This window comes from Achromobacter sp. 413638 (genome assembly GCF_043119405.1).
Classification (GTDB): Bacteria; Pseudomonadota; Gammaproteobacteria; order Burkholderiales; family Burkholderiaceae_B; genus Achromobacter.
This window is the reverse complement of the sequence record NZ_JBICCO010000049.1, coordinates 1-48,573: the sequence shown is the minus strand read 5'-3', so window position 1 is coordinate 48,573 and position 48,573 is coordinate 1. Positions and strand designations below refer to the sequence as shown.

At 60.6% G+C, this 48,573-nt stretch carries 59 protein-coding genes; 48 read left to right on the top strand and 11 right to left on the bottom strand.

Annotation, left to right across the window (positions count from 1 at the left end):
- Positions 1–373 precede the first annotated feature (373 nt).
- Positions 374–970, top strand: a complete 597-nt coding sequence (locus ACEU5R_RS19510) for a DUF6088 family protein (protein WP_392411306.1) — start codon at positions 374–376, stop codon at positions 968–970.
- Entirely contained in the window at positions 963–1,991 is a 1,029-nt protein-coding gene (locus ACEU5R_RS19505) for a nucleotidyl transferase AbiEii/AbiGii toxin family protein (protein WP_392411305.1), read from the top strand. The genes ACEU5R_RS19510 and ACEU5R_RS19505 overlap by 8 nt, the downstream gene beginning before the upstream one ends.
- On the opposite strand, the gene ACEU5R_RS19500 is transcribed toward ACEU5R_RS19505, so the two are convergent.
- The 4 genes from ACEU5R_RS19500 to ACEU5R_RS19485 are packed head-to-tail and all read right to left on the bottom strand — an operon-like array spanning position 1,966 to position 4,507.
- On the bottom strand, positions 1,966–2,433 hold the full coding sequence (locus tag ACEU5R_RS19500; RefSeq protein ID WP_392411304.1) for a LacI family transcriptional regulator: 468 nt from the start codon (positions 2,431–2,433) through the stop codon (positions 1,966–1,968). The genes ACEU5R_RS19505 and ACEU5R_RS19500 overlap by 26 nt on opposite strands.
- The gene (locus ACEU5R_RS19495; protein ID WP_392411303.1) at positions 2,430–3,788 is read right to left on the bottom strand and encodes a recombinase family protein; all 1,359 of its coding nucleotides are present in this window, start codon (positions 3,786–3,788) and stop codon (positions 2,430–2,432) included. The genes ACEU5R_RS19500 and ACEU5R_RS19495 overlap by 4 nt, the downstream gene beginning before the upstream one ends.
- Entirely contained in the window at positions 3,785–4,291 is a 507-nt protein-coding gene (locus ACEU5R_RS19490) for a DUF2924 domain-containing protein (protein WP_043221774.1), read from the bottom strand. Before ACEU5R_RS19490 ends, ACEU5R_RS19495 begins: the two co-directional genes overlap by 4 nt.
- On the bottom strand, positions 4,292–4,507 hold the full coding sequence (locus tag ACEU5R_RS19485; protein WP_153429423.1) for a hypothetical protein: 216 nt from the start codon (positions 4,505–4,507) through the stop codon (positions 4,292–4,294).
- Positions 4,508–4,813: 306 nt separating this feature from the next.
- Here ACEU5R_RS19485 and ACEU5R_RS19480 point away from each other — a divergent pair, with 306 nt between their 5' ends.
- The 15 genes from ACEU5R_RS19480 (at position 4,814) to ACEU5R_RS19410 (ending at position 18,867) form a co-directional block, all read left to right on the top strand.
- Positions 4,814–7,015 (top strand): hypothetical protein, encoded by a 2,202-nt coding sequence (locus ACEU5R_RS19480; protein WP_392411301.1) that lies wholly within the window; start codon positions 4,814–4,816, stop codon positions 7,013–7,015.
- Positions 7,016–7,175: 160 nt separating this feature from the next.
- On the top strand, positions 7,176–7,460 hold the full coding sequence (locus ACEU5R_RS19475; RefSeq protein ID WP_303678170.1) for an AlpA family transcriptional regulator: 285 nt from the start codon (positions 7,176–7,178) through the stop codon (positions 7,458–7,460).
- Positions 7,457–7,927, top strand: coding sequence for a hypothetical protein (locus tag ACEU5R_RS19470; RefSeq protein WP_392411299.1), 471 nt, complete (start codon positions 7,457–7,459; stop codon positions 7,925–7,927). Before ACEU5R_RS19475 ends, ACEU5R_RS19470 begins: the two co-directional genes overlap by 4 nt.
- Before the next feature lie 5 nt (positions 7,928–7,932).
- On the top strand, positions 7,933–8,247 hold the full coding sequence (locus tag ACEU5R_RS19465; RefSeq protein WP_392411298.1) for a hypothetical protein: 315 nt from the start codon (positions 7,933–7,935) through the stop codon (positions 8,245–8,247).
- Complete coding sequence (locus tag ACEU5R_RS19460) at positions 8,244–9,131, top strand: ATP-binding protein (RefSeq protein WP_392411297.1); 888 nt, start codon at positions 8,244–8,246, stop codon at positions 9,129–9,131. Before ACEU5R_RS19465 ends, ACEU5R_RS19460 begins: the two co-directional genes overlap by 4 nt.
- A 2-nt stretch (positions 9,132–9,133) precedes the next feature.
- Positions 9,134–9,739: a hypothetical protein gene (locus tag ACEU5R_RS19455; RefSeq protein ID WP_392411296.1), complete on the top strand. Its 606-nt coding sequence runs from the start codon at positions 9,134–9,136 to the stop codon at positions 9,737–9,739.
- Positions 9,740–9,752: 13 nt separating this feature from the next.
- Entirely contained in the window at positions 9,753–11,429 is a 1,677-nt protein-coding gene (locus ACEU5R_RS19450) for a DEAD/DEAH box helicase (protein WP_392411295.1), read from the top strand.
- Between the two features lie 155 nt (positions 11,430–11,584).
- Entirely contained in the window at positions 11,585–11,848 is a 264-nt protein-coding gene (locus tag ACEU5R_RS19445; RefSeq protein WP_392411294.1) for a DUF6511 domain-containing protein, read from the top strand.
- Positions 11,848–12,603, top strand: coding sequence for a PD-(D/E)XK nuclease family protein (locus ACEU5R_RS19440; protein ID WP_392411292.1), 756 nt, complete (start codon positions 11,848–11,850; stop codon positions 12,601–12,603). The genes ACEU5R_RS19445 and ACEU5R_RS19440 overlap by 1 nt, the downstream gene beginning before the upstream one ends.
- Entirely contained in the window at positions 12,600–14,792 is a 2,193-nt protein-coding gene (locus ACEU5R_RS19435) for an AAA family ATPase (RefSeq protein ID WP_392411291.1), read from the top strand. Before ACEU5R_RS19440 ends, ACEU5R_RS19435 begins: the two co-directional genes overlap by 4 nt.
- A gap of 299 nt (positions 14,793–15,091) precedes the next feature.
- A complete protein-coding gene (locus ACEU5R_RS19430; protein ID WP_392411312.1) occupies positions 15,092–15,559 on the top strand; it encodes a crossover junction endodeoxyribonuclease RuvC in 468 nt (155 codons plus the stop codon).
- Between the two features lie 2 nt (positions 15,560–15,561).
- Positions 15,562–15,765 (top strand): hypothetical protein, encoded by a 204-nt coding sequence (locus tag ACEU5R_RS19425; RefSeq protein ID WP_392411290.1) that lies wholly within the window; start codon positions 15,562–15,564, stop codon positions 15,763–15,765.
- Complete coding sequence (locus ACEU5R_RS19420) at positions 15,758–16,144, top strand: DUF6362 family protein (protein WP_324529673.1); 387 nt, start codon at positions 15,758–15,760, stop codon at positions 16,142–16,144. Before ACEU5R_RS19425 ends, ACEU5R_RS19420 begins: the two co-directional genes overlap by 8 nt.
- A gap of 193 nt (positions 16,145–16,337) precedes the next feature.
- Positions 16,338–17,636: a site-specific DNA-methyltransferase gene (locus ACEU5R_RS19415; protein WP_392411289.1), complete on the top strand. Its 1,299-nt coding sequence runs from the start codon at positions 16,338–16,340 to the stop codon at positions 17,634–17,636.
- Positions 17,637–17,745: 109 nt separating this feature from the next.
- Entirely contained in the window at positions 17,746–18,867 is a 1,122-nt protein-coding gene (locus ACEU5R_RS19410; protein ID WP_392411310.1) for a Fic family protein, read from the top strand.
- Between the two features lie 22 nt (positions 18,868–18,889).
- Here ACEU5R_RS19410 and ACEU5R_RS19405 read toward each other — a convergent pair whose 3' ends face one another.
- The 3 genes from ACEU5R_RS19405 to ACEU5R_RS19395 are packed head-to-tail and all read right to left on the bottom strand — an operon-like array spanning position 18,890 to position 19,857.
- Positions 18,890–19,342, bottom strand: coding sequence for a DUF3489 domain-containing protein (locus ACEU5R_RS19405; RefSeq protein WP_392411288.1), 453 nt, complete (start codon positions 19,340–19,342; stop codon positions 18,890–18,892).
- A 40-nt stretch (positions 19,343–19,382) separates the two neighbouring features.
- Positions 19,383–19,604, bottom strand: coding sequence for a hypothetical protein (locus tag ACEU5R_RS19400; RefSeq protein WP_392411287.1), 222 nt, complete (start codon positions 19,602–19,604; stop codon positions 19,383–19,385).
- A 46-nt stretch (positions 19,605–19,650) separates the two neighbouring features.
- Complete coding sequence (locus ACEU5R_RS19395; protein WP_392411285.1) at positions 19,651–19,857, bottom strand: DUF6900 domain-containing protein; 207 nt, start codon at positions 19,855–19,857, stop codon at positions 19,651–19,653.
- Between the two features lie 355 nt (positions 19,858–20,212).
- Here ACEU5R_RS19395 and ACEU5R_RS19390 point away from each other — a divergent pair, with 355 nt between their 5' ends.
- From ACEU5R_RS19390 to ACEU5R_RS19260, 27 genes are all read left to right on the top strand, one after another.
- The gene (locus tag ACEU5R_RS19390) at positions 20,213–20,740 is read left to right on the top strand and encodes a hypothetical protein (protein WP_392411283.1); all 528 of its coding nucleotides are present in this window, start codon (positions 20,213–20,215) and stop codon (positions 20,738–20,740) included.
- Positions 20,664–22,565 carry a phage terminase large subunit family protein gene (locus tag ACEU5R_RS19385; RefSeq protein WP_392411308.1) on the top strand — a complete coding sequence of 634 codons (1,902 nt, stop codon included), beginning with the start codon at positions 20,664–20,666 and terminating at the stop codon, positions 22,563–22,565. Before ACEU5R_RS19390 ends, ACEU5R_RS19385 begins: the two co-directional genes overlap by 77 nt.
- Positions 22,566–22,583: 18 nt before the next feature.
- Positions 22,584–22,790 (top strand): phage head-tail joining protein, encoded by a 207-nt coding sequence (locus ACEU5R_RS19380; protein WP_392411282.1) that lies wholly within the window; start codon positions 22,584–22,586, stop codon positions 22,788–22,790.
- Between the two features lie 2 nt (positions 22,791–22,792).
- Positions 22,793–24,310, top strand: coding sequence for a phage portal protein (locus ACEU5R_RS19375; RefSeq protein WP_392411281.1), 1,518 nt, complete (start codon positions 22,793–22,795; stop codon positions 24,308–24,310).
- Entirely contained in the window at positions 24,307–25,440 is a 1,134-nt protein-coding gene (locus ACEU5R_RS19370) for a head maturation protease, ClpP-related (RefSeq protein WP_392411280.1), read from the top strand. Before ACEU5R_RS19375 ends, ACEU5R_RS19370 begins: the two co-directional genes overlap by 4 nt.
- 21 nt (positions 25,441–25,461) lie before the next feature.
- Positions 25,462–25,806, top strand: coding sequence for a head decoration protein (locus tag ACEU5R_RS19365; RefSeq protein ID WP_392411279.1), 345 nt, complete (start codon positions 25,462–25,464; stop codon positions 25,804–25,806).
- A 45-nt stretch (positions 25,807–25,851) separates the two neighbouring features.
- The gene (locus ACEU5R_RS19360) at positions 25,852–26,856 is read left to right on the top strand and encodes a major capsid protein (protein WP_392411278.1); all 1,005 of its coding nucleotides are present in this window, start codon (positions 25,852–25,854) and stop codon (positions 26,854–26,856) included.
- Positions 26,857–26,866: 10 nt separating this feature from the next.
- Positions 26,867–27,166, top strand: a complete 300-nt coding sequence (locus tag ACEU5R_RS19355; protein WP_392411277.1) for a hypothetical protein — start codon at positions 26,867–26,869, stop codon at positions 27,164–27,166.
- Positions 27,163–27,696, top strand: a complete 534-nt coding sequence (locus ACEU5R_RS19350) for a phage tail protein (protein WP_392411276.1) — start codon at positions 27,163–27,165, stop codon at positions 27,694–27,696. Before ACEU5R_RS19355 ends, ACEU5R_RS19350 begins: the two co-directional genes overlap by 4 nt.
- 13 nt (positions 27,697–27,709) lie before the next feature.
- Positions 27,710–28,225: a hypothetical protein gene (locus ACEU5R_RS19345; RefSeq protein WP_392411275.1), complete on the top strand. Its 516-nt coding sequence runs from the start codon at positions 27,710–27,712 to the stop codon at positions 28,223–28,225.
- Positions 28,222–28,881, top strand: a complete 660-nt coding sequence (locus ACEU5R_RS19340) for a phage baseplate assembly protein V (protein WP_392411274.1) — start codon at positions 28,222–28,224, stop codon at positions 28,879–28,881. The genes ACEU5R_RS19345 and ACEU5R_RS19340 overlap by 4 nt, the downstream gene beginning before the upstream one ends.
- Positions 28,882–28,967: 86 nt before the next feature.
- Positions 28,968–29,204: a hypothetical protein gene (locus tag ACEU5R_RS19335; protein ID WP_392411273.1), complete on the top strand. Its 237-nt coding sequence runs from the start codon at positions 28,968–28,970 to the stop codon at positions 29,202–29,204.
- Between the two features lie 3 nt (positions 29,205–29,207).
- Complete coding sequence (locus tag ACEU5R_RS19330; RefSeq protein WP_202324347.1) at positions 29,208–29,540, top strand: GPW/gp25 family protein; 333 nt, start codon at positions 29,208–29,210, stop codon at positions 29,538–29,540.
- On the top strand, positions 29,537–30,421 hold the full coding sequence (locus ACEU5R_RS19325; protein ID WP_392411272.1) for a baseplate J/gp47 family protein: 885 nt from the start codon (positions 29,537–29,539) through the stop codon (positions 30,419–30,421). The genes ACEU5R_RS19330 and ACEU5R_RS19325 overlap by 4 nt, the downstream gene beginning before the upstream one ends.
- Positions 30,414–31,037 (top strand): phage tail protein I, encoded by a 624-nt coding sequence (locus ACEU5R_RS19320; RefSeq protein WP_392411270.1) that lies wholly within the window; start codon positions 30,414–30,416, stop codon positions 31,035–31,037. The genes ACEU5R_RS19325 and ACEU5R_RS19320 overlap by 8 nt, the downstream gene beginning before the upstream one ends.
- Positions 31,034–32,965: a phage tail protein gene (locus ACEU5R_RS19315; RefSeq protein WP_392411269.1), complete on the top strand. Its 1,932-nt coding sequence runs from the start codon at positions 31,034–31,036 to the stop codon at positions 32,963–32,965. The genes ACEU5R_RS19320 and ACEU5R_RS19315 overlap by 4 nt, the downstream gene beginning before the upstream one ends.
- An 11-nt stretch (positions 32,966–32,976) precedes the next feature.
- Complete coding sequence (locus ACEU5R_RS19310; RefSeq protein ID WP_392411268.1) at positions 32,977–33,543, top strand: DUF4376 domain-containing protein; 567 nt, start codon at positions 32,977–32,979, stop codon at positions 33,541–33,543.
- 71 nt (positions 33,544–33,614) lie between these two features.
- On the top strand, positions 33,615–34,775 hold the full coding sequence (locus tag ACEU5R_RS19305; RefSeq protein WP_392411266.1) for a phage tail sheath subtilisin-like domain-containing protein: 1,161 nt from the start codon (positions 33,615–33,617) through the stop codon (positions 34,773–34,775).
- Positions 34,776–34,787: 12 nt separating this feature from the next.
- The gene (locus tag ACEU5R_RS19300) at positions 34,788–35,291 is read left to right on the top strand and encodes a phage major tail tube protein (protein WP_273625015.1); all 504 of its coding nucleotides are present in this window, start codon (positions 34,788–34,790) and stop codon (positions 35,289–35,291) included.
- Positions 35,292–35,332: 41 nt separating this feature from the next.
- Positions 35,333–35,656 carry a phage tail assembly protein gene (locus ACEU5R_RS19295; protein ID WP_392411265.1) on the top strand — a complete coding sequence of 108 codons (324 nt, stop codon included), beginning with the start codon at positions 35,333–35,335 and terminating at the stop codon, positions 35,654–35,656.
- 49 nt (positions 35,657–35,705) lie between these two features.
- The gene (locus tag ACEU5R_RS19290; protein WP_392411264.1) at positions 35,706–38,135 is read left to right on the top strand and encodes a phage tail tape measure protein; all 2,430 of its coding nucleotides are present in this window, start codon (positions 35,706–35,708) and stop codon (positions 38,133–38,135) included.
- An 8-nt stretch (positions 38,136–38,143) separates the two neighbouring features.
- Positions 38,144–39,061 carry a phage tail protein gene (locus ACEU5R_RS19285; protein ID WP_392411263.1) on the top strand — a complete coding sequence of 306 codons (918 nt, stop codon included), beginning with the start codon at positions 38,144–38,146 and terminating at the stop codon, positions 39,059–39,061.
- Positions 39,036–39,242: a tail protein X gene (locus tag ACEU5R_RS19280; RefSeq protein ID WP_392411262.1), complete on the top strand. Its 207-nt coding sequence runs from the start codon at positions 39,036–39,038 to the stop codon at positions 39,240–39,242. The genes ACEU5R_RS19285 and ACEU5R_RS19280 overlap by 26 nt, the downstream gene beginning before the upstream one ends.
- Positions 39,243–39,245: 3 nt before the next feature.
- Positions 39,246–40,298 carry a phage late control D family protein gene (locus ACEU5R_RS19275; protein ID WP_392411261.1) on the top strand — a complete coding sequence of 351 codons (1,053 nt, stop codon included), beginning with the start codon at positions 39,246–39,248 and terminating at the stop codon, positions 40,296–40,298.
- A 66-nt stretch (positions 40,299–40,364) separates the two neighbouring features.
- Complete coding sequence (locus tag ACEU5R_RS19270; RefSeq protein ID WP_313011941.1) at positions 40,365–40,652, top strand: DUF6127 family protein; 288 nt, start codon at positions 40,365–40,367, stop codon at positions 40,650–40,652.
- A 2-nt stretch (positions 40,653–40,654) separates the two neighbouring features.
- The gene (locus ACEU5R_RS19265; protein WP_313011943.1) at positions 40,655–41,116 is read left to right on the top strand and encodes a hypothetical protein; all 462 of its coding nucleotides are present in this window, start codon (positions 40,655–40,657) and stop codon (positions 41,114–41,116) included.
- Positions 41,116–41,580, top strand: a complete 465-nt coding sequence (locus ACEU5R_RS19260) for a lysozyme (protein WP_392411260.1) — start codon at positions 41,116–41,118, stop codon at positions 41,578–41,580. The genes ACEU5R_RS19265 and ACEU5R_RS19260 overlap by 1 nt, the downstream gene beginning before the upstream one ends.
- On the opposite strand, the gene ACEU5R_RS19255 is transcribed toward ACEU5R_RS19260, so the two are convergent.
- From ACEU5R_RS19255 to ACEU5R_RS19240, 4 genes are read right to left on the bottom strand one after another with little or no spacing between them, the layout of a single operon-like run.
- Complete coding sequence (locus tag ACEU5R_RS19255) at positions 41,544–42,959, bottom strand: hypothetical protein (protein ID WP_392411259.1); 1,416 nt, start codon at positions 42,957–42,959, stop codon at positions 41,544–41,546. The two genes, ACEU5R_RS19260 and ACEU5R_RS19255, sit on opposite strands and share 37 nt — an antisense overlap.
- 33 nt (positions 42,960–42,992) lie before the next feature.
- The gene (locus tag ACEU5R_RS19250) at positions 42,993–43,745 is read right to left on the bottom strand and encodes an SDR family NAD(P)-dependent oxidoreductase (RefSeq protein WP_392411258.1); all 753 of its coding nucleotides are present in this window, start codon (positions 43,743–43,745) and stop codon (positions 42,993–42,995) included.
- On the bottom strand, positions 43,746–45,047 hold the full coding sequence (locus ACEU5R_RS19245) for an FAD-binding protein (RefSeq protein WP_392411257.1): 1,302 nt from the start codon (positions 45,045–45,047) through the stop codon (positions 43,746–43,748).
- Positions 45,044–45,457, bottom strand: coding sequence for a GtrA family protein (locus tag ACEU5R_RS19240; protein ID WP_392411256.1), 414 nt, complete (start codon positions 45,455–45,457; stop codon positions 45,044–45,046). The genes ACEU5R_RS19245 and ACEU5R_RS19240 overlap by 4 nt, the downstream gene beginning before the upstream one ends.
- A 43-nt stretch (positions 45,458–45,500) precedes the next feature.
- On the opposite strand from ACEU5R_RS19240, the gene ACEU5R_RS19235 reads away from it, so the two are divergent.
- From ACEU5R_RS19235 to ACEU5R_RS19220, 4 genes are all read left to right on the top strand, one after another.
- Positions 45,501–46,370 carry a decaprenyl-phosphate phosphoribosyltransferase gene (locus ACEU5R_RS19235; RefSeq protein WP_392411254.1) on the top strand — a complete coding sequence of 290 codons (870 nt, stop codon included), beginning with the start codon at positions 45,501–45,503 and terminating at the stop codon, positions 46,368–46,370.
- A 2-nt stretch (positions 46,371–46,372) separates the two neighbouring features.
- Positions 46,373–46,789 carry a divergent PAP2 family protein gene (locus ACEU5R_RS19230; RefSeq protein ID WP_313011956.1) on the top strand — a complete coding sequence of 139 codons (417 nt, stop codon included), beginning with the start codon at positions 46,373–46,375 and terminating at the stop codon, positions 46,787–46,789.
- Positions 46,790–46,866: 77 nt separating this feature from the next.
- Positions 46,867–47,778 carry a YbhN family protein gene (locus ACEU5R_RS19225; protein ID WP_392411253.1) on the top strand — a complete coding sequence of 304 codons (912 nt, stop codon included), beginning with the start codon at positions 46,867–46,869 and terminating at the stop codon, positions 47,776–47,778.
- Positions 47,779–47,780: 2 nt separating this feature from the next.
- Positions 47,781–48,182 (top strand): hypothetical protein, encoded by a 402-nt coding sequence (locus ACEU5R_RS19220; RefSeq protein ID WP_392411251.1) that lies wholly within the window; start codon positions 47,781–47,783, stop codon positions 48,180–48,182.
- Positions 48,183–48,573 lie beyond the last annotated feature (391 nt).

Genomic DNA, 48,573 nt, shown 5'->3' with positions numbered 1-48,573 from the left:
TATTCAAACCCCAACCACTCTCGGTTGGGGTTTTTTCTTATGTGCTCCCGCCAGACCCCGCGAACATGCGCGGAACGCTGAGTAGGTTTGCGGACTTCGACAGTCAGGCCTGCTGCCCACCTCTGGCCACCTGGCGCTCTCTCCGGGCCATTCCTCTCTCTTTTCTGTCCGCCTCAAAACCGCCCGAAGTCCGCAGGCGTCACGCCGGCGACCTATGTAAATCAATGGTTTGCGCGTTGATTGATCGAACGGTTGTTTTTTGGCATCGGTAAGCAATAAGTGATTTTGTCCTTGGCCAGCACCGCCATGCACTCACCTGTTGTTTGCAGTTTGTCAGAAGTAGATATAAACTTCTGACAAACGGAGTCTGACCATGAGCCATCTTGCTAAAGCAATCTTGTCTGCTGCACAAGCCTTGCCCGAAGGCGGCTTGCTGTCGGCCAAAGAGTTCTTGCATCTGGCCTCCAGAGCTGCGGTGGATCAGACCCTCACCCGTTTGACACGGGAAGGCAAACTGATGCGCGTTGGGCGAGGAGCCTACGCCGCACCGGTGATCAGCCGATTTGGTGCACGCCCCCCCTCGACCGAAGCCGTGGTCAAAGCCATCGAATCCGCCAGCGGCGAGGTGATCGTTGCCAACGGAGCCACCGAAGCCAACGCACTGGGTTTGACCACCCAGGTGCCGACCCGTGAGGTATTCCTGACCTCGGGGCGCTCACGCAAATTGCAGCTTGGCAACCGAACCGTTGAACTCAAGCATGGCAATCGGTGGCAGCTGGTTCTGGGTGCGCGGCCGGCCGGCATGGCGATCCGTGCCCTTTCCTGGCTGGGGCCGGAGCAAGCACCCTCGGCACTGAAGATCCTTCAAACCAAGCTACCGCAGGCAGAATGGGCTGCGATGCGCTCTGCCCGAGCCGTCCTGCCCAGTTGGATGGCTCGCGCGGTAAGCGAGGTCAGCGAACATGCCTGAATCCTGGTTTGAACTCAGTTCCGCTGACCAGTCCGAAGCCCTTGAGGTGGCCGCAGGTCGGAGTGGCAGGCCAGCACACCTGCTGGAAAAAGACATCTGGGTCGTCTGGGCCTTGTCCGCAATCTACGAGTCGCCGCTGGGCGATAGCCTGACCTTCAAGGGCGGCACGTCACTGTCCAAGGTGTACAAGGTCATCGACCGCTTCTCTGAAGACATCGATCTCACATACGACATCCGCGAGCTGGTGCCGGATCTGTTGCGCGATGGCAATCCCATCCCGGCGTCAGCGAGCCAGGAGAAAAAGATCACCAGTGCGGTGCGCAGCCGCTTGCCGCAATGGATCGAACAAACTGTTCAACCCGTCATCGAGCAGGCGTTGATGGCCAGCGGGCTGCAAGCCGCATTGAGCCTGGCCGGAAAAGACAACGACAAACTCATCATTGTCTATCCAGCGACCAAGAAGGGAACAGGTTACGCCGCAGCCGCGATCCAGTTGGAGTTTGGTGCGCGAGCCACCGGTGAACCCCATCAGCGACATCACGTGGCCTGCGACATCGCCCCGCTCATTGACGGGGTGACCTTTCCGACAGCGCAGCCCTTGGTAATGGCGGCAGAGCGTACCTTTTGGGAGAAGGCGACGGCGGCTCATGTGTACTGCCTGCAAGGGCGGCTGCGAGGAGATCGCTATTCACGCCACTGGTATGACCTCGCCGCTTTGGCCAAAACGACGCACTTCGCTTCAGCGGCCAGCGATCACGAGCTGGCGCGGCAGGTGGCCGAACACAAGTCCATGTTCTTCGCTGAGAAAGATTTCGACGGCGGCAAGGTCGATTATTTCCAGGCGACCTCGGGGGATCTCCGGTTGATCCCGCAGGGGCCGTCACTGCACGCGCTGGCGAAGGACTACGCAGCCATGCTGGAAGATGGACTTCTGGCTTTTGAACAGCCCACCTTTGAAACGGTCATGGCGAGCTGCGCAGCGATTCAAGACGAGATTAATCGTCTGGCCCGGCGGGACTGACAACGCGGCACACGGACTGAATCTGCGCCCGCTGCTCATCCCATAACAGTGGCGTCCCCGATGCGAGGTCAAACAGCGTCACCTCTGACGGCAGCGTTTCATCCAGGATGGCGGCAACGATGTCCGGCGCCAGCGTGGTAAGGTTAACCATCCTGCTCACGTACGCCCGATCCATACCCTCGCGCTCGGCAACCTCCGTCAGGTTTTCTGCCTCCCCGGATTCCAGCATCGCCAACCAGCGGTGACCACGCGCCAGCGCCATTTGAATGGGCGTCGGTTTGTCGATGATGGGCCTGGGCTTCAAGGTATTGCCGTCAGGAAGCCTCACCACCTTGCGACCGCCACGCCGCTTGATCTGGATCGGCACGGACAGGGTCAGCCGACCATCGCTGGTGCTGACCACATCCGGCTGGCCAGTCTTTTCAATACGCACCTCATTCATGTTGTCACCTCCGCTGCTTCCTTGGCCGGCTCGGGCCGCAACTCGAGCACCAGCCGCTCGATGCCGTTCGGTCGCACCCGGACCTCAAGATCGGTCGGCGAGACGATCACCTTCTCGATCAGCAATTTGAAGATCCGGGTTTGCTCAGCGGGAAACAGTTGATCCCAGATCGCATCGATGCGCGTCATGGCAACTGTCACCTTGGCCTCGTCTAGTGACGGGTCCAGCTTCGCTGCGCGAGGCAGTATATCGGCCAGCAAATCCGGCGAGCGCAAGATCGATCGGACCTGATCAAACACAGCGGCTTCCAACTCGGCAGCTGGCAGGCGTGGCAACCCCGAGGCACCGGCATGTTCCTTGGCATCGCGCTGGGGAATGTAATAGCGATACCGCCGACCGTTGCTTTTCTTGACCGTGTGCCACGGTGACAAGGCTCGCCCATCGTTGCCGAAGACCATGCCCTTGAGCAGGAACGGCACCTTCGAGCGGGTGTTATTGCCACGCACGCGGCTGTTGGTCGACAGGATCGCATGTGCCTTGTCCCACCACTCCTGCTCCACAATCGGAAGGTGCTCCGCCGGGTACCACTGGTCCTTGTGGCGCAGTTCGCCAAGGTAGGTCCGGTTGTGAAGCAGCGCGTACACGAGTGTCTTGTCAATCAGCTTGCCCTCGCGCACCCGACCGTCCTGCGTGGTCCATGATTTCGAGGTGACCCCGTCCAAGCGTAGCTCCTTGACCAGCAAGGTGCTCGATCCCAATTCGACAAATCGCCGGAAAATGTGCTGGACCACCTTGGCTTCCGCCTTGTTGGGCACCAGACGACGGTTCTCGACGTCATAGCCCAGCGGGGGAATGCCGCCCATCCACATGCCCTTTCGCTTGCTGGCTGCAATCTTGTCGCGGATGCGCTCGCCGGTGACCTCGCGCTCGAACTGGGCAAAGGACAGTAGGATGTTCAGCATCAAGCGGCCCATCGACGTGGTCGTGTTGAACTGCTGGGTCACAGACACAAAAGACACCCCGTGTCGCTCGAACACATCGACCATCTTGGAAAAGTCGGTGAGGCTGCGCGTCAGTCGGTCGATTTTGTAGATCACCACCACATCAATCAACCCAGCCTCAATGTCGGCCATGAGCCGCTTCAGGGCAGGCCTCTCCATGTTCCCGCCGGAAAACGCCGGGTCGTCATAGTCATCGGCCACCGGAATCCAGCCCTCGGCCCGCTGGCTGGCAATGTAGGCATGACCGGCGTCACGCTGCGCGTCGATGGAGTTGTATTCCTGATCGAGCCCCTCGTCAGTGGATTTGCGTGTGTAGACCGCGCAGCGCATACGACGCTTGAGAGCCTCGCTCATCGACGACCTCCCTTGCGGGCCGACTTCTTGGGCCGGACGTTGGTCTTTAGGCCAAAGAACACCGGCCCCGACCACCGGGTGCCGGTGATCTCACGCGCCAGTTGCGACAGGCTGGTGTAGGGTTGGCCACCGTGCAGAAAAGTCCCGTCGGCCTGGACTACCACTTCGTGGTCAACACCCTGGTAGTGGCGGCAGAGCACCGTACCTGGGGTCAGCGCGTAATCGGCCGACCGGGTCTGTGATTTCTGCTTGCCGATCTCCAGCAGGTTGTCGATACGACGCTGATTGCGCTCAAGCAGGTTGCGGTCGGTCTTGCGGCACTCAATGATCTGCAGTTTGTAGGCGATCCGGCGCTCGAGAAACTGCCGGTTGTGCGTCGGGGTGTCCCCTCCGAACAGGCGCCGCCAGAGCGACTTGATCTCTGGCATGCCCAGCTTGGGCAGGTTGGAAATTTGCGCCACGACCGTGTCGGGCGTAGGGGCAATAGTAATTCGAGGTTTCATTCAGGGCTCCATCGATGGGTTGTTGTCGATGTCTGAATGAACGCTCTGTTCGACCGGAAAGCCAAGTACAAACGGCGTCTCTTGTGGCGTATTTGCGGACTTGGCGAAATCGGGCTGGCGCAAGCGGCAAAGTCCGGCGGCCAAGAGGCCAGCGAGCTCGGCACAGCGCTGCTCCGCTGTCATCCGTTCAGGTGGGAGGGTGTTGATCTGCAGCATCGGTAGGGTCTCGCATCATTTCCAACGGTTTATCTATGTCGGATTATGAAAATTGGCCCTGCGGCTGACATCCCGAAATTGCGCACGTATGGGTAAGCCTGCGCAACAAAGTACCTGGGCGTCGAAATTGTCGGCTTACGCGAAATGAGTTGTAACCGCTTGAAAATTGCGCAAATGTCCTCATCTATCGGACAAGTTTTGCATTTTTCCTAACCGCCGCTCAGCGAAGCCCAGGAGAGATTGGCAGCACGGTCGGCCGGCTCCCGAATCCGCTTCCCTGACAAAAACAACCGCAAAGGGGAGCCGATGGCCAAAACGTTCAAGAACATTCCTTCACTGCACCGCTTGCTGGAGTCGGCACCACTGGAATCGGTTAGGGATTTGTTGCTCAAGATCGATGAGCAAGGTTACGCCGCCTGTTTCGATGACGTTGACTGGCCTCAGGCGGACTCGGCTGAGGACATCATCGAAGCCTGCCGGCTGGCAGTTCTGGAGGTGGCGGCCTCCCTGCAACCCGATGCGGGTGTTCCCCTCGAGCAGCATGCGTCACGCATCCTCAACTTGGCGGAAGGCCGGGGTGTGGAGGCCGTTGCCAAGGTGGCTGACCGGATTTTTGATTCGGCGAATTCAGCGGCGTTTGCACAACAACGGGATGACTACGGCCGGGCCATCTACCTCTACTTGCACGAGGGCGAACTGTTCGATGACGCCGAAAACCTGTTCTATGCCGACCACTATCGCAACCTCGGCCGGATGTATGAAGCCTTTGAGGTCGACGCCAACGGTGGCCTGGATTTTCAGTGGGACGATACGGTCAAGGCGTCGTTGGAGGCGAAGTTGCAACAGGCGCTGGAGTTGCCAGACAACTGCAAGATTGACCACATCCGGGTGACCGGCAAGCGTGAGGACGGCACAGAGGTGGCATCCCATCTGCTGATCATTCGCCATGCCGGCCCGCTGTCCAGCGTGGCGGCCATGAAAGATGGCCGCAAGAAACCGATGTACTACCGGCCAGCGATCGAGGCCACGCTGCTGTTTTCCCCTGACGAAGCGATTGTTGAGGTTTTTGCGGCCAGCCCAGGGGTACGACCGGTCGTGGCGTCAGCGTTCGCCGAGGTGGGCTTGAAACACAACCTGTCCGACCGGCCACTGACGCTGCGCCAATACAACCTGAGCCGGTTTTTGACCTCGCTGCGGCTGGATGCGCCCACTGTTGCCGGTTTCGACATCGAATCGGTAACCGTGGTTGAGGCCGAGGTTCGGCCGCAGAATTTCAAGCATCGTGCTTCGTTGCGCGTGGCCATCGGGGACGATATCGAGACCGTGGCCGCTGACTTGTTCGGCCCGAACAACATTTTCAAGCGCGCAGCGCTGGTCAGCCGCATTGTGATTGCCGTGCGCTATTCCGCCGATGGCGAAGCCAAGATCAAAACGCTGAACATCACCCTGAGCGATCCCAATCGCTGCAATTTGCGCAGCAACCGTGATCCGAAGCAGCGCGATTTCGGCTTCAAATTGCTGGAGCACTGGGGGCTCATGCAACAGGTGCGGCCGTTGGATGCGGCAGAGGAATGCGCGGCGTTTCCTGCCTTGTTGCGCCTGTACGACGAGCACGCCGAAACCGTGACACGGCGTCATCTGGATACCCGGGGCATCTTGCTTGACCCTTTGCTCGAGGGTGGATTTCTTGTTCGCCGGGGGCGTCACAGCAGCATCGAAGTTGAGCTGGAAAATGGCGAGACGCAGTTGGTGACTGTCCAGTCTTCGCCGACCATCGGGCACGTCCGTTACGAATGCCCGGTTTCGCGCCAGTGGGTCGAAATCCCTGCCCAGTCGCTGGATTACTTCGAGATCAAACGGGAGTGGATCGAGGAGCGCATCATCAAGGGCCTCAAATCCTCACTCAAGCCCGTTGGGCAGATGCTGCAGGAGCAAGGCTTGATATTTCTCGGCATGCTCAATCTTGATGGCGAATCCATCCCTGCCTACCTGGCACGGCAGCTGTCTGACCAGCGCGTCATCCGCGACTACGATATCCAGTTGCGTGCGCACCAGAATGCCGGCGTCGGGGTGGTGCTGGCATGCTCCGAAACGGCACCGGCTTTCCTGGGGTGTCATGTCGTGGCGCCATTGACCACACTGCTGGTGGCGGACGCTGCTGAGCCCACGGTCGATCTCGTCCGTCTCAAGAGCGTCTACGCTCAGGGCAAGGTGCTGGCCCGGGGTGGCCAGACGGTGGACTTCAACGTCGAGCACAACCGTTCAGGGTCGCTGTTCATTCCCGGCAAGCCTGTTCTGACCGTGGTGGGCGAAAAGCAGATCAAGCTGGTTCAGCGACTGGTGGATGCCTACCGCTCGGGGAATCCGGCGGTGGTGACCAAGGACCTGATGGATGGCCTGGGCTCCGCCAGCCCGAGCCAGGCTTTCCGCAACTGGAAAGAGCAGATCGCCGACATCTACATCGGCCAGGCCGAGGGTAAGCGCGGCGCCTGGAAGCTGCTCGTCTAACTCGTTTTTTCCATCACCCACGCGGGCTGCCTTGTGCAGCCCGTTTGCATTTCTGGGCCGACATCACCGTCTCATGAGCGTCTAAGTTTTACCGGATGAGCGTCTGAAGTCATATCCGGAGGATGCGCAGTGTTCCTCAACAACCCCATGGAGCGCTGCAATGCCAAATCCAACGGTCACCCACCCGAGATCGGGTGAAACCCCGCCGGTCATTCCCTCCGGCACTGAATCCACCACAAAAACCCGGCTCTGCCAGCAGGCCCTTGCCGAACGCTGGGGGCTCTCGCCCAAAACCCTTGAGCGCTGGCGTGTGCTGGGTATCGGCCCGGTCTACATCCGCCTGCCTGGCAAGGTCGTCTATCGCATCGAGGACGTCGAGGCGTTCGAGCGCAGCTCCCTGCGCCAGAGCACCGACCAAGCCTATCGCGAAGGAGGTGCGGCATGAACCGTATCTCTCCCGATCAGGCATTGGCCACCCCAGCCGGTGAACTGGCTACGCTTGCCAGCGAATCGCTGTTCCAGCTCAAAAACGACGCGGCTGATCTTCTTGCCATGGCCAAGGCCATCGACCAACACGTCGATCGCGCACTGGATCTCAAGTACGCCGACCGCGCCCATCAGCTGCGCCTGGCAGCTGGCAAAGACACCGGCGTCGTCCATTTCGACGACGGGCACGTCCGCATCACCGCCGATCTGCCCAAGAAAGTCGACTGGGACCAGAAGCGACTCGCCGAGATCACCCAGCGCATTGCCGCCAACGGTGACGACCCGTCCGAGTACGTGGAGATCAGCTACCGGATCTTGGAAACCAAGTTCAACGCGTGGCCCGAGTCGCTCAAGAGCGCCTTCGCCCCGGCACGCACCCTCAAGACCGGCAAGCCGGGCTTTCGTCTCGCTCTGCTTCAGGAGTAATCAAAATGAAAACCAAACCTACGCTGCTCGAACTGCTGCGCAAACAACCGGAGATGTACCTCCGGGATCTGCCCGAAACCATTCGCATCCCGGCGCTGGACGGCAACCGCCCCGACGAAGTGGTGCGTCGCCTCGAGGACGCCACCCTCGATGACGTGGCATTCGCGATCCAGGGTCTGGAGTCGGAATCCCGTCTGATCCATCGCCGTCTGGGCGGTCTGCGCGACCTGTACGAGATGGCCCGCAAGCGTGGCGCACTCGGCGTGACCACCGTTGCTGACGCGTTCGCCAGCATCAGCACTGAGGAGGCCGGCAAATGAGCCTCCCCATCATTACTGCAGACCAGCGTCTGGCCGAGCGCCGTGGCGTGAAGGGTGTGCTCGTCGGCAAGAGCGGCATCGGCAAGACCTCGCAACTCTGGACGCTGAAACCCACGGCCACGCTGTTCTTTGATCTTGAGGCTGGTGATCTCGCGGTCGAGGGCTGGGCCGGCGACACGATCCGTCCGCGCACCTGGCAGGAGTGTCGTGACTTCGCGGTGTACATCGGCGGGCCGAACCCGGCGCTGCGCGACGACCAGCCGTTCAGCCAAGCCCACTTCGATGCCGTATGCGCGCGCTTCGGTGATCCGACGGTCCTGGACAAGTACGACACCGTGTTCGTCGACTCCATCACCGTGGCCGGTCGCCTGTGCCTGCAATGGTGCAAGGGCCAGCCACAGGCCTACTCCGAGAAGACGGGCAAACCCGACAGCCGGGGTGCATACGGGCTGATGGGCCAGGAAATGATCGCCTGGCTGACCCACCTGCAGCACACGCGCGGCAAGAACGTGTGGTTCGTCGGCATCCTCGATGAGCGGCTGGACGACTTCAATCGCCGCGTGTTCTCCCTGCAGATCGACGGCTCCAAAACCGGCCTGGAACTGCCCGGCATCGTCGATGAGGTCGTCACCCTGGCCGAGCTCAAGGCCGATGACGGCGCCAGTTACCGCGCCTTCGTCTGCCACACGCTGAACGCATGGGGCTACCCCGCCAAGGACCGTTCCGGGCGGCTCGATCCGATCGAGGAGCCGCACCTCGGCCGCCTCATGGAAAAGATCGCCCGCCCGGCCAAACCCGCCACCGAACGCCTCGATTTCGTGCGCCCAGCACCTGCTGCCTCGTCCGTCCCCAACACCGAATCCACTTCGACTCAGGAGTCCTGATCATGACCTACTTCGATTTTAATTCCGCTTCCGAACAGACCTCTTTCGACCTGATCCCCAAAGGCACGCTGGTGCGTGTCCGCATGACCATCAAGCCGGGTGGCTTCGATGATCCGTCGCAGGGATGGACCGGCGGCTACGCCACTCGCAACGACAACACCGGCTCGGTGTACTTGAACTGCGAGTTCGTCGTGATGGAGGGTGAGTTCGCCCGTCGCAAGATGTGGTCGCTGATCGGTCTGCACAGCCCGAAAGGCCCTGAGTGGGCCAACATGGGCCGCACCTTCGTCAAGGCGATCCTCAACTCAGCGCGCGGCGTTCATCCTGGCGACAATAGTCCTGCCGCGCAGAACGCGCGCCGCATCAGCGGGTTTACCGATCTCGATGGCATCGAGTTTCTCGGCAAGGTCGACTGGGACAAAGACCAGAACGGCCAGGACAAGAGCGTGATCAAGGCCGCGATCACGCCCGACCACAAGGACTACGCCGCCCTCATGGGTGGCGCGCAGGGAGCGGCGAAGGCGCCTGCACCCGCAAACGGGTCGAACGCGTATGCCCAGGCTACGGGAAGTGCCTCCGTGCCGGGTCGCCCGAGCTGGGCACAGTAAGGGGGACGCCGCCATGATGCTTCGCCCCCGACAAGCCCTGCTGGTCGAGCGCTCTTTGGCGGCGCTCGCCCAACACGGCAACACCCTGTCTGTTGGCCCCACAGGGTCTGGAAAGACCATCATGCTGTCGGCGGTGGCCGGCAGCATGTTGGCCGAGCCAGATGCCAAGGCCTGCATCCTCGCTCATCGCGATGAGCTGACCGGCCAGAACCTGACCAAGTTTGCACGGGTGAATCCGGGCGTCAGCACCTCCGTGTTCGATGCCAAGGACAAATCCTGGTCCGGGCGCGCCACGTTCGCGATGGTGCAAACGCTGTCGCGTGACAACCATCTCGCTGCTATCCCGATCCTCGATCTGCTGGTGATCGATGAAGCGCATCACGCAGCATCGGCCTCGTACCGCCGCGTCATCGACCGGGTGCTGGACAAGAACCCGCGCGCCCAGATCTTTGGGGTGACGGCGACGCCTGCCCGCAGTGACGGCAAGGGACTGCGGGATGTCTTCAGCAACGTCGCGGATCAAATCACCCTCGGCGAGCTGATCGCCTCCGGCCACCTCGTGCCGCCACGCACCTTTGTCATCGATGTCGGCGCCCAGGAGCAGTTGACGCGGGTGCGTCGCACCGCCACTGACTTCGATATGACGGAAGTCGAGGCGATTCTCAACAAGACGCCGATCACCGATGCCGTGATCCGTCATTGGCGGGAGAAGGCTGGCGAGCGCAAGACGATCGTGTTCTGCTCGACCGTCGCCCATGCCGAATGCGTGCGCCAGGCCTTTCAGGATGCCGGGGTGTCTGCCGTGATCGTGCATGGCGAGCTCTCGGACGCAGAGCGAAAGGCACGCCTGGCCGAGTACGAATCCGGCAGCGCGCAAGTCGTGGTCAATGTGGCTGTGCTGACTGAAGGGTACGACTTCACGCCCACGTCGTGTGTCGTTCTGCTGCGGCCCAGCTCGCACAAGTCGACACTGACCCAGATGATCGGGCGTGGCCTGCGCACCATCGACCCAGCGGAGCATCCGGGCGTCATCAAGACCGATTGCGTGGTCCTGGACTTCGGCACCGCGACCTTGATGCACGGATCTCTGGAACAGGACGTCAATCTCGACGGACACCAGCATCACGGCGAGGCGCCCACCAAGGACTGCCCGTCCTGTGAAGCCACCGTCCCGCTCGGCTGCCGCGAATGCCCGCTGTGCGGCTTCGTCTGGGAGAACGAGACCACCGAGGAAGAAGATGCGCTGGCCGATTTCGTGATGACCGAGATCGATCTGCTCAAGCGCTCCAACTTCCGCTGGTGTGACCTGTTCGGCTGCGACGACGCACTGATGGCGACTGGCTTCAACGCCTGGGGTGGCGTGTTCTTCCTGAACGGCCGCTGGCACGCCGTGGGCGGCGGTAAGGATCTGCAGCCCCGCTTGCTGGCCGTTGGCGACCGCACGGTTTGCATGGCCAAAGCCGATGACTGGCTGAACGACCGCGAGTCGGCTGACTCCGCACACAAGACCCGGCGCTGGCTGAACGAGCCGCCTACGCCCAAGCAACTGCGGTATTTGCCGCAGGCACTGCGCGCTGACTTTGGCATGACGCGCTACCAGGCCTCGGCGCTGCTGTCCTTCCAGTTCAACAAGTCATCGATTCAGCGCCTCGTGGTGGCTGCCAATGATGCCCACCGGGAGGCCGCGTGAAATGTGCAGTCTGCTCCCGAAAGGCCAAGGGCTTCGGCTACTTCAATCCACGCCTGCCGCGCAGCGACCCTCGACGTTACTCGGACCGCTGGGTGTTCTGCTCCATGCGCTGCCAGAACGCGTTCTGCAAGCTCATGACGAAAACGGAGGGGCAAATGATCGATCCCAGTGATATGGAGCTCGCCGCCATGGCGTCCTGCCTGGCGCCGCTTGGCGAGTATGTCGGCGCCATCGGTATGCAGCGACCGCTGGCGGACTACAGCAAAGATGAAGTGCTGATGCTGATCGACGTAGTGGTGACTGCCTACCAGGAACACATGCTCGTCGAGCACGAGCGGATGGCAGAAAAGGATCGCGCCTTTCTTGAGGAGCGGCTCGCCCGGCAAGGCAAGCCGGCTTTGACGGGAGTGCCGTTCTGATGCTGGATTTCAATCACCGTCCCAAGATACATGAGCAGATCGGCGTGCTCATCGACGCCGCACTTAGCGCCGATCGTGACAAGCAACCCCGACGCAACTATCTCGGTGCGTCGCGGTTGGGCGTTGCCTGCGAGCGCGCGCTGCAATACGAGTATCTCCAAACCCCTGTCGATGCTGGAAGGGAAATCCCGGGTCGAGTGTTGCGCATCTTCGAGGTGGGACACGCCCTCGAAGAGCTGGCCATCCGCTGGCTGCGCATGGCCGGATTCGATCTGTACACGCAAAAGGCAAGCGGCGGTCAGTTCGGTTTTTCCGTTGCAGGCGGTCGCATCCAAGGGCACGTCGACGGCGTCTTGAACGGCGGCCCCGCAACGCTGGGCATGGCCTATCCCGCCCTGTGGGAGTGCAAGACCATGAACGACAAGTCCTGGCGGGATACGGTCAAACACGGCGTCAGTAAATCCAAGCCGGTCTATGCCGCGCAGATGGCCATCTACCAGGCTTACATGGAAGCGAGCGTGCCAGGCATCTCGTCGAACCCGGCGTTGTTTACCGCGATCAACAAGGACTCCGAGGAGATCTGGTTCGAGTTGGTGCCGTTCGACGGCGGCCTGGCGCAGCGCATGTCCGATCGCGCGGTGCGGGTCATCACGGCGACCGACAGCCAGGAACTGCTGCCGCGTCATGCGACTACGCCAACGCATGTCGAGTGCAAGTTCTGCCCTTGGCAGGACCGCTGTTGGGGTTCGACATGATGGCCGACAACATCATCTGGCTCGACTTCAATGACGCGCCCGAGCAGCGCGACGAACTAGCCACGGATACCGATGCGCTGCGTGCGGGGTTGCTGGACCGGCTCGAGGCCGTGCTCCACTACCTGTTTCCGCAGGGGCGCATTCGGGGTGGCAAGTTCACTATCGGTGATGTCGATGGCAACCCTGGCAAGAGTCTGGTGGTTGAACTCGACGGACCACGGCGCGGCCTGTGGAAGGACTTCTCCACCGACGAGGGCGGCGATGTCATCGATCTGTGGGCGCGGTCGCAGGGCCGCTCCGCCCGCAGCGATTTCCCGCGCATCGCTGGCGAGATCCGGCAGTGGCTGGGGCTTGCTCCCCCGGGCATCACGCCGATGCGCCGCGATGTTCGCAGCGTGCCGATGGACGACCTCGGCGCGTATACCGCCAAGTGGGACTATCTGTCACCCGAAGGCGAACTGATCACCTGCGTCTACCGCTACGACCCGCCGACCGGCAAGGAATATCGTCCCTGGGATGTTCGCGCCCGTATGTGGCGTGCCCCCGACCCAAGGCCGCTCTACAACCTCCCGGTCATCTCGAAGGCGCGAGAGGTCGTCCTGGTCGAAGGCGAGAAATGTGCGGCTGCGTTGATTGCCTGCGGCATTGCGGCCACCACCGCGATGAACGGCGCCAAGGCACCTGTCGACAAAACCGACTGGCATCCGTTGGCGGGGAAATACGTGGTCATCTGGCCGGACCGGGACGCACCCGGCTGGGACTACGCCGAGAGCGCCGCGCGTGCTTGCGTGGCTGCGGGCAGCACATCCGTGGCTATCCTGGTGCCGCCCACTGACAAGCCAGCCAAGTGGGATGCCGCAGACGCTGTCGACGAAGGTTTCGACTGCGCGACATTCATCGCACAGGGCGAACGTCGCGTGGTCAAGGCGGCGGCTGCCTCTCTGCCCACCTTCACGCTCGGCGAACTGCTCGACGACAACTCGCCGCTGCCACCCGATCTGATCTCGCCGCGCGTGCTGACGCCCGCAGGCATGTTGGTGTTCGGCGGTGCGCCCAAGGTCGGCAAGAGTGACTTCCTGTTGTCGTGGCTGGCTCACATGGCGGCTGGCGCTGCGTTTCTGGGCATGCAGCCACCCAGACCACTGCGTGTGTTTTACCTACAGGCCGAGGTCCAGTACCACTACCTGCGCGAGCGCGTGAAGGATGTCCGCCTGCCGTCCCATCGGCTGCTGGACGCCCGCGCCAACTTCGTGGCCACACCGCAGTTGCGGCTGGTGCTTGATGACGCGGGCCTGGCGCAGGTGATCCCGGCGATCATGAACGCCTTTGGCGGCGAGCCTCCCGACATCATCGCCATCGATCCCATCCGCAATGTGTTCGACGGCGGTGATGCCGGTGGCGAGAACGACAACGGCGCCATGCTGTTCTTCCTGTCGCAGCGGGTGGAGCGGATTCGCCAGGCGGTCAATCCGGACGCAGGGATCATTCTTGCGCACCACACCAAAAAGCTCGGCAAGAAGCAGTTCGAGGAGGACCCGTTTCAGGCCTTGGCTGGTGCGGGAAGCCTGCGTGGCTACTACTCGACCGGGATGTTGCTGTTCCGCCCGAATGAGACGCGCACGACCCGTCAGCTGATCTATGAATTGCGCAACGGTGCCGGTATTCCGCTCAAGCACATCGACAAGGTTCAGGGCGAGTGGCGCGAGGTCGACGCCAACGATCGGCTGGTGATGAAGGAATACGGCGAGCGGCTGGATGCGGAACGTCGGCGCAAGCGGGACGCGATCCTCGAGATTCTGTTTCAGGAAGCTGCCAACGGACGCTGCTACACCGCCAATCAGTTTGCTGAAGGCTTTGAAGGCAAGGCTGGGCTGGGTGGCGAGCGCACCATCCGCGAGCGGCTATCGGCCCTGGCGACCCAGGGCTACATCAAGTATTTCCGGAATGCTGCTGACTACGGTTTGCCGTCCTGCGGGCGCACCAAGTTCGGCTATCTGTGTGTGGAAGGCATGGCGTTGCAGATGCCCATCGGACCGCCTGATCCGGACACCGGGGAGGTCGTGATGCAGACACATCTCGTCCTGCCCACCCACTACAAATGCCCGCAATCGGGGGCCGCCATGCCGGTCGAGAACCCCGAGGTGTGGGTGTACCAAGACGATCTCAACGATACCCAGGAGCCCGCATGAATACGCATCGTCAAGTTGGCAAAAGTTCTGCCAACTGGAACCCACTTTTTGCCAACTGGATTCAGTTGGCAGACCCTTTCCAACTTCAATCCCATGTAAATCAACCACTTGAGCGCAAGTTGGCAAGTTGGCAAGTTGGAAACGCTGCCAACTTGCCAACTGACGCAAACCCGCGTGGTTACTGGGTTTGCTCGGATTCTTCAGTTGGCGAAAACTCCCCCTCCTACTACGTAGGAGAGGGAACAGTGGTTCCCTCTCCCTCACGTAGGGAGATTTCCTTCGATGGTTGTGGCAGGGATCTGAATCGGCGGGTGGTGCTCGCACTTGATCTCGGGACCACCACCGGTTGGGCATTGCTGACCCGGGAAGGTGACATTGCACACGGGTTTGCGAGTTTCCGACCCCAGCGCTTCGAGGGGGGTGGCATGCGGTTTCTGCGCTTCAAGCGCTGGTTGGGGGAGCTCAAGACGATCGCCCAGGACATCCATGCGGTGTACTTCGAAGAGGTACGCCGTCATGCCGGGGTGGATGCCGCCCACGTCTACGGAGGCCTGATGGCCACGCTCACTACCTGGTGTGAGCACCAGAACATCGCCTATCTCGGCGTACCTGTCGGCACGATCAAAAAACACGCTACCGGCAAAGGCAACGCAGGCAAGACCGAGGTCATCGCAGCCATGCGTGCCCTGGGCCACCCGGTCACCGATGACAACGAGGCCGATGCCCTTGCCTTGTTGCACTGGGCCATCGCGACGCAGGAGGCCTGACCATGAAAACACCAACACCTCACTACCGCTGCCCCTTGGGTCGCATTCAGCCCCAGTCGCCCGATCTGGAGGCCATCAAGCAAAGTGGCTGGCAGGAGCGGCGCATCCTGGTCGTGCATGCCGATGACAGCCGCCTGGACTTCCTTGAGCAGGAGATTGTTCGGCGCATCGGCCAGCGTCTTTACGGAGGGTCTCGCCATGGCTAAGTGGACGATCGACGATGTGGCTTTGCGCTTCAGCCAGGCGGCCGATGTGGCTCGGCGTCTGCCAGCGGTTCGTGTCCAGGGGTATTTCAACTGCTGGCCGGCGATCAAACGCGCCGAACATGAAAACCTGGGTGCGGATGACCGGCCACCGGTCTATTTCCCGCCCAGCCCGGAGTCGGTCGATCGGATGCTGGAGGTGATGCGCTGGGTGCTCTGGCTGGAGGAAGAGCAACGGCACCTGGTGTGGATGCGCGCCAAGCGCTACGGCTGGCGGGAGATCGGTATCCGCTTTGCCTGTGACCGCAGCACCGCCTGGCGACGCTGGCAGATGGCCCTGGCCAAGGTAGCGCTGCACCTCAATCTGGAAGATCGATCATGAAATTGCATGAAATCGCCAGCGGCTTACAAGGTCTGCGCAGAACTGCGTAACGCTGCGGGTTGAACCCGAAATCAGGCATGCAACATATCCGCCGGATTGGCGTAGTATTTCAGCTATCTTCTGGACAGAGGTGCGAGGCAGATGCCCACCTTGTCTGGCCACTATCCAACCCCACGAACCCGCCCTGAGCACCATGCTCTTGGCGGGTTTGTCGTTTCAAGGCTCCCTGACCATCGTGCAAATCGAATACCGTCCGATCGAGGCGTTGATTCCTTACGCCCGTAACAGCCGCACGCACTCGGATGCCCAAGTAGCGCAGATCGCGGCATCCATCCGCGAGTTTGGCTGGACCAATCCGGTGCTGGTCGATGGCAGCAACGGCATCATTGCCGGTCACGGTCGGGTGCTGGCGGCACGCAAGCTCGGCTTCGATCAGGTGCCGGTCATCGAACTGGCGCATCTGACCGAGTCGCAAAAGCGCGCCTATGTACTGGCGGACAACAAGCTGGCTGAGAACGCCGGCTGGGATGATGAACTGCTACGTATCGAACTGGAGGCCTTGCAGGCTGCCGGTTTCGATCTGTCGCTGACCGGCTTTGCCGATGATGAACTGGCCGCGCTGATGGCGGAATTGGCAGGTAACGAGGGACTGACAGACGATGACGCCGTACCGGAGGTGACCGACGACCCCGTAAGCCAGCCAGGCGATGTGTGGCTGCTGGGTGAGCATCGCCTGCTGTGTGGCGATGCCACCGACCCTGTGGCACTGGAGACCCTGATGGGCAGCGATCTGGCCGACATGGCGTTTACCGATCCGCCCTACAACGTCAACTACGCCAATACTGCCAAGGACAAGCAGCGCGGTACCCACCGGCCCATCCTCAATGACAACCTGGGTGAAGGCTTTGCCGGATTCCTGTCGGCGGCCTGTGCCAACTTGCTGACCTACAGCAAGGGCGCGGTTTACATCGCCATGAGCTCCAGCGAGCTTGACACACTGCAGCTGGCATTTCGCGGCGCCGGTGGAAAATGGTCCACCTTCATCATCTGGGCCAAGAACACCTTCACACTGGGTCGCGCTGACTACCAGCGCCAGTACGAACCCATCCTGTATGGCTGGCGTGATGGCGTCGATCACTTCTGGTGCGGTGACCGTGACCAGGGTGATGTCTGGTTCATCAACAAGCCGGTAAAGAACGATCTGCATCCGACCATGAAGCCGGTGGAGCTGGTCGAGCGGGCGATTCGCAACAGCAGTAAAACACGGGACATCGTGCTTGATCTGTTTGGCGGCTCCGGCACGACCCTGATTGCCGCTGAGAAAACCCAGCGCCGCGCACGGCTGGTGGAGCTCGATCCCAAGTATGTCGACGTGATCGTCAAGCGTTGGCAGGACTACACGGGCAAGGCGGCCACATTGGCCGCCACCGGTAAAACCTTCGCGGAGTGTGCAACGTCAGATCAGCTGGCTCCTGAACCGCAGGAGGCATGAGGCGTATTCAGCTGTGCCGACGGTTGTTGCGGTGAATGGCCTGTCTATTAACCGCACTATTCGCGGAGGTTATCTTGACCATGCGGCGAATGCCGGCCATAATCACCGCATGAAAAGCGAAGATAAGCGCTACATCTGGCAACGCAACGACTGGCCGCACTGGGTTTACGACCACAAGCGGTTGGCGTCCTTGCTTGCCCAGGTTCACCTGGCGCAGGGACATCTGCTGGGCCGCATGCACGACCTGGGGATGGATCTGCGTGACCAGGCCACATTGCGTGTCCTAACCGAGGACGTGCTCAAGACCAGCGAAATCGAGGGTGAAAAACTCAACCCCGAGTCGGTGCGCTCTTCGATTGCCCGGCGCCTGGGTGTCGATATTGGTGCTTTGGCACCCGCTGACCGGCATGTCGATGGGGTGGTAGACATGGTGCTCGATGCCACCCAGCGACACAACACGGCACTCACGGCGGAGCGGTTGTTTGGCTGGCATGCCGCCATGTTTCCTACCGGCTACGGCGGGCTCAGCAAAATCCGTGTCGGCGACTGGCGCGACGATGCGCAAGGCCCCATGCAAGTGGTCTCGGGCCCTGTGCATCGCCAAAAGGTTCACTACGAGGCGCCTCCGGCCCATCAGCTGGATGCGGAAATGGCCGATTTCCTGCTGTGGTTCAACGTGGATCAGCACGATGACCCGGTGGTTAAGGCGGGGCTGGCCCACCTGTGGTTCGTGACCATCCATCCCTTTGAAGATGGCAATGGGCGAATCGCCCGTGCGGTGGGCGATATGGCGCTGGCACGAGCAGAAAAATCAGCGCAGCGCTACTACAGCCTGTCGGCCCAGATTCAACGTGAACGCAAGGACTACTATGACCGTCTGGAAGCCACCCAGAAGGGTGACCTGGACGTCACCGATTGGCTGGAGTGGTTCTTGGCCTGCCTGCTGCGAGCGCTCCAGGGCGCGGAAGAGACGCTGTCTGCGGTACTGACGAAAGCCCGTTTCTGGCAGCACTGCGCCGGCATGCCGCTCAATGAACGTCAGATCAAACTGCTCAACAAGTTGCTCGATGGCTTTGACGGCAAACTGACGAGCAGCAAGTGGGCGGCGATTGCCAAATGCTCTCAGGACACCGCCTTGCGCGACATCACCGAATTGTTGGCGCGCGATGTGTTGAAGAAATCTGAGGCCAGCGGCCGCAGCACCAGCTACGAGTTGGTGGTACGGCCCTGATGTCCCTGGATGCGCCTCGTGGTCAGGCAACTCGGTAAACGCGCTGGCCATGTTCATCCTTGCTGGAGCTCAGTGTCAGGCCCAGCTTCTTCTTGAAGGCACCGGCAAAGGTGCCACGCACCGTGTGCGGTTGCCAGCCCGTGGCCTCAACGATCTGGCTGATGGTGGCGCCTTCCGGGCGCTGGAGCATAGCGATGATCTGCGCCTGCTTGGTGTTCTCCCTGGTGCGCGGCGCGGCTTTGATCGGTTCGGCCGAAGCCGGTGGCACCGTCAGGCCCAGCGCCTCGTAAGCCAAGTCGGTGACCCGGTGGCTCTCACCATCGATTTGAATCAGCCCCTGACGCAGCAGGCTGCCCAACACCTTGTCACGGGCACCGCCCTTGAGGTTGTCGGGAAACCAGCTCAGTCGGCCATCGGGCGACTGGATGGCGGTGTTGAGGATCAGGGTTTGGGTGTCGGTCAGTTTCATGGTCATCTCCTTGTGATGGATCGGTGTGCGTTGAATTGGGGTGCGCTTACTCGGCGTACTCGCCTTCCTTGAAGTAGGCGTCGGTCACTTCCTTGAGGGCGGTGACGTAGTGCGTCACGTCACCGACGTGGCCCCAGGTCACCGCATCGGGGCTGACGCCAAAGTGGTCATCGCGCATCTGTTGCAGTCGCTGGAGCAAGGCGTCAAATTCGCCGGCCTTGGCGATAAAGCTGTCCAGGGCGGTGGGCTTGGCAGTCTGGGTGGTCATGGTCGGGTCCTTTTTGCGGGTGGGTGATCGTGTCTGTATGAACGCTTCATTTGGCCTGCTTAGCAACTCGTTTCTGGGGGATCTGGCGAGGTTTCTTGCCGGCCTGCTGACCTGCCTCAAAAGCCGCCTGCAGCGCGGCTTTGATGTTCCAGACCGCCACATCATGAAAGTCCAGCCGGTCGCTGTTGCGGGTGTCTAAGGTCTCGAGCCCGAGGATGGTTTGGGCGATGTGATCGAGCGTCGGGTGGGTCATGGTGTGGGCTCCGGTTGATTGCGATGACCGTATGAACGCTTCATTTCCGGAAGAAGCCAAGTTGAATCTGGCCGCTGTCGCATCAATCCCACGCAGGGACTGCCAGTGGCTCGCAGTGCTTCGCTATTTCATCGCCGGGGACCCTGGCGACCTTGGCCAGTGCGGGGCGGCGGACCCGCGAGATTTGCGCAGGCACAGGCCGCGCTACGGTTTCGCTTCGTGGCTCAGTTCAAGGCACCACAGGGCCTGGCCGCGATTCGAGACGAAATGAGCGGCATCGGTGTTTCGCTTGACGGCGAAATGTCGGCGCTGCCGGCCCCACTTTGATTTCACCTTTGCTTACGAGCCACTTTGCATGGCAACTGCCCCCATCGAATCGCTGGCCAAGCTGCTGGATCTCACCCCGCGTCGGGTGCAGCAGCTGGCCAAGGAAGGCGTGATCCCCAGGCCGGCCACGCGCGGGCAGTACGACATCATCCCGTCGGTCGTGGCCTACATCCGCCACCTGCGGGCGGTGGCCAGCGGCGACGGCGGTGATCTCCTGACTGAAAAAACCCGCCTCGCTCGTGCCCAGGCCGAAAAAACCGAAGTCGAGATCGCTCGCCTCAAGGGCGTGCTGGTGCCTGCTGCGCAGGTCGAGCGCGCCTGGGCCAGCATGATCGCCGCCGCCCGGGCCAAATTATTGACCCTACCGGTGCGCGCCACCCCGTTGGTGCTGCCGCTTTCTGAGGAGTCGGCCATTGAACGGCTGCTGACGGACATGGTGACGGAGGCCTTGTCGGAACTTGCTGAGGCCGCCCTTGACGATGATCCAGACCTTGCTAACCCGGGTGCGCTCGCTGTGGCGACCACCGCCGACGATGACGGTGAGCCAATGGGCTGACACGCATCTTTACCTCTCGCCCGAGGACAGCGCGGAGTCGGGCAAGTACCTGAGCGATCGTGCCCCGTATCAGCGCGGCATCATGGATGCGTTCAGCGAACCCGGGGTCGAGGAGGTCGTCATGATGTCCTCGGCGCAGGTGGGCAAGACGCTCATCCTGAAGTCTTTGATTGGCTATTTCATCGATCTCGATCCATCGCCAATCCTGGTCGTGCAACCCACCATCGAAATGGGGGAGACCTTCTCCAAAGATCGTCTGGCGCCGATGATCCGCGACACCCCGGCGCTGGTCGGCAAGGTGCGCGACGCCAAGAGCCGAGACTCGGGCAACACGATTCTCAAGAAACACTTCCCCGGTGGGCATCTGACGATCGCCGGGGCCAACAGCGCAGCGAGCCTGTCCAGCCGCCCGATCCGGGTTCTGCTCTGCGACGAGGTCGATCGCTACCCACCGTCGGCCGGCACCGAAGGCGACCCGGTCAACTTGGCCCGCAAGCGCACTGCCACTTACCGCGCACGCAAGAAAGTGGCGCTGGTGTCCACGCCGACCCTCAAGGGGCACAGCCGGATCGAGCGCGCCTGGCTGCAGTCGGACCAACGACGCTACTTCGTGCCGTGCCCCCATTGCGACCACCGTCATGTGCTGGAGTGGGCCAATGTGCTGGTCAATGAAGCGGACTTGGCGCAAACCGCGCTGGTCTGCCCGTCCTGCGGTGCCCTGATCCGCGACAGCGACCGGCCGCTGATGCTCGCGCAGGGGCAATGGATGGCCCAGTGCCCGCAACACCCGATTCCCGGGTTTCATCTGAATGAGCTTTATTCGCCCTGGCGCAAGCTCTCAGAGATCGCCAGCGATTTCCTGCGCGCCCGGGGCAACCCGGAGGAAGAAAAGACCTGGTGGAACACCGCCATGGGGCTGCCCTTCGAAAGCGTGGGCGAGCGAGCCAGTGCCGACCTGCTGGCCCAGCATCGCGAAGCGTACGCACCGGATCACCTGCCGGCAGGCGTGATGACCGTCACCGCAGGCGTGGATACGCAAAAGGATCGACTGGAAATCGAGCTCGTGGGCTGGGGTGCGGGTGAGGAGTCATGGGGCATCGAGCACATCGTGCTGCACGGCAACCCGGCGGAGCCCGCGCTGTGGCAGCAACTGGATGGCTTGTTGATCAACACCCGTCTGCCCACTGAGGACGGTCAGGCACTGCACATCGCTGCCTGCTGTATCGACTCTGGCGGCCAGAGTGTGCAGCAAGTGTATGAGTTCGCCACCCCGCGCGCGGCGCGCAACGTCTGGGCGGTCAAAGGCCAGTTCGGCCCGCGCCCGGTCTGGCCCAAGCGGCAGACGAAGTCCAAAAAGTACCGGGGCCACACGGTGCGCCTGATCGGTGTCGACACCGCCAAGGACACGATCTATGCACGCTGGCAGGTTGCGTCAGGTAAACCTGGCTACTGCCACTTTCCGATGTCGTATGACGAAGCCTGGTTCGAGCAGGCCACTGTCGAAAAACGTGTGACCCGCATCGATGCCAGAGGCAATGAGGTGCGCGCCTGGCAAAAGCCCTCCGGGGCGCGCAACGAAGCGCTGGACTGCCGCGTGTATGCCTATGCCGCGCTGCAGGGACTCAAGATCGAGCGCCGCCTGGTGCTGGCCAAACTGGCTGGCGCAGTCATCGAAGGCGAGTGCATGTCATCGCAACACGAGCCCGTCGTCGCCACGCCCAACGAGGGCTCGCCTCGACTGAGGCAATCGCCGGCGCCTGCTGCCGGAACTTACCAATCACCAGCACGTCGGGTCGCGGCATCCGCCTACCTGCGCCGACGCTGAGCATCGAGGAAACCTCACATGGCCTTTACCCAGGACGACGTGGTCCGGATTGAGCGTGCCCTGGCCAAGGGCGAGCACATCGTCCGGTTTGCGGACCGCACCGTGGAATACCGCTCGGTGCAAGAACTGATCGAGGCCCGCGATCGCATGCTCAATGAGCTCTCGAAGGGTGGTGGGCGGCGTGCCCGGCTGGTGCGCTTGTTTCATGCCGGCAAGGGGTGGTGAGCATGTCCACGTCCTACCCCTGGTTGGCGCAGCGCGGCTTTCTGTTGCCCCAGCGCTTGACCCGTGTACAAGCCAGCTATGACAGCGCCGGCAACGGTCGTCGTCTGGGCGGCTGGAAGGCGCCCGATGGCGGGCCGAGTTCGGCGTCGCTTGGCGGTCTGCAGCATTTGCGCAACCGATCGCGCGCCGCCACACGCAACGACCCTTATGCCTTCTCGGCCATAGACCGGCTGGTGTCGAACACCATCGGTACCGGGATCACCCCCAAACCCCGCCATCCTGACGATGGCGTGCGGCGTCAGTTGCAGGCGTTGTGGGAGGACTGGTGCGACGAAGCCGATGCCGACGGTCGCACCGACCTCTATGGGCTGCAGGCGCTGGTTTGCCGGGCGGTGTACGAGTCGGGCGAGTGCTTCATTCGCCTGCGGCCCCGGCGGCTTGAGGATGCCATGGCGGTGCCCCTGCAGTTGCAGGTGCTTGAGCCTGAGTTCGTGCCGCATGACAAGCATGAGCAAGGCCGTGGCGGCAATGTCATCCGCGCCGGCATTGAATACAACGCAATCGGGCAGCGGGTTGCCTACTGGATGTACCGCGCCCATCCCGGCGACGGCCCCAGCCCTGCAGTGGGGTTCAACGACCTGGTGCGCGTCCCGGCCGAGCAGGTGTTGCACATCTATGAGCCGCTGCGCGCCGGTCAGCTGCGTGGTGTCCCCGTTCTGGCACCGGTCTTGGCGCGACTGAAGTCGCTCGACGACTTTGATGACGCGGTGTTGTTTCGGCAGGAGGTGGCCAACCTGTTTGCCGGCTTCATTCGCAAACCGGCGCCCGAGGACCCGCCGGTCGATCCGGTGACGGGTGCCCCCATCCAGACCGATGCCGATGGTTTCACCCCAATGGTGGGGCTGGAGCCTGGCACCCTGCAGGAACTGCTGCCCGGTGAAGAGGTGGATTTCTCCAATCCGCCCGATGCCGGCAACACCTACCCGGACTTCATGCGTCAGCAGCTGCTGGCCACCGCTGCCGGGGCAGGGTTGCCCTTCGAGTTGCTGACCGGGGACCTGCGCAATGTGAATGACCGGGTGATCCGGGTGGTGTTGAACGAGTTTCGGCGGCGCATCGAGCAGCGCCAGTTTGGCGTCTTCGTCCACCAGATGTGCCGGCCCGTGCGCGCTGCCTGGCTGGACATGGCGGTGCTGGCCGGAGCCATCGCGCTGCCTGACTACCCCGGGCAACGGCGGGCGTATCTGCGCACCCGCTGGGTGCCGCAGGGCTGGTCCTACCTGCACCCTGTGCAGGACGTGCAGGCCCGGCGCATGGAAGTGCGTGCCGGTTTCACCTCGCGCTCGGAAGTCGCACTGCGCCAAGGCTACGACGCCGAACTCATCGACGCAGAAAACGCGGCCGACATCGCGCGCGCTGATGCCTTGGGCCTGGCCTATGACTCGGATGCGCGCGCCAACCCGGCAGCGCCGACGGCCGCGACCAACCCACCCATTTCCAATCTTGAGGAGCCGGCATGAGCCACCTTCCCGAGGCTGCGCCAACGCGCAGCTGGTACCGCATTCAGGCCAAGACTGATGCGGATCAACCGAAATCCATCGAAGTGCTGATCTATGACGAGATCGGGCTGTGGGGCATCAGCGCCGCCCGATTCATCGACGAGCTCAAGGCGATGGACGATGGGCAGGCCGCGATCACGGTCGCCATCAACAGCCCCGGCGGTGATGTGTTCGATGGGTTTGCCATTCACAACGCGCTGCTGCGTCTGGGTGCGCGCTGCACTGTGCGCATCGACGGCCTGGCCGCATCGGCTGCCAGTGTCATTGCCTGTGGCGGGCATCAGGTAGTGATGGCGGCCAACGCCATGCTGATGATCCACAACCCGTGGACCTTCACCTACGGCAGTGCCCAAGACCTGCGCAAAACCGCCGACATGATGGACAAGGCGCGCGACGGCATCCTGGCGGCCTACCGACGTAAGGCTCCCGCCATCGAAGACGCCACGCTCATACGGATGCTCGATGAAGAAACCTGGTTGAGTGCCGACGAGGCCTTGGCGCTGGGTTTTGTGGACGTCATTGGCGAGGCCGTGGCACTGCAGGCCTGCCGGGGCTCGACCAATGTGCTGGCGCGCTTCAAGCATCCCCCCGAAGCCTTGCTGGCGGCCAGTGCTGAGTTGATTCCCAAAGAACCAGCCCAGGCGCCCGAACCCCAGCCAGACCCGACCCGGCTCGCACGCAATGCCGCGCGTTTCTCTCAAGCCTGTCTGGCCTGTGGGTTGGCTGATTTCACCGAGGAGTTGCTGATGAACACCCCCCTTTCCGATGACGGTGCTGTGTCCGCGCAGATTGAGCGTCTGCAAGCGATTCGCACCTTGTGTGCCAGCGCCCGGTTGCCGGAGCTCGCTGCCGACTACGCGCGCTCCGGGCTGAGTGTGGAGGCCGTGCGTTCGCGGCTGTTTGATCGATTGCTGGCCGCGCAAGGCGCTGCAATTGACAACAAGGAGCCTCCTATCACCCCTGAAGCCCAGGCAGCGGCCAGCCCGAACACGAGCGCCATTTACGCCGCGCGCAAGAAAAAGCCCAGCCGCCCGGCGGCCGTCAAAACGGCCACGCCCCAGGCGCCCATCTCCCAAGCGCCCACCCCTTAATCGTCACCTGGAGTACACACCATGAACATCCAAACCGAGGCCGTCCACACGGCCGAATTCCTTCTCTCCGAGGGCAATCGCGAGATCTCGCGCGAGGCCATCACGGTCGCTGCCGGTGATGCGCTGCCTGCAGGACAAATCCTGGGCATCCAGACCACCTCGGGCCATTACGCCGCCTACAGCCCGGCAGCCACCGATGGCACCGAGGTGGCGGTGGGCATCTTGCACGCCGCACTGTCGGCCTCGGCAGACGTACGCAATAGCGTGGCCTTCGTGCGCCTGGCTGAAGTCGCCGCAGCGCGTCTGACGGGGCTGGATGCCGCCGCGATTGCCGATCTCAAAACCCGTCACCTCATTGTGCGTTGACCAGCGTGCGCTAACCCACGTGCCTAACCCATTTCGGAGACTTCCATGCCCCTGACTCTCGACATCTTCAACGACGACGCCTTCGGTGTCGCTTCGCTCACCGCCGCCATCAACAACCCGTCCGAAGGCCAATATGTGCCCACTCTGCTCGACAGCCTCTTTGAGGAAGAAGGCATCATCACGACCTCGGTCATGATCGAGCGCGATGGCGATGCCTTGGCTCTGGTGCCAGCCACCGAGCGCGGTGCACCGGGTGACGTCACCGTGGGATCAAAGCGCGACATGATCCCGTTCTCGACCCTGCACCTGGCTACGACCGGTGCAATCAAGGCCGATGAAGTGCAAGGCGTGCGCGCCTTTGGCAGCGAATCGCAGACGCAGACGGTGCAGAACCTGGTCACCCAGCGCCTGCTCAAAATGCGCCAGCGTCTGGAAGCGACCCTGCGCTACCACCGTTTCGGTGCGGTGACCGGCAAGATCTACGACGCGGACGGTTCGCGCGTCCTGCTGGACTTGCACCAGCGCTTTGGTATCACCGCGCAGTCGGTGGCCATGGCACTGGGCACCGAAACCACCGACTTGCAGCAAAAGATTCGCGATGCCAAGCGCAAGAGCGAGGATGTGATCGGCGACTCGGGCGTGATCACCGGTTGGCTGGGCATTTGCGGTCGTGGCTTCTACGACGCCTTTGTCGGCCACGCCACCGTCAAGCAGGCCTACGACCGCTGGAACGATGGGCAATTCCTGCGTGACGATCTGCGCAAGGGCCTCACCTTCGGCGAGGTGACCTGGAAGGAGTTCTACGGCAAGGTCGGCAGCATCAGCTTCATCGGCGAAAACGATGCCTATCTGATCCCGGTCGGTGTCTCGGAACTCTTCATCACCCGCTATGCGCCAGCCGATTACATGGAGACGGTCAACACCATCGGCCTGCCGCTCTATGCCAAGCAGGAGCTGATGCGCATGAACAAGGGCGTGGCGCTCGAAGCGCAGTCCAACCCGCTGAACCTGTGCACCAAGCCGCGTGCGGTCATCAAGCTCACCAAGTGAGTCGGCTGACATGCAAGACTTTCGTGCCCTCGGCAATGAACTGGATGCCGGCGTGTTCGATACCTTGGCCGATCAGGCGGACATCGCTGGTCGCCCCGTGCGTGGCATGTTCTCCTCTCCGTGGCTCGCCCCCCAGGTGGGGCGCTTGGACACCGGCCTGATTGAGCCGCAGCTCATCGTGCGCGATCTTGATGCGGTTGATGTGGCCAGGGGCACGACCTTGAGCTTTGATGGCCAGACGTTCGAGGTGGTGGGGATCGAGCCGGATGGCACCGGCGTCACCGCTCTGATTCTGAGGCCCATGACATGAGCACGACCCTCAAAGTCGATATCGACGTGGGCAAGGTGCTGGCATTGACCCAGGGTCTGACCGCCAGTGCGAGCCAGGCGGCCTGGCGCCGCACCCTGCGTAAGACCGGGCAGTGGGTCAAAAGCCAGACCGCCAAGGCGGTGAGCGTTGAGACCCGTATCCCGCAAAAGCTGCTGCGCCAGCGCTTGTATTTCTTTCTGCGCTCGCGCGACAGCGGCAAGGTCTGGCTGGGGCTGAATGCCATCGAAGCACACCGCCTGGGCAAACCACGCCAGACCCGTACCGGCATCTCGGTGGGGCGCCATCGCTTTGATCAAGCGTGGCAGATGCGCAAACGCTCACCCGACGGACCACTGTATCGACGCACCACGCAGGCCCGTCGTCCCTATGAAGTGATCAAGGTGGACTGGGCTGGCGCCGGTGAAGCGGCATTTCGACAAGCGGCCGAGCGGGCCGAAGAACGACTGCTGACGGTGCTGCGCCAGGAAGTGAACTACGAAATTCACAAGGCGCTTGCCAAGGCCCGCTGAGGATGTAAACCCCATGATTGATTCGCTTGCCCAATTGCACACCGCAATCGTCAGCGGCCTGCGTGCCAAACTGGACGGGGTGCCCACGGTCGAGGCTTATCCAGTCTTGCAGCGCCGCATCGGCCTGCCTGCCGTGTTGGTGGAACTCGCCGAGATGGAGCCGGGCGATGATCCGGGCAATGGCGCGACGGCACTGATTGGCCGGTTTCAGGCCCGGGCGATTGTTGACCCGAATGCGGCCCACGCCGATTTGCAGGTGCGTGAATTGGCGGCGCGAGTTGCCGTGGCGCTGACCCATCAAACCTGGGGCCTGCCGATCAGCATGGCGAGTCTGGTGCAGATCGGGGACGACGCTTTCAAGCCCGAACTCGATGGGTACCTGGTCTGGGTAGTCGAATGGACCCATGAGTTTCATCTGGGCGAGTTGGTCTGGCCCTACGTCAACGAGAGTGGTCTGGCCATATGGGTCGGCTTCACGCCAAATATCCAGCCTCCTGAGACTTATGAACCCCTGACGGAGGCGTCATGAGCGAGGCTTACGCGATTGGCGAACACGATCGCATGATCGCTGCCATGCTGCAGGCCGGCACCATCGAAATCGTCGACCACAGCACGGCCCGGGCACGGGTGCGCATCGGCAACTGGGTGTCGGCCTATCTGCCGTGGCATGTGCCGGCTGCCGGTGAAGTCCGGATCTGGCGCGCGCCCTCGGTCGGTGAGCAGTGCTTGCTGATCTCACCCTCGGGCATGCCGGAGGCCGGGTTCATCCTGCCGGGCTTTTACACCACCACGCACGGCCAGGCGGATAACCGGGGCCACGTGACGGTGATCCGCATGCCAGACGGCGCGCAGATGCTCTACGACTGGCAGGCAGGTGCATTGCTGGTCGATGGTACCCATAGCGTGACCGTGAAAAACGCCACCACCGTGCTGATCGACAGCGGCGGCCCGGTGACGGTCAAAGCGCCCAGTGTCACCTTGGATGCGCCCGAGACTACGGTCACCGGCAATTTGACGATTGGCGGTGCGCTGGCCCAGGGTGTGTCGGGCGGCTCGGGTGGCGGCAATGCCACCTTCGGCGGCCACGTTCACGCACAAGGCGATGTGACTGCCGGTGGCATCAGCCTGCAGGGTCACACCCACACCGAACAAGGCGACGGCGCGCAAACCAGCGTCGCCCGCTGATCCTTCATTCACCCCAAAAGCAAGCCCGTCCCAGTTCGCGCTGGGCGGGCTTGTGCTTCGGGGTTGTGCTTTTTAAGGAGCACCACATGGCCAAGATCGACACCAAGCCCATATCTACACCTATCCCCACCCCGGATGAGAAAAGTCCCTCAACGGCGACGTACCGCGACCTCGCGTTCAAGAGCCGCACCCTGGTGCTGGCCGATGGCCGCAGCTTTGCCGTTGCGCAGGGACGCATCCAGACCGGTGACACCGCCCTGATCGCCTTTCTGGAAAACCACCCGGAGTTCCAGCGCGAGCCTGATTCGGCCGCCGGAGTGTGAGCCATGGCCCTGATTGGCATGAGCCGTGACAGTGGCCAAGCCCTCACTGGAATCGCCCACCTCAAACAGTCCATCCGCGACATCCTGAGCACGCCTTTGGGGAGCCGGCGCATGCGCCCGGAGTACGGCAGCGAGATTCCCCGCTATGTGGACTTGCCCATCAACAAAGGCTGGATCTCGGCGGTGCAGGCTGAAGCCGCACGCGCCATCGGCCGGTGGGAGCCACGCATTCGCCTGTCGGCGGTGCGCATCACCGGCGTGGTCGATGGGCGGATCGATTTTGTGATCGAAGGACAGTACGAGGCCGCGCCTTTGCTGCTGGAGGTGGCGCTGTGATCGACCTGTCGCAACTGCCCGCACCCGAAGTCGTGGAGCCACTGGATTTCGAGGGCATTTACCAGGACCTGTTGGCGACCTTCCGGGCGCTGATGGGCGAGGGATGGACGGCCCCGCTGGAATCCGACCCGGTCGTGAAATTGCTTGAGCTATGTGCGTACCGCGAGGTACAGCTGCGAGCGCGCATCAACGATGCCGCCCGCTCGGTACTGCTGGCCTACGCCGTGGGTGCGGATCTGGAACAACTGGCGGCCAATGTGAACGTCTCGCGCTTGCTGGTCAGCCCGGGTGATTCAGAGACCTCGCCACCCGTCGATCCCGTCTATGAAAACGACGCCAGCCTGCGTGCCCGGGTGCAGCGGGCCTTCGAAGGTCTGTCAGTGGCCGGTCCCCGTGCGGCCTACGTCTTTCATGCGCTGTCGGCTGATGGGCGTGTGGCCGATGCGTCGGCCGAGAGCCCGGCACCCGCTGAGGTGGTGGTTACGGTGCTTTCGCGAGAAGGCGATGGCAGTGCGGGTGCCGATCTGTTGGACATAGTGAATGCCGCCTTGTCGAGCGAGGAGGTTCGGCCTGTGGCTGATCGTCTCACCGTGCAAGGCGCCCAGATCGTGCCTTATCAGGTCACAGCCACCCTGTGGCTTTATCCCGGGCCGGAGGTCGAGCCCATCCTGGCTGCGGCATTGGCGCAACTGGAAACCTATGTCGGCACGCAGCGCCGGCTTGGTCGCGATATCCGGCGCTCGGCGCTCTTTGCCGCCTTGCATGTGGAAGGCGTGCAGCGTGTGGAACTGCTGCAGCCGTCCGCTGATGTGGTGTTGACGAGCAGCCAGGCTGCGCACTGCACAGCGATCGATGTGTCTGCCGGAGGCTTTGATGAGTAGCGCCTTGCTGCCTGCCAACAGTACACCGCTGGAGCGGCATCTTGCAGAGGCTACCCACCGAACGATGCCGGTGCCGATCGCTGATCTGTGGCGACCCCAGTCTTGTCCGACCCACTTGCTTCCGTATCTCGCCTGGGCACGTTCCGTCGATCGTTGGGATCCCGTTTGGTCGGAAGCGGCCAAGCGCGGCGTCATTGCTTCAGCGTTTTATGTGCATCAGCACAAGGGCACCATCGGCGCGCTGCGCCGGGTGGTCGAGCCTCTGGGCTACCTGATCGAAGTCGTTGAGTGGTGGGAGCGGGTTCCTGTCGGTCCGGCTGGCACCTTCAGCCTTAAGGTCGGCGTGCTCGACACCGGTATCAGCGATGCGATGTACCAGGAGCTCGAGCGTCTGATCGATGACGCCAAGCCGCTCAGCCGACACCTGATTGGTCTGGCCATCAGCCTCGAAGCCCGGAGTATTTGCCCCGTTCACGTGGCGGCCTATGAGGGCGACGAGATGGTTATCTACCCCTATACGCCGGAAGTGGTCGAGGTAGCTGGGCTGGTGTCCATCCAAGGCGCCGACCACACGATCGATCACCTGAATATCTATCCCTGGAGCGCATCACTATGAGTCAAACCTACTTTGCCATCCTGACTGCGATTGGTGAGGCCAAGCTGGCCAATGCCACGGCGCTGGGCATGACGCTGCAACTGACCCAGATGGGCATCGGCGATGGCAACGGCAGCACGCCACTGCCCAACCGCAGCCAGACCGCCCTGGTTCGAGAAAACCGCCGCGCACCCTTGAACCGTCTATTTGTGGATCCAGCCAATGCCAGCCAGATCATCGCCGAGCAGGTGATTCCGGAAGAAATCGGTGGCTGGTGGATTCGCGAGATTGGCCTGTACGACACTGATGGGAACCTGTGCGCGGTGGCCAACTGCCCGGATACCTACAAGCCTGTGCTGGCGGAAGGTTCAGGGCGCACACAGGTGATCCGCATGGTGCTGATCGTGAGCAACACGGCGGCTGTTCAACTGAAGATCGATCCGGCGATCGTGCTGGCCACGCGCAGTTACGTGGATGAGAAAATTTCTTCTGAAATACGCAAGCTTGATTGGAAGCAAAGCGTTCGCGTTGCAACCACAGGGCAAATCGAATTGACAGGGTTGCAAACTGTTGATGGTGTGCTCCTTTTGTCCGGGGATCGAGTATTAGTAAAAGACCAAGCTTCAGCAAGAGAGAATGGAATTTATGTCGCTGAGGCCTCAGCTTGGACGCGGTCGATTGATGCTGATTTGGATTTCAAGGTTACTCCGGGATTATTTGTATTTGTTGAGGAAGGGAATGCTTACGCGGACTCTCTATGGCAATTAATAAGCGATGGCCCGATTTTAATCGGCGGAAGCGATCTTGTTTTTTCTATGACGGCGGGAAGAACTGGTGTTGACTCAGGGGTTTACGATGAAGTTATCGTAAACGCCTACGGAAAAATTATTGGAGGGTCAAATCCGGCAACTCCACCCCGCTTTGATTATTCAACAAAGAAAGCAACTACCGAGTATGTAAAGCAAGCAGGAATTCAGTCGAGTGGGTTTACCGTATTTACGGCCGCAGCTGTCATTCCGGCTATCGCGTGTGGATCGGTGATTCAGGCTGGGCAGGGTTCTGGAAACTACACTCTGACATTGCCGCCGGTATCCAATTGCCCTGCAGGCAGCAGAATCGAAATGGTTTCGACTTCAACCTACGCAGTAAGTGTAATTTCTCAAGTGGGCGACTCCATCGGGTTAGGTTCTTTGACACTCAACCAAAACGATACGCTGCAGTTACAAAGTAATGGCCAGAGTACTTGGTTTGTGGTCGGAGGGACAGTCCTGGCGAATTTGACTCAGCCCGGATTCAAAACCAAGGGACAACAACGATTTACAGCTAATGGGTTGTTCGTCGTTCCAGTTGGTGTAACCCAGATCTACGTTTCTGGCTGCGGCGGCGGTGGCGGTGGTGGGGGTACAGGCGGCGGCAGCTCAACGGGCAGTTGGGTTACCAGCGGCGGCGGCGGAGGTGGCGGTGCTGCACAGTTCGTTATTCGTCAGCCCTTTCCTGTCGTTCCGGCGCAAACACTAACCATAACTATTGGTGGCGCAGGCAGTGGCGGGGCCTCGGGAGGCGTGGGGGGCAACGGGCAGCCAGGAACAGCTGGCGGAAACACGTCCCTCGTGGGAACGGGAGTTTCTTTGGTATTGGCTGGTGGGGGTGGTGGTCAACCAAGTCTAGGGGTTGTTGGATCTAATGTTGCTTCAAGTCCGGGCGGTGCCGGAAACTCCTCGGCAATGCCTGGAGCATATTCACTTGCGATTGGAAATTATGGATATGACTTTCCTGGCATCGGGGGAATGGGAGGAGGTACGCCTTACGGCAACGGCGGTGGTTCCGGGGCCCCCGCATTAGGATTTGGCTCAGGTGGCGGGGGAGCGTCTGGCATGCTCACCGGATCAACTGCATTCGGCAACGCGGGTGCGTCGGGTGCCTCTGGTTTGTTAATAGTCGAGTGGTGAGGGAAATAGAAATGCCCAGATATGCGTATTTCGATAAAAACACAAGAATGGTTCTGCAGTGGATCGACACTGATATACAGTCTTTTATCTTGCCGGAGACATCGTATTTACATGAATGTACTGAAATTGAATGGGAAATGCAGTTTGAGCATGTGGCTTTAATTGAATGCAACGGCAAGCTAAAGCCGTACCTGCAAACCTTGCCGGATACGTCGCATCTTCGAGAGTTAATGGTGCATAAAATTCAATTGGAGCGTGACCGCCGCATGCAATATGGTGGCTATGTTTTAAATGGAAAGTGGTTTCACAGTGACCCGAAAAGCAGGAGCCAGCAGCAAGCGCTTGTTCTTCTGGGTAGCAACTTACCGGCCGGATTGCAGTGGAAAACCATGGATGGCTCCTTTGTTGCCATGACAACCCAGTTGGCGCAGATGCTGTTGGCGGCAGCAATGGCAAGCGATATCGCAATCTTCGAGGCAGCTGAAGCTCACCGTAGTGCAATGGAGACGAGCGTTGATCCAAGCGCCTACGATTTCAGCGCCGGATGGCCTTTGATGTTCGGAGAAGAGGACATGTAACTGATAGCCACCCCAGGCAGATCCTATCGGCCCACCCTTTGCGGTGGGCTTTTTACTTTCCGGAGAACACGATGCCCACTTCCTTCTTCCACGGTGTGACCGTCACCCTGATCGACACCGGTCCGCGCCCGATTGCCATTCCGTCCTCGTCGATCATCGGCCTGGTCGATACCTACACGCCTGCCGAGGGGTTGGCCGAGCCCAACAAGCCCATCCTGCTGACCTCTTACCGTGAGGCGGTGAAGCAGTTTGGTGTGGGCAGCGCGCTGGTCAAGTCGGCGCGCGGCATCTACGCCCAGTCGTCGGCCGTGGTGGTGGCCATCGGTGTGCCTCTGGTCGCTGATGCGGCTGCGCTCACCAGCGCCATCATCGGTGGTGTGACGGTCGATGGGCAGCGCACCGGCATGCAGGCCCTGCTCGACGGCAAGTCCGTCCATAACGCCCAGCCTCGCCTGATCGTCTGCCCAGGTCACTCGGCAACCCAGGCCGTGGCCAGTGCCATGGATGGTTTGGCGGCCAAGCTCAAGGCCATTGCCATCGTGGACGGCCCCAACACCGATGACGAGTCGGCCATTGCCTACTTCAACAACTTTGGCAGCAAGCGCGTTTTTGCGGTCGACCCCTGGCTCAAGGTCTGGGACACCGAGACCGGTGCGGCCAGTACGGTGCCGGTATCCCCGTATGCCGCAGGCCTCTTTGCCCGGATCGATCGTGAGTACGGGTTCTGGGCATCCCCCTCCAACAAGGAGTTCGTCGAGGTCATCGGCACCGCACGCCCGATCGAGTTCTTGGATGGCGACGAGACCTGCCGCGCCAACTTGCTCAATGCCGCCAACATCACCACCGTCATCCGCGATGGCGGCTACCGACTGTGGGGTAACCGCACGCGTTCGGCCGATGCCAAGTGGGCCTTCGTCACTCGGGTGCGCACAGTCGACATCGTCATGGACGCCATCCTCTATGGCCACAAATGGGCGGTGGATCGCGCCATCACCAAGACCTACGTCAAGGACGTGACCGAAGGGCTGCAGGCCTTCATGCGTGATCTGAAAGCGCAGGGCGCCATCATCAATTTCGAGGTCTATCCCGACCCCGAACTCAACACCGCGAGCCAGCTCGAGCAAGGCCGCGTGTACTGGAACATCCGCTTCACCGACGTGCCTCCCGCAGAAAACCCCACCTTCCGGGTCGAGGTCACGAACCAGTGGATTACCGAAGTTCTCGACATTTAAGGAGCCCGCACCGTGATCCCGCAAACCCTCTACAACCTCAATCTCTTCATCGATGGCGTGAATTTCGCCGGCATCGCCACCCAGGTCACGCCGCCCAAACTCAAGATCAAGGCCGAAGATTACCGGGGTGGCGGCATGGACGCGCCAATCAAGATGGATCTCGGCCTCGAGGCGCTGGAAGCCAACTTCGCGCTGTCGGGCATCTCCATTGACGCGCTGCGTTTCTTTGGCCTGGCCGACCAGAGCGCCTTCAATGGCGTCTTCCGGGGCGCTTTCCGCACCCACAAGGGTGAGGTGCAGTCCTGCGTCGTGACCCTGCGCGGCATGTTGACCGAAATCGACATGGGCGACTGGAAGCCCTCGGACAAGGCCGAAACCAAATTCAGCCTGGCCTGCAGCTACTACAAGCTCGAGCTCGATGGCCTGCTGATCTATGAGATCGACCCGATCGCCTCGGTACGCATCGTGGATGGCCGCGATCAACTGGCCGACATCCGTGCCGCCCTGGGTCTGTAACCCACTTCCTATCACGCCATCACACCAACGGAGACCCACTCATGGACCACCTGACCATCAAATTGCAGCATCCGACCGAATTCGACGGTATTCGCCGTGACACGCTGACCCTGCGCGCGCCGCTCGTGCGTGACATGCGCCTGGCCTCGCGCCAGGCGCCCAATGACGCTGAAGAGCGTGAGCTGATCCTGTTCGGGATTCTGGCGGGCGTTGCACCCAAGGATCTGGAGGGCATGCGCTTTACCGACTACAAGTGGCTGCAAGACAGCTACTTTCGCCTGGTGTCCGCTCGCCCGGATGACCGTGCCCCTGCTGAGCCTGCTGATGAAGCGACTGGCGCGGGAACTGCACTTCCCGCCCTCTGAGATTGATGCCCTGGATCTTAGGGATGCCCTGTGGTGGCTGGAGGACTGAATGAAACGCGATATTGCACTGGGTATCGTCATCGGCGGTGCGGTCGATGGATCGCTCGGCCGGGCGGTGAACGATACCCAGTCACGAATCACTCGCCTCAAGCAGACCGCCGAGCAGCAACGCCTGTGGCAACGCACGATTGGCGAGACGCAGCGCCTGCAAGTCGAGTTTCGCAAACTGCACCTGAGCGGTGATGCGGCGGCTGACGGCATTCGCAAGAAGATCGAGAGCAATCTGACCGTTCTGCGGCAGGCTGGTATCGAAGCGGACAACCTGGATCGTGCTTATCAGCGGCTTGGCCGCACAGCGCGAGGACTGGCGCTGCAGGCCGTTGGCCGAGAACGCATCGGTCAGGGCGTTACGCAGGGGGGTGAAGCGGTGGGTGATGCCCTCAAGCTGACCGCCACGGTGGCGGTACCGGCCACCATCTCAGCCAATTACCAGGCCATCGTGCGCGACATGGCGATCAAGGCCGGTATCGCCGGCACGGCCCGCGAAACACAAATCGGTGAGCAGATCGCACAAAGTGCTCTGGCCAGCGGCATGGGGCGCAACGAACTAGCCGAGGCGGTCAATCAGTTGGTTGGTGGCGGCATGGATCTGGAGCGTGCCACGGCCTTTGCACCGCTGCTGGCCAAGTTCGCCGTGGGCCAGGGTTCTGGCAGTGTCGATACTGCGCGCATGATCGGCGCACTGGAGCAAAACGCCAGAATCAGTGACCCGGCCCAGATGCAACAAGCCCTGGAGGCAATCGCCTACCTGGGCAAGGAAGGATCGTTCGAATCCTCGGATATGGCGCGCTGGTTTCCGGAACTGCTGGCGGAGATGCAGAAGATTGGCATCACCGGCCAGGACTCGGTCAATCAACTGGGCGCCATGCTGCAGGTTCAGATGAAGGTCTCCGGCTCACCGGATCAGGCGGCCAACAATCTGAAGAACTGGTTCTCCAAGATCGGTTCGCCCGAGACCCAGCGGCGCTACGCCGATGCCGGTATCGATTACGCTGCCATGATGCAAGAGGCCATCGGCAAGGGCTGGAGCACCATGGAGTCCTCCTTTGTGCTGGCCCGGGCCTACATCGAACAGGCCGATCCCCAGCGCGCCCAGCAAGTCTCTGCGGCGGCGCAACGCATCGGTGAGGAACGCGATCCGGCCAAGCAGCAGGCCATGCTGCAAGCCTTCGAGGCCACCATGAAAACCGGTGACCTCTTTGCCGACATGCAGGTCAAGGCGGCGCTGACCGCCTACATGCAAAACGCCGATCTGTACCAGCGGCTCAAGCAAAACGCGGCACGGGCCAGTGGTGAAATCGAACAAGACCTGATTGCCCGGCGCGGAACCTCCAAGCAGATCTGGAGCGAAGTCACCCAAGCATGGGACGAAGCCTTGCGCCGTATCGGGGACGCCTTGCGCCCGGTGACCGACACCGTTGGTCAAGCACTGGGTTCCGTGGGTCGGGCGCTGGCCACGCTGGTCGCGCAGGCACCCATGGTGGTCGCCGGTCTCGCCACGGTTGCTGGAGGGCTGGTGGTTCTCAAAGGCGCCCGTGCCGCCTGGAACATCGGGCGCGGTGCGCTTGATCTGGCGCGGGGCACGCTCATGGCGGGTCGATCCGGCAGAGCCCCAGGCATGCCTGGCCTGTCCGGCGAGCTGGGTAATCTGGCGAGTGTGCTTACCGGTGGGGCAGCTACTGGGGCGCAGCCTGTGTTCGTGACCAACTGGCCAGGTGCCGGTGCCTTGCCTGATCTGCTGGGGCGGTCTGTTCCGGGCGCGGGCAAGCCTTCCGGATCGCCCGCAGGCGGTATGGCCCGTGCGGGTGGCGCTTTGGGGCGGGTCGGAGGCTGGCTGGGTAAGGCCGGTGGCCGACTGGGTGGTGCACTGGCCATTGGCTCGGCCGCGTATCAGGTCTTTGATACCGCCAAGAACGCCACCACCCGCGAAGAAAAGGCTCAGGGTTACGGCGGTGCGGCCGGCACGCTGGCTGGCGGCTTGGCCGGCGCTAAGCTCGGTGCCGCAGTCGGCGCACTGGGCGGCCCCATCGGTATCGCGATTGGCGGTTTGCTGGGTGGCGCCATTGGCTCTTTCGCCGGTGACAAGCTGGGCGGCTGGTTGGGCAAGTCGCTGGTGGCGAGCCAACCACCTAAAGCGTCCCCAACATTGGCGGCCACGCCGGTGCCACCCAATCTTGCGCCACTGGTTGCGGCCGGCGCTGCGCCACCTGTATCCAAAGCAGCGACAACGCCCGTGGCCAAGGCACCCGCTGTGCCGCAACAGGTGAATTTCTCGCCCACTCTGCAAATTACCGTCAAGGGCGACGTGAAAGACCCCCGGCAACTGGCCAACGAGTTGATGCCGCACCTGAAACGGCTGTTCGAGCAGTTTCAGCAACAAAACCAGCGAGCCGCCTGGTTCGACGGCGCGCATGTGTGAGGTAACTGATGACCCTGTCTTCCATCACCCAATGGGTCTCGCAGGCCAGCTCATCGGTCGCGCGCGCTACCAGCCATGCGCAGCGACTCGGACAACTGGCGCAGGCGGCCCGGCCGGCAGAGAGCATCTTCAGATTGGCAGCCAACACATCCTCCGAGCTCACGCGCGGCGCCAATGCCCTCAAAAGCCTGGTGACTCTGCTTCCTACCGCCAGCGTGACGGCCTTCGAACGCAGCGCCCTGGGCCGGGGGATGGCCAGCGTGCAGGCCGGGCTGGCCGATATCAATCGCGCCACGCAGCGGATCGGCAGCCTGATCGATACCGCCCAGTCGGGCGCCAAGCGTCTGGACTCAGCGGTGCGATCGGTGCAAAGCGCAGCGACCTCGGTGGCGACGCAATTGGGCGCACTCAAAGCCCAACTGGGCAGCGCGGGCACCACGGCACCGCTGGTATCGCCCACGGCCTCGAGCTCACGCCTGGTTGCGGGGACCGGCATGCCGACGCTCTCCAGTGCCCGGTCACACCTGTTGGTGCTGGTCGCCGAACAAGGTGAGCGTTTCTACTTTGGCCTGAACACAGCGGCTTTCGACAGCCTGCGCCGGCAAAGCCAATACAACATCGCCACCCAGGAGCGTCTGGGGCGACCGCAGGCCCTGCAAGCGGTCAATCAGGGCGGTGAGTCGCTCACGCTCTCAGGCGTGATCTTTGCGCAGATGGCAGGCATGACCCAACTGAACGCATTGCGCCGGATCGGATTTCAGATGAAACCGGTCGAGCTCATCGCCGGCCACGGCGAAACCCTGGGGCGCTGGTATTTGGCCAGCGTCTCTGAAGATCAAAGCGACCTGATGGCCGACGGCGCACCGCGCAAACAGACCTTTACCGTGGAATTCAAACGCTATGGCGACGACTATCAAAACCTCTGATGGCGATGTGCTCGATCGCCTCTGTCACCGACACTATGGTCATCTGATGGGCGCGGTCGAGGCGGTATTGGAGGCCAATCCGGGACTGGCTGCACGCGCTCAGCCCTTTGTCTCCGGTGTCGTCATCCATTTACCGGACCTGGCTCCGGCGCGCACCGACGTGATCAACCTGTGGGACTGAGCGATGCGTGCCATCTTCCAGGTCATTGCTAACGCCCAGGACATCACCGATCTGCTCAAAGACCGCTTGATCAGCCTGCAACTGACCGACCGAGCCGGACTGCAGTCGGACGAGTGCGAAATCCGGCTAGACGACCGTGACGACCGGATTGCCTTCCCCAGGAAAGGCGCACTGCTGCGCATCTCTCTGGGCTGGGAAGGTCAGGGGCTGAGCTTCATGGGCGCCTACACCGTGGACGAGATCGAATTCTCTGGTCCGCCACGCACCCTGGTCATTCGCGGCAAGCCGGCGGACATGGCAGGTCTTGCCAAAAGCCCACGCCAGCACGCCTGGGAGAACGTGCCGCTGTCGCAAATCATTCGGGAAGTCGCTGCACGCAATCGCTGGCAGGCGGTCTGCTCGATCACCACGACGGTGCCACGGGCCGACCAGATCGGCGAGTCGGACTTGAACTTCCTGACCCGCCTGGCGCGTCAATACAACGCCACGGCCACACTGAAGGACCGCAAGCTCGTGGTCCTGCCGCGCGCTGACGGTAAGACCGCCTCGGGTAAAAGCCTGCCGGTGATCCGCCTGTCACCAACCGAAGTGATCAGCTATCGCCTGACCTTCCCCGACCGGGGCAGCGTTGGTGCGGTCAAAACTCAGGCGCACGACACGAAGACCGGCAAAAAGATCGACATCGTCATCCCCAACCCGGATGCCCCGGTCGGCTCCAGCAGCGCTACGCACACTGATCGACACATCTATCCGAATCCCAGCGCTGCCAAGGCTGCAGCCAAAGGCAAATTGGCCGGCATGAACCGGCAGACCGCCAGCGGCCAATTGGAGTTGCGAGGCCGCTCCGATCTAGCCGCCGAGAAGTCGGTCGAGTTGCAGGGGTTCAAGCAAGAAGTCGACGCCATGTACCTGATCGAGTCGGTCACCCATCAGCTGGCCGGTCAAAGCTGGAGCATGTCAGTGGAAATCTCAGCCGGCAAGTCAGGCAAGGCCAAAGCTGGGCACAACAAACCCTCTCAACGCAAAGCGACCGTTGCCATCCCCAGCGCCCCGTGACCTGCCAATCCCTTTTACCCCATCGACCCCGCCCCCGTGCGGGGTTTCTTGTTTCTGGAGACCGTGATGAACACACCGAACACCCGAGACGGCTGGGTATCCATGCCGCTGGACGAATTTGAGCGATTGATCGAGGACGCTGCCGAACGCGGCGCCAAGCGCGCCATGACCGATGTCGGTCTGGATGGCGAAAGCGCAGCCGCCGACATCCGTGAATTGCGTGGACTGCTCGAAGCCTTCAACACCGCCAAGCACACCGTCTGGCAGACCTTGGTACGCATGGTGACCACGGGCTTCATCTTGGCCTTGGTTGCCGGCGCGCTGATCAAGTTGAAGTTCTTTGGGGGACACTGATCATGCTGACCCTGCTCGGATCACTGCTGGGCTTCCTCAGCAGCACCTTCCCGGAATTCCTCAAGCTGTTTCGCGACAGCCAGGACCGCAAACACGAACTGGCCATCCTGGATCGGCAGATGGAGCAGCAGCGGCTGGGCCACAGCCAGCGCCTGGAAGAAATCCAGATTGCGGCTGATGTTGCCGAAAGTCAGGCGCTCTACAGCTATGCCAACCATCCTACGGGCTCGCCTTGGGTGGAAGCGTTACAGGCGTCGGTGCGTCCGGTCATCACCTATGCCTTCTTTCTGGTCTTTGCGGTGGTGAAGGTCTCGGCCTTGGCCACTTTGCTGCAAACCGACGGCGTCACGCTCGCAGCAGCCCTGCAGGCCACTTGGGACGACGAAACCCAGGCGCTCTTTGCTGCAGTAATGTCTTTCTGGTTCGGCAGCCGTCAGATCAATAAGATGCGCCGGGGTGGTTGATGCGTCACGTCACCGAAGCAGGACTTAACCTGATCAAGCGGTTTGAAGGCTTCAGTCCCACCATTTACATCTGCCCGGCCGGCTATCCGACCATCGGCTACGGCCATGTCGTACTGGCTCATGAACAGGATCAGTTCGCAGCGGGCATTATGCAAGCCGACGCCACAGAGCTTCTGCGCAAGGACGTGAGGATCGCCGAGCGAGCCGTGCTGCGGCTGATCTCGGTGCCCCTTACGGCCGGGCAGTTTGATGCGCTGGTGTCTTTCACGTTTAACCTTGGCGCCGGGGCACTGCAGCGGTCGACGCTGCGGCGGAAGGTGAACCGTGGCGAACACGAACACGTCCCTACTGAGCTGATGAAGTGGGTCTGGTCAAATGGGAAGCGTCTCCGGGGATTGATTATTCGTCGTCGTGAAGAAGCCTTTGCTTATTCGGAGTTGCGCTTCGAAAAAAGAAAACGGTGAGCCGCTGAAATAATCGCCGCAAAAATAAAGGGTAGCGATAAAGCAAGAGCATAATTCCCTGCGGCCATGTGCTTGGTTATTTCATAGTAGCCATCACCCAAAGACACAATGTACTGCGAGAAGCCAAACGCAGCGAAAAATGCCCCAATAAGCAAAACCGATTTTTCTTTATCACTTAAAAGAGATTTTTTTTTGACCAACAGAAAGCTCGCGGCAAGTAAGGCAAGGAGTATAAAATAATTCAATCCTTTCGCGAAAAATTTCGGCCACAGATTAAAAACAGTGCTTTCAGAAAAGTTGGGGGTGTTTTTAATTCCTTTACCTAGGTATTCGAGCCGTGTTGCTCTTCCTTCTTCGAATAGCTTTGCAATCATTCTAAATCCAACACTTGGGTGGTCGCCTATCAACTTAACGACATCAGCATAGCTTGCATTTGATGTTTCCATGCATTTTTGCCCAAGTGGGCTAAAAGCAGAAACTCCTATACATTCATGAAAAACAGGTTTCCCGCCAATTGACTGAATGGATGAAGCTTCAGTATTTGGTAATACTTTAAGAGCTCCAAAGTAAAGGGCGTGATAAGAGTTAATTTTTTCGTACTTCCCAAAGTATACCGGCAGCAACGATACTGTCTGCAAGAGAATGGTGATCAAGATTAATTTAATTAATTCCTTTTTTGATGAAATAAATGGAATCAAAAATAAAAGAGATAGTGTTGGCAAATAAAAGTAAGCAGTCTTTGCTGCGCCGATAAACGCCGCGCACAATAGAATCCCAAAACCAGTCTTGGTGCTTTGATTTGCGCAAAATTTTAAAAGCAGAAACCCCAGAAGAGGCAAGAAAACAATTGCGATTTGCTCTTCATAAAATGAGTTTAAAAAAGCAATCCAGCTTGAGTCAATCAGTATGAGGCCAAAGATTGCGATGAATATCCACGCAGCGATATTCGATACCTTATGTCTAAGGTGATGTGCAATAGTTAGAAAGACTGCGCACAGGATTAGTCTTGACAATATTGACCCTGAGATGATTGAGTAGTATGAGCTTTCAGCGCCAATCAATGTTGACAAATAAGCTTGAGATAGCAAATAAAGCTTATAGGATGAAACTGAGAAAAAATTTTCTGTATTGGGCCAGTTCTGCAGAAAAACCCATTTATCGTGCCATTCGCTAAAAAAGCGCCTCCTCCATTCTTCACTTTCTGCGGCTGGCCACATTGTTGAAAAATCATGCGGCTTTTCAAATAAGAATCCGACGCTTCTTGAGAAGTCGCCATTATCAGCATAGCCGGTTAAAAGATGCAGCAGACTGAGCGCAATGAATACCCCAAGCGCTATGTGGTAAAAAAATGGTTCTAGTTTTTTGTGGATATTCTGCATGCGTTTTGCTTTTGAGTTGCTGGCCAACGAATCTCAAATGTCTAGCTTGTTGAAAATCGCGCGAGGCAAATGTCGAATTATGCTCATGATAAGCAACCATTTTCTCGGGGTGTAAACTAGGGGTTTTTCTGCTTCAATCGCATCCACAATTTGCTTTGCGACATCTTCAACAGGCGCCAACTTGGCACCCTTACCCTTGAGGTGAGCCGTCATTGGGGTATCAGTCGGACCAGGCTTGATCAGCACTACCTTGACGCCGCTACCCGCAAAACGGTGCTGCAACCCTTGGGCATAGCGCGTAACCAGTCCTTTGGCAGCACCGTAAACATAGTTGGACTTGCGCCCCCTGTCGCCTGCCACGGAACCAATCAAAGCAATGGTGCCGTGGTTGGCTTTTTCCATCTCTTTAGCAAAGGCCTCGGCATAGAGGACGGGTGACACCCCGTTGATCTCCAGTGCGTCGCGGCAAGACTGAAGATCATTCTGGCACTCGGTTTGCTCTGGCAGTGATCCATGCGCAATCAAGACGATATCGACGCGCCCCGATTTGACGATATCCAAAACAGTGGCGTTTATGGCTTCAGGGTCCAGAAACTCAGCCTGGACAACACTAATCTCGGATTGCGGGCTCCGCACCTTGAGGTCTGTTGCAACCCGCTCAATGCGCTGGGTATCGCGGCCCACCAAAGTCAGGTCGACTGGCTGCTTTTCCAGCCAGAGCCTGGCGCAGTGCTCGGCGATTGCCGAGGTGGCGCCAATAATGACGATTCTCTTCTTGTTGTTCATTCAACTTCCCATCAAACGGCGTGAGAGACCAGAGCTAATGCCCGGGTCTCGGTATTTCATGAATTCAGTCAGGCGTGGATAGCCTGCTTCAAAGAGTTCTCTGGGCATTCGCGCATCTTTGGCCGGATAGAGGCGACCCTTCGCTTCACGCACGACGGCATCAAGGCGCTCGAATAGCTTGTGCGTGCGATCCCCATGATTCGGAAAGTCCAGTGCCAGCGTGACCCCTGGCTGTGGGAAGCTCAGCATCCCCACCTGCTGGCGGTTGCCAAACGTCTTCAGGACAGCGAGGAACGAACCATCTCCCGATCGGGCGATTTCTTTGAGCATGGCCTGAACCGCGTCTTGCCCAACTTCGCGTGGAACCACACTCTGGTACTGGAAGAAGCCCTTCGGGCCGTACATCCGGTTCCACTCGAGCAGGTTGTCCAACGGGTAGAAAAACGGCTCGTAGTGAGCAATAGCACGCCCGGCCTGCCACTTTTTGAGGTGGTAGTAGGCCAAGTTGAAGGGGCGCAGCGACAGCCGATTGACCAGGGAAACGGGTGGCACCATCGGCATGGTCAGCTTACGCCCCTGAGGTGCCGGGCGATCTCCCACATTGGTAGGGTTGCCGCGCATGAACAAGCCGCGCCCGCCGCCCCCTGTAATGCAGTCAATCCAGGACACCGTGTGTTCCCAATCGGCCTCGGAATCGTCCGCGAGCTGGAAAAACTCGTCCAGGTTGGCATAGGGCACGGTCTCGGTGTCTAGCCATGGTCCAGCCACACGGCGCAATTGGATCTCGGCTTGAGTGATCACCCCAGTCAGGCCCAATCCACCAACAGTGGCGGCAAACCAATCTGGCCGCTCATTCGGACCACACTGTATGACTTCACCATCGGTTCGAATGAGGGTAAGGCTCTGTACGTGATCGCCGAAAGAACCTAGTACGTGATGGTTCTTGCCGTGGACATCGTTGGCAATCGCACCCCCAACCGTCACCAGTTGGGTCCCCGGCGTCACGGGCAGAATCCAGCCGCGTGGAATGACCAGCCGCTGGATGTCCCGCAGCAGCACGCCAGCCTCACACACCAAGCTCCCAGTGTTGTCGTTGAATGCGATGAAATGGTCAAGCCCGGTCGTGATCCAGAGCGTACCTTCAGGATTCAGGCAGACGTCTCCGTAACTGCGACCCATGCCGTGGGCCACACCCGGGTCGGCCCCATGGCAAACCAGCGCCTTAACCCTGGAGGGATCATTCAGACCGACGACATGATGAGGATCGGCGCTCAAGCGCCCCCAAGAGGTAACCGGCTTCATACGGCCTCCGTGCGGAAGACGTAACGCTTGTCGAGGTGGTACTTGGTCAGGTAGCCGATCGCAAGACCAATAACGCCGCCGAGATAGCGCATTTCCTTGGTCTCGAAGATGTGATGGAAGCCGAACTCGAAGCCCCAGAAGATCACGGTCGTGGCCAGGCCCATGACGGTATAGAGGGCGAAGGTCTGGGTGTCGTGGGCGACGCTGCGTGCCCGGAAGCGGAAGATGTAGCGCTTGTCGAGGATGTACTTGACGACAAGACCAACGCCTGTGCCCACGGCGACCGAGGCCAGGATGTCGAATGCGCCGCTGTAGGTACGGATGACAATATCCTGAGCGGCAATGTTTGCTGCAGTTGCGATTAGTGCGAAAATGGCATAGTTAATCGCCAGCTTAGACGAGGCAAACATTCAATGATAGCACCGAGGTTCGAAAATAATGCATGATACCGTAATGGCCCGCTCGCCTCTAGCTCAGATGCTGGGCTTAATCAAGCTGATGCGGCCAAAGCAGTGGGTCAAGAACGGCTTTGTTCTGGCGCCGTTGGTGTTTTCTGGGGCGTTTTTGGATGCTGGTGCCGTCAGTCATGCCCTTTTGGCCGTGCTGCTGTTTTGTTTCGCCTCGTCGGCGACCTACATCATCAACGACATGCACGACATCGAGCGTGACCGTCGTCACCCCAAGAAGTCCAAGACCCGCCCCCTGGCGGCCGGGATCGTCTCGGTACCTGCTGCGCTGATCTTGCTCGCAGCCCTCTACGCCGTGCTGGTGTGGGGCTGGTTCGTTGCCCCAAAGGTGGTGATGGTTATCGCGGCCTATCTGGTGCTGAACCTGGCCTACACCTTCGTGCTCAAGCACCAGCCTGTGGTCGACATCTTCACCATCGCCATTGGTTTTGTTCTGCGCGTCTATGCAGGCGCCATGGCATTGGACGTGCCCGTGTCCTCATGGATGTTCATCACGACCCTTTGCCTGGCGCTGTACCTGGCCGCTGTTAAACGCCGCCAGGAGCTCAGCCAAAGTGGCACCGAGGGCCGCAAGGTGCTGGAGAAGTACTCCGTTTCGCTGGTGGATCGCTACGCTGAGATGTCGGCAACCGGGGCGCTGCTGTTCTACAGCATGTTCGTGATGTCCGCCAAGCCCGATTTGGTCATCACGGTTCCCTTGGTTCTGTTCGGCCTGTTCCGCTACTGGTTCGTGGTGGAGGCCCTTGATGGCGGCGAATCGCCAACCGATGCACTGCTGGCTGACTGGCAGCTGTTGCTGACCGTGGTGCTGTGGGTGGCTGCCTGCGGCTGGGCACTTTGGCCGGTGCAGGGGTGATCATGGATTTGTCTTACGCACTGACCCCATTTCTGGCTTGGCTCGTTGCCGGAGTCTCAAAATTCATCATCAATAGCATCAAGGCCAAGCAGCTCGCGTTCGGCCTCATCGGCTACGGTGGTTTACCCAGCAACCACAGCGCGATCGTCAGTAGCATGGCTGCGCTCATTGCCCTCAAGGAGGGTATCGGACACCCGGCTTTCGGTGTGGCCATTACGCTGGCGTTTATTGTGATGCTGGATGCAAATAGCCTGCGCCGGCAGGTGGGCAAGCATGCCGTGGCTATCAACAAGTTGGCGGCCAGGGCATCTGATCATCAGACCCTGCGCGAGCGCATGGGCCACACCCGATTGGAAATTGCCGCAGGCATCGCCGTGGGTATCGCGGTTGCCGCCGCAGTGAACGTGATGTTGGCTTGATGGATGAATCACGGACGGCCGATGCTCGGGCGATAAACCAATCTACCCCGAGCCGCATTCCAGTTCGATCGATATCCTTGGCCATCGTAGTGGCGGTGGTGATGTACGTCGGCATGGCGACCCTGGCGAATTGGACAGCGTTTGGTGCTGCAGTCTCGGCGCTACCCGGTTTGCTTTGGGTGCAGGTGGTGGCACTCTCCATACTGAGCTATCTCCTTCGGTTTGCCCGCTGGCATCATTTCATCGTTGCTCTGGGACACAAGGTTCCGATCCTTCGTAACCTCGAAATCTACCTGGCGGCATTTGCGCTGACGCTCACACCGGGCAAGGCTGGAGAAACGATCCGATCCGTTTATCTCCATCCCTACGGCGTCAGCTATCCACACAGTATCGGTGCCTTCGTCTCGGAGCGGCTTCTGGACTTGGTCGCAGTGGAGGCTCTAGCGTTGCTGGCGGTATCGATGTTCCCGGAATATCGGCTGTGGATGTTTGCCGCGATCGCCTGCATCGTTATCGTCATTCTGCTGCTCCGCTCGCGCCTGCTCAGCTTGATAGGAAGGCGAGCCGCAGGCAGCTCAGTCGTTGGCGATGCGGCAAACCTGGTTGCTACTGTTCGTTTTCTATTGTCGGGTAGGCGCGTCGCTATGGCTGCACCTTTGAGTCTTATGGCCTGGATGGCGCAGGGCGTCTCGCTGTACTTGATTGTTCATGCTCTCGGCTATGAATTAACCGCCAGCACGGCCGTCACGATTTACTGCCTGAGCATCCTGGCCGGTGCTGCGTCGTTTATCCCTGGGGGGCTGGGGGCGACAGAAGCCGCTATCGTGTTGCTTCTGTCGGCGACAGGCGTTGGCCAGACGGATGCCATCACCGCATCACTGATCAGTCGCAGTCTCACGCTGTGGCTCGCGGTTGGCATTGGCGTTGTGGCGATGACCAAAACGGCGGTCGTTATTCAGCAGACGCGTTCGGTACAAAGGGGAGAGTAGTCATGGTCATGGGGTTCAGAGAGTTCTGCGACTACGAGTGGTTTAGCTTTACGATGGAAAACTATGTCGTTCACATCTTGTTCTCGAAGTCAGAGCCAGGCCCATTACTCGAGGGGAAAAGCAAATATGTTGAGCTGGGTGGCGTGTATTCAGCTCAACTGCACCAAGCGCACACCTCTGTAGGGCAAACGCACATCCATGTTTACGCAAGGAATAATCAGCTCTTTGCGATGAATCACGACGGCTCAGCACACGACCGAAGTCACGGCTCACAAATTCCGAATAAGGTCGCACAAGCAATTACGCAAAAATTTCCCAACTTCACGCTACCCAAAGACAACTACATAGAGAGCGCGCCATCAGGAATCGTTAACGCTTTCGGCCATCAGCTACTTCTTGGATAGGCGACTGTTCTGGTTTGAATTTAGGGGCGTGAATCATTGCGTACTATCGGCGTACCCTGACGACCTTTGCAATGTCGCGGAACTCGGCAGTGGATGACACCAGACATTCGTTTTCATAAGCCTCGATGTCGCACAGACGGTAGATGACCTTGCCTGGTAGCTGGATGTACTTTGGTCCGCTGCCGTTGACGCGCCAGCGCTCCAGCGTCTTGGGTGTTGGAACGGGAAAGTTGGTGACCGGTCTCGAACGTCCAAAAGTGATCGAACCAAGCAGATTTACAGGTGGGATGCGGCCCGGTTAAACTTTTCGCATCTGCTAGCAAGAGTACGCGCAACCTGTTTTGCGTACATTCATGCTACTGTCGGTGGCGGGCGAGTGTCCCACCACCAA

What these genes read in the sequence shown, in the direction of transcription:
- ACEU5R_RS19475 (WP_303678170.1), top strand. Translation starts at nt 7,176, where the DNA reads ATGCCAAATCCAACGGTCACCCACCCGAGATCGGGTGAAACCCCGCCG.
- ACEU5R_RS19445 (WP_392411294.1), top strand. Translation starts at nt 11,585, where the DNA reads ATGATCGATCCCAGTGATATGGAGCTCGCCGCCATGGCGTCCTGCCTG.
- ACEU5R_RS19450 (WP_392411295.1), top strand. Translation starts at nt 9,753, where the DNA reads ATGATGCTTCGCCCCCGACAAGCCCTGCTGGTCGAGCGCTCTTTGGCG.
- ACEU5R_RS19235 (WP_392411254.1), top strand. Translation starts at nt 45,501, where the DNA reads ATGGCCCGCTCGCCTCTAGCTCAGATGCTGGGCTTAATCAAGCTGATG.
- ACEU5R_RS19330 (WP_202324347.1), top strand. Translation starts at nt 29,208, where the DNA reads ATGGCCCTGATTGGCATGAGCCGTGACAGTGGCCAAGCCCTCACTGGA.
- ACEU5R_RS19500 (WP_392411304.1), bottom strand. Translation starts at nt 2,433, where the DNA reads ATGAATGAGGTGCGTATTGAAAAGACTGGCCAGCCGGATGTGGTCAGC.
- ACEU5R_RS19250 (WP_392411258.1), bottom strand. Translation starts at nt 43,745, where the DNA reads ATGAACAACAAGAAGAGAATCGTCATTATTGGCGCCACCTCGGCAATC.
- ACEU5R_RS19410 (WP_392411310.1), top strand. Translation starts at nt 17,746, where the DNA reads ATGAAAAGCGAAGATAAGCGCTACATCTGGCAACGCAACGACTGGCCG.
- ACEU5R_RS19420 (WP_324529673.1), top strand. Translation starts at nt 15,758, where the DNA reads ATGGCTAAGTGGACGATCGACGATGTGGCTTTGCGCTTCAGCCAGGCG.
- ACEU5R_RS19405 (WP_392411288.1), bottom strand. Translation starts at nt 19,342, where the DNA reads ATGACCATGAAACTGACCGACACCCAAACCCTGATCCTCAACACCGCC.
- ACEU5R_RS19485 (WP_153429423.1), bottom strand. Translation starts at nt 4,507, where the DNA reads ATGCTGCAGATCAACACCCTCCCACCTGAACGGATGACAGCGGAGCAG.
- ACEU5R_RS19375 (WP_392411281.1), top strand. Translation starts at nt 22,793, where the DNA reads ATGTCCACGTCCTACCCCTGGTTGGCGCAGCGCGGCTTTCTGTTGCCC.
- ACEU5R_RS19465 (WP_392411298.1), top strand. Translation starts at nt 7,933, where the DNA reads ATGAAAACCAAACCTACGCTGCTCGAACTGCTGCGCAAACAACCGGAG.
- ACEU5R_RS19495 (WP_392411303.1), bottom strand. Translation starts at nt 3,788, where the DNA reads ATGAGCGAGGCTCTCAAGCGTCGTATGCGCTGCGCGGTCTACACACGC.
- ACEU5R_RS19270 (WP_313011941.1), top strand. Translation starts at nt 40,365, where the DNA reads ATGAACACACCGAACACCCGAGACGGCTGGGTATCCATGCCGCTGGAC.
- ACEU5R_RS19455 (WP_392411296.1), top strand. Translation starts at nt 9,134, where the DNA reads ATGACCTACTTCGATTTTAATTCCGCTTCCGAACAGACCTCTTTCGAC.
- ACEU5R_RS19320 (WP_392411270.1), top strand. Translation starts at nt 30,414, where the DNA reads ATGAGTAGCGCCTTGCTGCCTGCCAACAGTACACCGCTGGAGCGGCAT.
- ACEU5R_RS19290 (WP_392411264.1), top strand. Translation starts at nt 35,706, where the DNA reads ATGAAACGCGATATTGCACTGGGTATCGTCATCGGCGGTGCGGTCGAT.
- ACEU5R_RS19510 (WP_392411306.1), top strand. Translation starts at nt 374, where the DNA reads ATGAGCCATCTTGCTAAAGCAATCTTGTCTGCTGCACAAGCCTTGCCC.
- ACEU5R_RS19395 (WP_392411285.1), bottom strand. Translation starts at nt 19,857, where the DNA reads ATGACCCACCCGACGCTCGATCACATCGCCCAAACCATCCTCGGGCTC.
- ACEU5R_RS19435 (WP_392411291.1), top strand. Translation starts at nt 12,600, where the DNA reads ATGATGGCCGACAACATCATCTGGCTCGACTTCAATGACGCGCCCGAG.
- ACEU5R_RS19340 (WP_392411274.1), top strand. Translation starts at nt 28,222, where the DNA reads ATGAGCGAGGCTTACGCGATTGGCGAACACGATCGCATGATCGCTGCC.
- ACEU5R_RS19295 (WP_392411265.1), top strand. Translation starts at nt 35,333, where the DNA reads ATGGACCACCTGACCATCAAATTGCAGCATCCGACCGAATTCGACGGT.
- ACEU5R_RS19335 (WP_392411273.1), top strand. Translation starts at nt 28,968, where the DNA reads ATGGCCAAGATCGACACCAAGCCCATATCTACACCTATCCCCACCCCG.
- ACEU5R_RS19460 (WP_392411297.1), top strand. Translation starts at nt 8,244, where the DNA reads ATGAGCCTCCCCATCATTACTGCAGACCAGCGTCTGGCCGAGCGCCGT.
- ACEU5R_RS19480 (WP_392411301.1), top strand. Translation starts at nt 4,814, where the DNA reads ATGGCCAAAACGTTCAAGAACATTCCTTCACTGCACCGCTTGCTGGAG.
- ACEU5R_RS19425 (WP_392411290.1), top strand. Translation starts at nt 15,562, where the DNA reads ATGAAAACACCAACACCTCACTACCGCTGCCCCTTGGGTCGCATTCAG.
- ACEU5R_RS19240 (WP_392411256.1), bottom strand. Translation starts at nt 45,457, where the DNA reads ATGTTTGCCTCGTCTAAGCTGGCGATTAACTATGCCATTTTCGCACTA.
- ACEU5R_RS19220 (WP_392411251.1), top strand. Translation starts at nt 47,781, where the DNA reads ATGGTCATGGGGTTCAGAGAGTTCTGCGACTACGAGTGGTTTAGCTTT.
- ACEU5R_RS19260 (WP_392411260.1), top strand. Translation starts at nt 41,116, where the DNA reads ATGCGTCACGTCACCGAAGCAGGACTTAACCTGATCAAGCGGTTTGAA.
- ACEU5R_RS19415 (WP_392411289.1), top strand. Translation starts at nt 16,338, where the DNA reads ATGCTCTTGGCGGGTTTGTCGTTTCAAGGCTCCCTGACCATCGTGCAA.
- ACEU5R_RS19390 (WP_392411283.1), top strand. Translation starts at nt 20,213, where the DNA reads ATGGCAACTGCCCCCATCGAATCGCTGGCCAAGCTGCTGGATCTCACC.
- ACEU5R_RS19310 (WP_392411268.1), top strand. Translation starts at nt 32,977, where the DNA reads ATGCCCAGATATGCGTATTTCGATAAAAACACAAGAATGGTTCTGCAG.
- ACEU5R_RS19255 (WP_392411259.1), bottom strand. Translation starts at nt 42,959, where the DNA reads ATGCAGAATATCCACAAAAAACTAGAACCATTTTTTTACCACATAGCG.
- ACEU5R_RS19360 (WP_392411278.1), top strand. Translation starts at nt 25,852, where the DNA reads ATGCCCCTGACTCTCGACATCTTCAACGACGACGCCTTCGGTGTCGCT.
- ACEU5R_RS19305 (WP_392411266.1), top strand. Translation starts at nt 33,615, where the DNA reads ATGCCCACTTCCTTCTTCCACGGTGTGACCGTCACCCTGATCGACACC.
- ACEU5R_RS19385 (WP_392411308.1), top strand. Translation starts at nt 20,664, where the DNA reads ATGATCCAGACCTTGCTAACCCGGGTGCGCTCGCTGTGGCGACCACCG.
- ACEU5R_RS19350 (WP_392411276.1), top strand. Translation starts at nt 27,163, where the DNA reads ATGAGCACGACCCTCAAAGTCGATATCGACGTGGGCAAGGTGCTGGCA.
- ACEU5R_RS19470 (WP_392411299.1), top strand. Translation starts at nt 7,457, where the DNA reads ATGAACCGTATCTCTCCCGATCAGGCATTGGCCACCCCAGCCGGTGAA.
- ACEU5R_RS19365 (WP_392411279.1), top strand. Translation starts at nt 25,462, where the DNA reads ATGAACATCCAAACCGAGGCCGTCCACACGGCCGAATTCCTTCTCTCC.
- ACEU5R_RS19315 (WP_392411269.1), top strand. Translation starts at nt 31,034, where the DNA reads ATGAGTCAAACCTACTTTGCCATCCTGACTGCGATTGGTGAGGCCAAG.
- ACEU5R_RS19440 (WP_392411292.1), top strand. Translation starts at nt 11,848, where the DNA reads ATGCTGGATTTCAATCACCGTCCCAAGATACATGAGCAGATCGGCGTG.
- ACEU5R_RS19490 (WP_043221774.1), bottom strand. Translation starts at nt 4,291, where the DNA reads ATGAAACCTCGAATTACTATTGCCCCTACGCCCGACACGGTCGTGGCG.
- ACEU5R_RS19275 (WP_392411261.1), top strand. Translation starts at nt 39,246, where the DNA reads ATGCGTGCCATCTTCCAGGTCATTGCTAACGCCCAGGACATCACCGAT.
- ACEU5R_RS19345 (WP_392411275.1), top strand. Translation starts at nt 27,710, where the DNA reads ATGATTGATTCGCTTGCCCAATTGCACACCGCAATCGTCAGCGGCCTG.
- ACEU5R_RS19400 (WP_392411287.1), bottom strand. Translation starts at nt 19,604, where the DNA reads ATGACCACCCAGACTGCCAAGCCCACCGCCCTGGACAGCTTTATCGCC.
- ACEU5R_RS19380 (WP_392411282.1), top strand. Translation starts at nt 22,584, where the DNA reads ATGGCCTTTACCCAGGACGACGTGGTCCGGATTGAGCGTGCCCTGGCC.
- ACEU5R_RS19245 (WP_392411257.1), bottom strand. Translation starts at nt 45,047, where the DNA reads ATGAAGCCGGTTACCTCTTGGGGGCGCTTGAGCGCCGATCCTCATCAT.
- ACEU5R_RS19280 (WP_392411262.1), top strand. Translation starts at nt 39,036, where the DNA reads ATGGCGACGACTATCAAAACCTCTGATGGCGATGTGCTCGATCGCCTC.
- ACEU5R_RS19505 (WP_392411305.1), top strand. Translation starts at nt 963, where the DNA reads ATGCCTGAATCCTGGTTTGAACTCAGTTCCGCTGACCAGTCCGAAGCC.
- ACEU5R_RS19230 (WP_313011956.1), top strand. Translation starts at nt 46,373, where the DNA reads ATGGATTTGTCTTACGCACTGACCCCATTTCTGGCTTGGCTCGTTGCC.
- ACEU5R_RS19265 (WP_313011943.1), top strand. Translation starts at nt 40,655, where the DNA reads ATGCTGACCCTGCTCGGATCACTGCTGGGCTTCCTCAGCAGCACCTTC.
- ACEU5R_RS19285 (WP_392411263.1), top strand. Translation starts at nt 38,144, where the DNA reads ATGACCCTGTCTTCCATCACCCAATGGGTCTCGCAGGCCAGCTCATCG.
- ACEU5R_RS19355 (WP_392411277.1), top strand. Translation starts at nt 26,867, where the DNA reads ATGCAAGACTTTCGTGCCCTCGGCAATGAACTGGATGCCGGCGTGTTC.
- ACEU5R_RS19370 (WP_392411280.1), top strand. Translation starts at nt 24,307, where the DNA reads ATGAGCCACCTTCCCGAGGCTGCGCCAACGCGCAGCTGGTACCGCATT.